General features: G+C 60.0%; 46 protein-coding genes (2 of these 46 cut by a window edge). 15 read left to right on the forward strand and 31 right to left on the reverse strand.

The genetic code is table 11. The features are described 5' to 3' along the window. Positions 1–2,499, reverse strand: partial view of a TonB-dependent receptor gene (locus B3527_RS11415; protein WP_206991329.1) — the 5' portion only. It extends 573 nt beyond the left edge of the window; only the first 2,499 of its 3,072 coding nucleotides appear in the window; its start codon is at positions 2,497–2,499; its stop codon lies off the left edge, out of view. Between the two features lie 263 nt (positions 2,500–2,762). On the opposite strand from B3527_RS11415, the gene B3527_RS11420 reads away from it, so the two are divergent. Then, entirely contained in the window at positions 2,763–4,484 is a 1,722-nt protein-coding gene (locus B3527_RS11420; RefSeq protein ID WP_290479951.1) for an ArnT family glycosyltransferase, read from the forward strand. On the opposite strand, the gene msrA is transcribed toward B3527_RS11420, so the two are convergent. The 3 genes from msrA to B3527_RS11435 form a co-directional block, all read right to left on the reverse strand. Then, positions 4,478–5,128: a peptide-methionine (S)-S-oxide reductase MsrA gene (gene msrA / locus B3527_RS11425; RefSeq protein WP_290479952.1), complete on the reverse strand. Its 651-nt coding sequence runs from the start codon at positions 5,126–5,128 to the stop codon at positions 4,478–4,480. The genes B3527_RS11420 and msrA overlap by 7 nt on opposite strands. 173 nt (positions 5,129–5,301) lie before the next feature. Beyond that, the gene (gene pbpC, locus B3527_RS11430) at positions 5,302–7,359 is read right to left on the reverse strand and encodes a penicillin-binding protein 1C (RefSeq protein WP_290479953.1); all 2,058 of its coding nucleotides are present in this window, start codon (positions 7,357–7,359) and stop codon (positions 5,302–5,304) included. A gap of 3 nt (positions 7,360–7,362) precedes the next feature. Then, positions 7,363–12,336, reverse strand: a complete 4,974-nt coding sequence (locus B3527_RS11435; RefSeq protein WP_290479954.1) for an alpha-2-macroglobulin family protein — start codon at positions 12,334–12,336, stop codon at positions 7,363–7,365. 170 nt (positions 12,337–12,506) lie between these two features. Between B3527_RS11435 and B3527_RS11440 the strand changes: the two genes are divergently transcribed. The 3 genes from B3527_RS11440 to B3527_RS11450 all read left to right on the forward strand — a co-directional run bounded on the left by B3527_RS11440 (position 12,507) and on the right by B3527_RS11450 (position 14,480). Further along, a complete protein-coding gene (locus B3527_RS11440; protein WP_290479955.1) occupies positions 12,507–12,869 on the forward strand; it encodes a YbaN family protein in 363 nt (120 codons plus the stop codon). Between the two features lie 140 nt (positions 12,870–13,009). Further along, positions 13,010–13,600: a fatty acid desaturase CarF family protein gene (locus B3527_RS11445; protein WP_206991334.1), complete on the forward strand. Its 591-nt coding sequence runs from the start codon at positions 13,010–13,012 to the stop codon at positions 13,598–13,600. Positions 13,601–13,706: 106 nt separating this feature from the next. After that, positions 13,707–14,480: an SDR family NAD(P)-dependent oxidoreductase gene (locus B3527_RS11450; protein WP_290479956.1), complete on the forward strand. Its 774-nt coding sequence runs from the start codon at positions 13,707–13,709 to the stop codon at positions 14,478–14,480. Between the two features lie 3 nt (positions 14,481–14,483). Here B3527_RS11450 and bioB read toward each other — a convergent pair whose 3' ends face one another. Continuing rightward, the gene (gene bioB / locus B3527_RS11455; RefSeq protein ID WP_290479957.1) at positions 14,484–15,485 is read right to left on the reverse strand and encodes a biotin synthase BioB; all 1,002 of its coding nucleotides are present in this window, start codon (positions 15,483–15,485) and stop codon (positions 14,484–14,486) included. 140 nt (positions 15,486–15,625) lie between these two features. Between bioB and B3527_RS11460 the strand changes: the two genes are divergently transcribed. The 3 genes from B3527_RS11460 (at position 15,626) to B3527_RS11470 (ending at position 18,991) form a co-directional block, all read left to right on the forward strand. Beyond that, positions 15,626–16,369, forward strand: a complete 744-nt coding sequence (locus B3527_RS11460; protein ID WP_290479958.1) for a TVP38/TMEM64 family protein — start codon at positions 15,626–15,628, stop codon at positions 16,367–16,369. Between the two features lie 153 nt (positions 16,370–16,522). Next, positions 16,523–18,064 carry a 2-isopropylmalate synthase gene (locus tag B3527_RS11465; RefSeq protein ID WP_034810507.1) on the forward strand — a complete coding sequence of 514 codons (1,542 nt, stop codon included), beginning with the start codon at positions 16,523–16,525 and terminating at the stop codon, positions 18,062–18,064. A gap of 33 nt (positions 18,065–18,097) precedes the next feature. Continuing rightward, positions 18,098–18,991, forward strand: coding sequence for a DMT family transporter (locus B3527_RS11470; protein WP_290479959.1), 894 nt, complete (start codon positions 18,098–18,100; stop codon positions 18,989–18,991). Here B3527_RS11470 and B3527_RS11475 read toward each other — a convergent pair whose 3' ends face one another. After that, a complete protein-coding gene (locus tag B3527_RS11475; RefSeq protein ID WP_290479960.1) occupies positions 18,992–21,109 on the reverse strand; it encodes a hypothetical protein in 2,118 nt (705 codons plus the stop codon). It lies immediately after the preceding gene. Positions 21,110–21,186: 77 nt separating this feature from the next. Beyond that, positions 21,187–21,330, reverse strand: coding sequence for a hypothetical protein (locus B3527_RS11480; RefSeq protein ID WP_156947764.1), 144 nt, complete (start codon positions 21,328–21,330; stop codon positions 21,187–21,189). A gap of 187 nt (positions 21,331–21,517) precedes the next feature. Here B3527_RS11480 and B3527_RS11485 point away from each other — a divergent pair, with 187 nt between their 5' ends. Continuing rightward, complete coding sequence (locus tag B3527_RS11485) at positions 21,518–21,898, forward strand: Hpt domain-containing protein (RefSeq protein ID WP_206991339.1); 381 nt, start codon at positions 21,518–21,520, stop codon at positions 21,896–21,898. On the opposite strand, the gene B3527_RS11490 is transcribed toward B3527_RS11485, so the two are convergent. Further along, complete coding sequence (locus tag B3527_RS11490; RefSeq protein WP_051607406.1) at positions 21,859–22,203, reverse strand: chorismate mutase; 345 nt, start codon at positions 22,201–22,203, stop codon at positions 21,859–21,861. The genes B3527_RS11485 and B3527_RS11490 overlap by 40 nt on opposite strands. A 151-nt stretch (positions 22,204–22,354) precedes the next feature. Beyond that, positions 22,355–23,542, reverse strand: coding sequence for a mechanosensitive ion channel (locus B3527_RS11495; RefSeq protein ID WP_034810502.1), 1,188 nt, complete (start codon positions 23,540–23,542; stop codon positions 22,355–22,357). Between the two features lie 519 nt (positions 23,543–24,061). Between B3527_RS11495 and B3527_RS11500 the strand changes: the two genes are divergently transcribed. Further along, a complete protein-coding gene (locus B3527_RS11500) occupies positions 24,062–24,763 on the forward strand; it encodes a class I SAM-dependent methyltransferase (RefSeq protein ID WP_290479961.1) in 702 nt (233 codons plus the stop codon). Here the strand turns inward: B3527_RS11500 and odhB are convergent. The 8 genes from odhB to B3527_RS11540 all read right to left on the reverse strand — a co-directional run bounded on the left by odhB (position 24,760) and on the right by B3527_RS11540 (position 35,244). Further along, positions 24,760–26,280, reverse strand: coding sequence for a 2-oxoglutarate dehydrogenase complex dihydrolipoyllysine-residue succinyltransferase (gene odhB, locus B3527_RS11505; protein ID WP_290479962.1), 1,521 nt, complete (start codon positions 26,278–26,280; stop codon positions 24,760–24,762). The genes B3527_RS11500 and odhB overlap by 4 nt on opposite strands. Before the next feature lie 29 nt (positions 26,281–26,309). Then, on the reverse strand, positions 26,310–29,318 hold the full coding sequence (locus B3527_RS11510) for a 2-oxoglutarate dehydrogenase E1 component (protein WP_290479963.1): 3,009 nt from the start codon (positions 29,316–29,318) through the stop codon (positions 26,310–26,312). Positions 29,319–29,482: 164 nt separating this feature from the next. Beyond that, positions 29,483–30,385: a succinate--CoA ligase subunit alpha gene (sucD, locus tag B3527_RS11515; RefSeq protein ID WP_034810499.1), complete on the reverse strand. Its 903-nt coding sequence runs from the start codon at positions 30,383–30,385 to the stop codon at positions 29,483–29,485. A 6-nt stretch (positions 30,386–30,391) separates the two neighbouring features. Beyond that, positions 30,392–31,588 carry an ADP-forming succinate--CoA ligase subunit beta gene (gene sucC, locus B3527_RS11520; protein WP_206991343.1) on the reverse strand — a complete coding sequence of 399 codons (1,197 nt, stop codon included), beginning with the start codon at positions 31,586–31,588 and terminating at the stop codon, positions 30,392–30,394. Positions 31,589–31,710: 122 nt separating this feature from the next. Further along, positions 31,711–32,961, reverse strand: coding sequence for an MFS transporter (locus tag B3527_RS11525; RefSeq protein ID WP_290479964.1), 1,251 nt, complete (start codon positions 32,959–32,961; stop codon positions 31,711–31,713). 37 nt (positions 32,962–32,998) lie between these two features. Then, positions 32,999–34,171 carry an alkaline phosphatase D family protein gene (locus B3527_RS11530; RefSeq protein ID WP_290479965.1) on the reverse strand — a complete coding sequence of 391 codons (1,173 nt, stop codon included), beginning with the start codon at positions 34,169–34,171 and terminating at the stop codon, positions 32,999–33,001. A gap of 75 nt (positions 34,172–34,246) precedes the next feature. Then, complete coding sequence (locus tag B3527_RS11535; protein WP_290479966.1) at positions 34,247–34,798, reverse strand: DUF2306 domain-containing protein; 552 nt, start codon at positions 34,796–34,798, stop codon at positions 34,247–34,249. A gap of 23 nt (positions 34,799–34,821) precedes the next feature. Further along, positions 34,822–35,244 carry a DUF2141 domain-containing protein gene (locus tag B3527_RS11540; protein WP_290479967.1) on the reverse strand — a complete coding sequence of 141 codons (423 nt, stop codon included), beginning with the start codon at positions 35,242–35,244 and terminating at the stop codon, positions 34,822–34,824. 163 nt (positions 35,245–35,407) lie between these two features. Here B3527_RS11540 and B3527_RS11545 point away from each other — a divergent pair, with 163 nt between their 5' ends. After that, positions 35,408–36,148, forward strand: a complete 741-nt coding sequence (locus B3527_RS11545; protein WP_290479968.1) for a LytTR family DNA-binding domain-containing protein — start codon at positions 35,408–35,410, stop codon at positions 36,146–36,148. Here B3527_RS11545 and B3527_RS11550 read toward each other — a convergent pair. The 4 genes from B3527_RS11550 to B3527_RS11565 form a co-directional block, all read right to left on the reverse strand. Then, entirely contained in the window at positions 36,145–36,309 is a 165-nt protein-coding gene (locus B3527_RS11550) for an HNH endonuclease (protein WP_242517395.1), read from the reverse strand. The two genes, B3527_RS11545 and B3527_RS11550, sit on opposite strands and share 4 nt — an antisense overlap. Before the next feature lie 86 nt (positions 36,310–36,395). Further along, complete coding sequence (gene folD / locus B3527_RS11555) at positions 36,396–37,283, reverse strand: bifunctional methylenetetrahydrofolate dehydrogenase/methenyltetrahydrofolate cyclohydrolase FolD (protein WP_206991349.1); 888 nt, start codon at positions 37,281–37,283, stop codon at positions 36,396–36,398. Next, on the reverse strand, positions 37,264–37,560 hold the full coding sequence (locus B3527_RS11560) for a DUF167 family protein (RefSeq protein ID WP_206991350.1): 297 nt from the start codon (positions 37,558–37,560) through the stop codon (positions 37,264–37,266). The genes folD and B3527_RS11560 overlap by 20 nt, the downstream gene beginning before the upstream one ends. Positions 37,561–37,564: 4 nt before the next feature. After that, positions 37,565–37,858, reverse strand: a complete 294-nt coding sequence (locus tag B3527_RS11565; protein ID WP_034810489.1) for a YggT family protein — start codon at positions 37,856–37,858, stop codon at positions 37,565–37,567. 159 nt (positions 37,859–38,017) lie between these two features. Here B3527_RS11565 and B3527_RS11570 point away from each other — a divergent pair, with 159 nt between their 5' ends. Further along, positions 38,018–39,262, forward strand: coding sequence for an MFS transporter (locus B3527_RS11570; protein ID WP_242517396.1), 1,245 nt, complete (start codon positions 38,018–38,020; stop codon positions 39,260–39,262). Here the strand turns inward: B3527_RS11570 and B3527_RS11575 are convergent. From B3527_RS11575 to B3527_RS11595, 5 genes are all read right to left on the reverse strand, one after another. Beyond that, entirely contained in the window at positions 39,249–39,620 is a 372-nt protein-coding gene (locus tag B3527_RS11575; RefSeq protein ID WP_034810488.1) for a VOC family protein, read from the reverse strand. The genes B3527_RS11570 and B3527_RS11575 overlap by 14 nt on opposite strands. A 63-nt stretch (positions 39,621–39,683) precedes the next feature. Further along, positions 39,684–40,454 carry an SDR family oxidoreductase gene (locus B3527_RS11580; protein ID WP_206991351.1) on the reverse strand — a complete coding sequence of 257 codons (771 nt, stop codon included), beginning with the start codon at positions 40,452–40,454 and terminating at the stop codon, positions 39,684–39,686. Between the two features lie 99 nt (positions 40,455–40,553). Continuing rightward, positions 40,554–40,847 (reverse strand): 4a-hydroxytetrahydrobiopterin dehydratase, encoded by a 294-nt coding sequence (locus tag B3527_RS11585; RefSeq protein ID WP_290479970.1) that lies wholly within the window; start codon positions 40,845–40,847, stop codon positions 40,554–40,556. A gap of 3 nt (positions 40,848–40,850) precedes the next feature. After that, positions 40,851–41,435 (reverse strand): hypothetical protein, encoded by a 585-nt coding sequence (locus B3527_RS11590; RefSeq protein WP_206991353.1) that lies wholly within the window; start codon positions 41,433–41,435, stop codon positions 40,851–40,853. Next, positions 41,422–42,072: an HAD-IA family hydrolase gene (locus B3527_RS11595; protein ID WP_206991354.1), complete on the reverse strand. Its 651-nt coding sequence runs from the start codon at positions 42,070–42,072 to the stop codon at positions 41,422–41,424. The genes B3527_RS11590 and B3527_RS11595 overlap by 14 nt, the downstream gene beginning before the upstream one ends. Before the next feature lie 102 nt (positions 42,073–42,174). Here B3527_RS11595 and B3527_RS11600 point away from each other — a divergent pair, with 102 nt between their 5' ends. Both B3527_RS11600 and B3527_RS11605 read left to right on the forward strand, forming a co-directional pair. Further along, entirely contained in the window at positions 42,175–43,092 is a 918-nt protein-coding gene (locus B3527_RS11600) for an SDR family NAD(P)-dependent oxidoreductase (protein ID WP_206991355.1), read from the forward strand. 11 nt (positions 43,093–43,103) lie between these two features. Further along, positions 43,104–44,672: a mechanosensitive ion channel domain-containing protein gene (locus B3527_RS11605; protein ID WP_290479971.1), complete on the forward strand. Its 1,569-nt coding sequence runs from the start codon at positions 43,104–43,106 to the stop codon at positions 44,670–44,672. 9 nt (positions 44,673–44,681) lie between these two features. Here B3527_RS11605 and mtgA read toward each other — a convergent pair whose 3' ends face one another. Genes mtgA through B3527_RS11620 form a run of 3 tightly spaced genes read right to left on the reverse strand, consistent with a single transcriptional unit; the run spans position 44,682 to position 47,509 of the window. After that, entirely contained in the window at positions 44,682–45,719 is a 1,038-nt protein-coding gene (mtgA, locus tag B3527_RS11610) for a monofunctional biosynthetic peptidoglycan transglycosylase (protein WP_290479972.1), read from the reverse strand. Next, positions 45,719–46,831 carry a tRNA epoxyqueuosine(34) reductase QueG gene (queG, locus tag B3527_RS11615; RefSeq protein WP_242517398.1) on the reverse strand — a complete coding sequence of 371 codons (1,113 nt, stop codon included), beginning with the start codon at positions 46,829–46,831 and terminating at the stop codon, positions 45,719–45,721. Before queG ends, mtgA begins: the two co-directional genes overlap by 1 nt. A gap of 3 nt (positions 46,832–46,834) precedes the next feature. Continuing rightward, positions 46,835–47,509, reverse strand: a complete 675-nt coding sequence (locus tag B3527_RS11620; RefSeq protein WP_206991358.1) for a glutathione S-transferase family protein — start codon at positions 47,507–47,509, stop codon at positions 46,835–46,837. A gap of 124 nt (positions 47,510–47,633) precedes the next feature. Here B3527_RS11620 and B3527_RS11625 point away from each other — a divergent pair, with 124 nt between their 5' ends. After that, entirely contained in the window at positions 47,634–50,357 is a 2,724-nt protein-coding gene (locus B3527_RS11625; protein WP_290479973.1) for a M1 family metallopeptidase, read from the forward strand. A gap of 287 nt (positions 50,358–50,644) precedes the next feature. Here B3527_RS11625 and B3527_RS11630 read toward each other — a convergent pair whose 3' ends face one another. Together B3527_RS11630 and B3527_RS11635 are read right to left on the reverse strand one after the other, a co-directional pair. Beyond that, complete coding sequence (locus B3527_RS11630) at positions 50,645–55,372, reverse strand: NAD-glutamate dehydrogenase (RefSeq protein ID WP_290479974.1); 4,728 nt, start codon at positions 55,370–55,372, stop codon at positions 50,645–50,647. Between the two features lie 358 nt (positions 55,373–55,730). Further along, positions 55,731–56,858, reverse strand: a complete 1,128-nt coding sequence (locus B3527_RS11635; protein ID WP_290479975.1) for an AI-2E family transporter — start codon at positions 56,856–56,858, stop codon at positions 55,731–55,733. A gap of 131 nt (positions 56,859–56,989) precedes the next feature. On the opposite strand from B3527_RS11635, the gene B3527_RS11640 reads away from it, so the two are divergent. Then, on the forward strand, positions 56,990–57,671 hold the start of the coding sequence (locus B3527_RS11640) for a helicase HerA-like domain-containing protein (RefSeq protein ID WP_206991362.1). 842 nt of this gene lie beyond the right edge of the window; the window shows 682 of its 1,524 coding nt (coding positions 1–682); it begins with the start codon at positions 56,990–56,992; its stop codon lies beyond the right edge, outside the window.

Below are 57,671 nucleotides of genomic sequence, written 5' to 3' on the forward strand. Positions count from 1 at the left end.
GTAACCCAGGGCCCAGTCGAGACCGAAGTCATAGGACTTCGAGATCGAGCCGGAAACCAGCAGAGACTTGGCGTCTTCTTTCGCATTGGTCAGCACGAAGGCTGCCTCACGAACGCTGCTGTAGGTCGGGTATTCGCGACCATCGACTGTGGTTGTGCCAGTCTGCTCGAGATCACCGCGGATCCAGACAGCGCTATCTTGAGCAACGGTGTACAGAATGTCGCCCGAGAGGACATACTCGCCGCCGAGCCCAGGCGCGTCAGCATAGTATGTACCGCCGAAAGCAAATTTCAGCTCAGATGGAATTTCGAAGTTCGGATCAAGGTAGTTGATCTCGAAGTTCGAGCCTTCGCCAGCTGCGACAGCGTCGATCATGTCTTGTGGCACACAGTAGCCCGGTCCCGTCGGCACGCCGTCTTCACAAAGACCGTAGTCAATGTCGAAGAGCGATGTCACGCCATTTTCAAGACCGAATGCACCACCGTCCGAACCGAACTGCAGCACGTTGTTTGCTGAGTAGGTGTTGGACAGCCACACGTTCGGGTTGCCACCGGAGTAGAGGCCGACACCACCACGCAGGTCGAGATTGTCGGAGAAGTCCCACTCGAAGCCGAGACGTGGCTGAAGCAGACCTTCACCATCCAGCGTCTCACCATTTGTGAAGCCATAGTCAGCCAGGAAGTCTGCATTGGTTTCAGGTGCGTCGTCGGTTGTGTACCAGTCGTAGCGCAGGCCACCGATCACCACGATACCGTTGCCGAAGTCAATTTCGTCCTGGGCGTACAGCGTGTTGATCTCATATCCCCAGTCAGCAGCCGCATTGTTCGGATCGCCTGTTGGGGAGTTGTTGTAGTTCACGTTGTCGGCGATGCCGAGACGGAAGTTCTCAATCGCATCGTCGAATGCTCCGCCAGAGGACGGATTGCCATCGAAGTCGATTTCGGTTTCGACGTGCTGGACGAACATGTTGAACACGTCGAGGGCTTCACGCTCATAGCCGAAGCTGAAATTGTGGTTGCCCGTCGTGTAGTAACCTTTCAGCGCGAGGCTGAGGGTCTCGTAGTACAGCTTGTTTGCTTGGCGGGAGTCGTCGCCACCGAGGTAGACATCAACATCGTCGGTCTCGATCGTGATCTCACCGAAATCGGTACCGCCGACAGAAATCTGACGATTGTCCAGTTCGGAATAGGCAAGTCGGACTTCAGTGGAGAAATTGTCCGTCCAGTCAGAATAAAGCGAACCGGCATAGGACGTCAGTTCCGCGCCACGCTCATAGAGGTGGTTGGAGAATTCCAGCTCATCGGAGTCACCGTCCGACTGGGCGATGTTGAAACCATCATTCCAGTTATAGGTGAAGGATGCGCGGTGATCGTTGCTGATGTTCCAGTCGAGCTTGACCAGGATCTTCTCGTCGGAGTTATCAGCGCTGCTCGGGATCGTGCCCGGATCATAGCCATAGAGTTCCATGGCGATGTTGCGGATCTCATCGACTTCGGCCTGAGTGATGTTCACTTCGTTGACAGCGCCGGAGCCGATCGCGCCGCGGTCAAACAGGTTCACGCCGTCAAGTTTCTCGTAGGCCGCGAAGAAGAACAGCTTGTCCTTGATGATCGGACCACCGACGCCGAAGCCGTAGCGGGTTTCGTCGTACTCACCCGTCGTGATGTCGTCGCCTTCGAGGCTGTCGGCGCGCAGGCCGTCATTTGTGTAGTCGCCGAAGAGGTAGCCGTGGAATTCATTCGTACCGGATTTCGTGACCGCGTTGATGTTACAGGCGGAGAAGCCACCATACTGCACATCGAAGGGAGCCAGTTCGACCGCAACCTGCTCAATGGCATCATAAGAAAATGGGATGCGCTCGGTTGGGTAACCATTCGAATTCAGGCCGAAATTGTCATTCATGCGAATGCCGTCAACGGTCAGCGAGTTGAAGCGGGAGTTCTTACCGCCACACTGGACTGCGTTGATATCACCACGGGATTCGTCAACATAGATGCGTGGGTCGAGGCGCAGGACATCCGTGATGTTGCGGTTGATGGCCGGGGCCCTCTGCAGCGTCTCCAGGCCGAAGGTCGCCGAAGGACCAGCAGCAGTCGGTGCGAGATCGGAGACGGAAGCCGTAACAACGATCGTTTCCTGACGCGCTTCACCATCATTGGTGAGCGTGAAGTCGACCTGGGTCGCATCGCCGAGGTTCAGGCCCACATCTTCGATGAACTGGCCCTGGAACTCTGACGAAGTCACCGTAACGACATAGCCGCTGGAAACAGGCAGGTTGCGGATGCTGTACAGACCGGTCTGGTTGGTCGTCGCAGTCCGTGTCAGCCCTGTGGAAGGATCGGTGATGGTAACCAGCGCACCGGATACGGCCTGGCCGTCATCATCGGTCACTGCGCCGCGGACGGCTGAAGTTGTAACCTGCGCCATAGCGACGCCGGCCATGCTCAGCGCAATGGCAGATACTGCTGCCCCACGCCCGAAAGTGGTCCAATTTGTCATGACTATTCCCCTAGTCGGTGATGCGCCGACAACCGCCCCTTGCGGGTCGCCGGTACTGCGGGTCGGATAACGACACCGGATGACAGATTAGTGACAAGATCTTGAAGGTTCAGCACATAAGGCTGCGATCACGGTGGATCGATATGTTGCGATGCAAAAAAGACACGGTTTGGAGGCGGACATGCGCAGATTACGTGCGGTTCAGGGTATATTCTGCCTCGGTGGGGCGGCATAAGTCTCAAGTTGAGAAGGAATAGCACCCCATGACCGTCGAGGAATCCGAATCGCCTGGCCGCTGGCAGACCATCACACTCACCGCGCTGGCAATGCTGCTTGTACTGAGGGTTGTATTCACAGGCATTTCGCCTCTGAACCTATATGCAGATGAAGCGCAGTACTGGCGATGGGGCGATACGCTGGAATGGGGCTATTATTCCAAGCCTCCCATGATTGCGTGGGTCATCCATGCTGTGACAGCTGTATTGGGTGATGCAGAATGGGCCGTACGGCTTCCCGCGGCCTTCCTGCACACGGCCGGTGCCACCTTCATCTATTTCCTTGCGCGAGACATGTATGGTGCACGTGTCGGCATGTTTGCCAGCCTTGGCTATGCACTGATGCCGGCTGTCATACTGTCTTCTGTCGTGATCTCCACAGATGGCGTACTCATCCCCTTCTGGTGCGCCGCCCTTTGGGCTCTGTGGCGCCTGCGCAGTGGGCAAGGCGCATGGGTCAGCGCGCTGGGTCTCGGCGTCGCGGTCGGACTCGGCTTCCTGTCGAAATACGCAATGCTATATTTCGCGATCGGCGTCGTGCTGGTCCTGTTGATTGACGTACAGAGTCGCCGTGCCCTGCTGAGTTGGAAAGGCCTCGCAGCCTTGGCCGTGGCAGCAGCGATCTTTGCGCCACATCTCGCCTGGAATGCCGCGAATGATTTCAAGACGGTGAGCCACACGGTCGACAATGCCAATCTTGGCGGCGACCTTATCAATCCTGAGAACGCCCTCACCTTCCTGGTCGATCAGCTTGGCGTGTTCGGGCCAATCAGTTTCCTGGCGCTCGTCTTCGGCATCTTTGTGATGCGTAGCGAGGATGACGGCATCATGGGCCGGGACCGCTGGCTGCTCTGCTTTATCCTGCCGGTCTTGCTGATCATCATGGCACAAGCGGTCCTGTCGCGCGCCAATGCCAATTGGGCTGCAACTGCCTATCCGGCCGCGAGCGTGCTGGTGGCCTCATGGCTCGCCCGCGCAAAGCCAAATCGCAAACTTTGGTACATCATTGCAGCGGTCAGCTTCGTCGCTTTTCTGCTCGCGCCGGATGTGTCATTCGCCACGCGCCTGTTGATTGGTGCCATAGTCGCAGCAGCCATTCTGGGTTACGGCCATTTTGTGCGCCATTCCCCGTCCGGCCTGCTCTGGACCAGTTTGTCTCTGCACGCTGCTCTGATGCTGGCCCTGCTGACCCTCGCGCTACTGCCCGCCTCCCTGTCGACCTCGCTTGGTTTCGACAACGCCCTCAAACGCACTCGTGGCTGGGATAGCGCCGCTGAGCAATTGTTTGCGCGCGCCGATGCACTTGGCGCAACCTCAGTGCTCGTGGATGAGCGAGAAGCCTGGCACGGCCTGGACTATTACGCACGCGAGCGCACCACGCCGATGATTTCATGGCGCCGCTATGCCGGACCGAAGAGTTTTTCAGAAGCCCAGCCACTTGAGGGCGGTTTGGCCGATCGCGTACTCATCGCGTCGCTACATCCCGGCATGCGCCCGAAACTGCGAAGCGATTTCCAGTCCTTTGACCATGTGGGCGTGATCTCAATTCCGCTTGGAACGCGTAGCAATGGATGCCCGATCTTGCGGGAATTCCAACTTTATCTGGGTACCGGATATGACCGTCAGGACCGGACACCCGAATGGGAGGAACGTTTTGATGGACAGACGGAATTCAAGCCTGAGCCCTGCCCATCACCAACCGATCAATGACCGACTGACTCGCCCCAAAGATCTTCGACCCGGCCATCCCGGCCACATGAAGCGCGATAGTAGCGATACTTGAGCGGGTTCTTCTTGTAATAATTCTGATGATAATCTTCGGCCGGCCAGAATGTTTCGGCCTGAATCACCCGCGTCACGATGGGGTCCTTCAGCACGCCTGACGTCTCGATCTCGGCAATCTCGGCTTCAGCCACCGCGCGCTCGTCATCAGTGTTGACGAAGATCGCGGTACGATAACTGTCGCCCTTGTCGCAGAACTGACCATAGGGATCTGTGGGATCCACGTGCCGGAAAAAATACTCGACCAATGTGTCATAGCTGACCAGATCCGGGTCGTAGGTAACCTTTACGGCCTCGTAATGGCCGGTGTTCTCCTTGGAGACCTGCTTGTAAGTCGGATTGGCGATTTCACCGCCCGTATAGCCGGACACGGTGTCGATCACGCCATCAACCTTGTCGAAATCAGACTCAACGCACCAGAAACACCCGCCCGCAAAAATGGCCGAAGACAGCCGCTTGGGGGCCGTTTCTGCCAGGGGTTGGTCCTGCGCGCCCGCATTCGAGAAGAACGCAAGCGCCATGGCGGCCAAGCCAGCGGCGATGGTGAAGGTGGGGGCGGATGGCATACGCATGGCAGTTCCCGATACTCTATACAGTCGCAGCAAACACACGCTGCGTTCTGTCCGTCATATGGCGGTCTCCCGTCCGCCGTGAAGGCCAGAAAGTCAGTCCTAACATAAATGTGTTGCCTGCGTGTTGCCAAACTGCGTCAGCAATGAGGCTGATTGGCATGGCAGGAAGTATGTCAGGACGGCCCCATCAGCACACGGACCCTGACCCGGCTGGACCGCCCGCTCTGATCGACGGCCGTAATCGTGTAAAATCCCGCCTGCGTCGGCTGCCAGACCGGCGCACCGGCATCATCGATCTGGCTGGGCTTTCCGTCGATATACCAAGAGACGCGCCCCTCCCCGCGTCCAGCCAATACAAAGGGCCGGGCCGACTTGCCATCAACACTGCCGGCCCACAATTCCGCGCTCGCGGGTGGAAACAGGATTACGGGCGGCGCTTCAGGCGAAAAGTCATGTAGCGCGCCGCGTGTTTCGATTTTGCGCTGCGTGGTCAGGCGTGTGCGAGCTTCGCCTTCATCTCGTAAATGATGGGCAGTTCGATCAGCAATCTCGAACAGGAAGGGCAATGCGGTCACCCGGCCGGTCTTGCCAGGCCGCGGCGCGCCATCGGCCCTGCCAACCCAGACGACAATGGCATGTTCGCCGGAAACTGCGGCTGCCCAGCTGTCGCGGAAGCCGTACGATGTGCCGGTCTTGAAAGCAACTTGCGGCGCGCCCGCAGTCAGGCGCCCTGGCATACGGCCTTCCGGCATGGGACCATTTTGCAGGATACGGACGATATCTGACGCACTCTCGGCGCTGACCAGCCGCCGTCCCATCCGTTCATAACTTGCAGCTTCTTGACTGGCGCGCCAGACCAGAGGCTTGGCCACACCCTCATCGCCCAGAGCAGCATAGAGGACAGCCAATTCGCGCGCTGTCAGGCCTGCACCGCCCAGCGCGAGGGCAAGGCCAGCGTCGTGATTTGCGCCGCCGCCAATGCGTGGTCGCGCGCCCGCCAGCGCCAACTGCGCCGCAAACCGCTCTGGCCCGACCCGATCCAGCATAAGCACCGCCGGCACATTGAGCGAATGCTGCAAAGCATCCGAAACCCGCACATCACCGCGAAACATCCGGTCGAAATTTTCCGGCTGATAGGACGCAAACCGTTTGGGCAGATCGGAAATGCGCGTATCCGGTGCGGCCTGCCCGTCATCGAACGCCATGGCGTAAATGAACGGTTTCAAGGTGGAGCCCGGCGAGCGGGCTTGCGCGGTCAGGTCGAGCCAGCCCCCTGCCCGGTCGCGCGAGGCAGATCCGATCAGGGCGCGCACACCACGTGTCGGAATGTGAACCACAATCGCCGAGACCTGAACGTCAGGGCCTTCCGCCTCAGCCTTGCGCAAGGCCATGGATTCGAGTTCAGCCTGAAGACCCGCATCCAGCGTGGCGCGCACGTCCTCGCGCGGCCCGCTCGCCAGCGCTTTCTCTGTGCCGTGCCAGGCACGCATCGGAAAATCACGCCGCCGCGTCGGGACCGGCGATGTGGCTACTTCCTCCACATCAGCCTCGCTGAAAACACCATACCAACCGAGCTTGGTTGCGACCCAATCGCGCGCCTTTTGCGCCTGGTGTGGCCGACGATCCGGGCGGCGCACTTCGGGCGATTGCGGCAGGGCGATCAGCAGTGCGATCTCGTCAGCGGACAAGCGGTCAGCCTCGTGCCCGAAATAACTCCAGCTTGCTGCCCGCACGCCTTCAAGGTTGCCGCCATAGGGCGTCAGCGTAAGGTAGAGTTCGAGGATCTCATCTTTCGACAAGCGACGTTCGATCTGCCAGGCGCGCGCGATCTCGATCAGCTTGGACCCGACATTGCGGTCCCGAGGTTCCAGCAGGCGCGCAGTCTGCATCGTGATCGTGGAGCCCCCAGATACGATCCGCCCGGCCCGCGCCGAGTCTGCCACAGCCCGGCCGAGCCCCGTCCAATCTGTCCCGCGATGGCTATAGAAACGTTTGTCTTCGACCCGAAGCAGCGCCTCGATGAACTCTGGATCGATCTTGTCGAGATCTCCGCGGAACCGCCACCGTCCGTCTTCGGTCGGAAAGGCCCTCAGGGGCTTGCCCTCCCGGTCGGTCACCAGCGCGGAGATTTCTCCCGCGCGGTCAATTGGCGGCGGCAGTACCCAGTCCATCAGGATAACCGCAGCAAACACTGCGGCTATCCCGATGACGATACGCCGAGGCGTCAGCATGGCTTACTGACCGCCTCCCATCGTTCCGGGCGCTGCGCTGATCGTGACGCGGCCAGGCTTGGACCGGGCGAACACTTCCGGACGATACATGTCCTCGGCCACCACACCCGGCATTGCGAAATCGCCCGGCGTTACCGCTCTGACGACATAGGCAAGCGTGACCGGCTGCGCATAGACATCGACGGCGGCCACAAACCGATCATCCTGTGCCTCGGCAGTCTGTGCATTCGCAATCTGGCCGAGATAGGCAAACGCGCCCGATCCGCCATATTCACGCCTGCCATCTGCAGGGCGCAGCACCGATTCAATCTCGAAGCCGGCGGGCAGCAGGTCCGCCACGATCACAGGGTTCAGGCGGCGCTCATGTGGCGACACCGTCAAGCGCACGATCAGCTGGTCCCCCTGGCTGACCCGGGACAGATTCACACGACCACCGGTCAGTGTAAAGAATGTCTTGTCGACGCCCATCTTGGATGTCGCAGCGGGCGGCGCCGTTTCTGGCGAACCGCTGACCATAACTGTCCGGAACATCGGCGCCTTGCCTTCCAGCGTGAACGTCACACCTTCCGTGGCCTGCGCTTCGGTCAGGGCATATTGCCGGTCATTATTATTACCACGGCCAAGCCCTTCGACGGTGAGCCGGAAGCCTTCAGCCCCCTTGTTCAGGGAGTCCACAGCCAGCAGCGCGAAAGCCTTTTCCTGCGTTGTCAATCCGGTCGGGTCTGGCGCATCCTCGCCCAGTTTGGCGGCAAGACGCTCTACCACATCCAGCATGTCCGCTTCGGATGCGAGGGCCAGGATGGCCGCCTCATCGCGCAGCGGGGTCTGGTAGTAATCGCCGGTATTCTCGTAACCGAGCGCGTCTTCCGCTGCCTTGAAGGCCGAGGCAGCCCGCGCCCGATCACCCAGCATGGCAAGGCCTGCGCCGATATGGGCGCGTGCCAACGGGCTATCGATGGAATCGAGTTCGCGGTCATGCAGGTAGCGCAGGCGAGAAATGTCGGCCTTGCCCGCCTTTGCGAGCACGTAAAGTGCATAGGCCGACGAGCGCTGCATCAGCTTCTCTGCAGTGTCGTTGGAATAGCGGCTCTCATAGACATCCGTGTCGTACCCATAAACGCGCCATGCATCGCCAGTCGAAACCTGCCGCAGAGCGCCATAGGCCCGCTCCAAGGATTCGTCCGGCACAGAGAAGCCAGCCTGTTTCGCGCGATAGACAAAGTCCGTCACATAGGCACCAAGCCAAGGGGATGCGTAGCCATCCCCTTCCCGCCACAGGCCGAACGCTCCGTCAGATCCCTGACGGTTGAGCAGCGTGTTCACCGCAGTCTGAATCCGCATCTTCGGATCATCGCGACGTTCTGGAGCCCCCATTGCAATCAGCTGTTCGGAGTAGAGCAATGGCAAGGCCCGGCTAGTGGTTTGCTCGGTGCATCCATAAGGGTAGCGGTCGAGCGAAGCATAGAGCGTCGCCGGATCCATTGGCAGCGTCGAATAGCCGACACTGATCGCAGCAGACCCCGGCACAAGGCCCTCCAGCAGATCAGCGTCAACAGAATAGCTTTCGCCCGGTTCCATCAATTGCCGACTGTTCTTTGTTACCGGCAGATAGGGCGAACGGGTCTGTATCTGGTAAGTCCGGTCCGTTTCGAAATCATTTGGCCCCGTCACCGCCAACCTGACCGTTGCGATACCTTCTGAATCCGCACCAATCCGAACTGGCACATCCGCGCGCGTACCCGTTGCAAGCGAACGCGTCAGCTTGCCATCCGCAACATCAATCGGGCCGTCCGCTGAAATCTCGGCTGTGAACGCTCCAGGCCCGACTTCGACATTGTCGATACTGGCAGTAATTTGAGCTTCATCGCCAGGCGCCATGAAGCGCGGCATGATCAGATCCGACGGTGCTTTCTCGCGCACGATCATGCTGGACTCCGCTGACCCCAGACCAGATCGCGACCAGGCCACGGCCATCAAGCGCAGCTCACCATTGAATTCCGGCAGTTCAAGGCGAACTTTTGCCTTACCCGACCGGCCGACATCAACCAAGCCAGAGAAGAGCGCGACCGATTTCACCGGGACGACCGACAGCCCTTCACCGCCAAGTTGGTCTCCCCCTGAGCGGACTTCGGCTGGCAATCCCATATTCGGGTCAAGCAACCGACCGTAATCGTCGTACATTTCAACACCGAGCGCCTTCTTGCCATAATAGTAGCTGACAGGGTCAGGGCTCTCGAATTTGGTGAGGCGCAAGATGCCTTCATCGACAGCGGCCAGTGTCAGGAAGACCGGCTCACGTGGGCCGCCATCAAACTCGACCTCAATCACCTGCTCCCCAACAGGTCGGGCAATATCGGGCGCATTGAGCGTCAACTCGAACGTCCGCGAACCCATATCGACGGGCACATGTGTCACACCAACCGCACGGCGCGGCTTTGCCCGCAGAATCGGATCGCGCTCTGTATAGACCGACACCATCACATAGGCGCCCTCTCCCCATTCATCGGTTACCGGCAGGGTCACATTGGTGCCCTGTGCACTAACGGACAAATTCTGGACCGACAGAATGCGATCGGTAGCCACAACGATCTGCGCCTGGCCCTCATAAGGCGGCACAATGGTGATATCGGCGCTCTGACCTGCAGAGGGGGCTTTCTCAGGTCCTATGATGCGGACACGGTCTGGCGCTTCGGCACCATCCTCTGAGACACCTCCGCCCCAGCCGACATAGAAATCGTCACTGGACGCGGCGGACGCATTCGCATCGCTGCCTTCGACAACCAGTTCATGGCTGCCCCAATCCAGACCGGAAACGCGGATCTCGGTGCTGCCGCCTTCCGGCGTCGTCACAATGCCTTCATTGACCTTGGTCACCGTGCGAGACCGGCGCCAACGCCATTGATCACCGTCCCGGTACCAGTCGTAATGATAGTCGATGGCAAGCAGTTTCCAGTTGAGCCGCTGCGCGATCGCCTGGCCCTTCTCGTTCATGGCCACGACTTCGTAGGCCACATCCTGGCCTTCTTCGACCGAATATTCGAAACCGGGTTTCAGACCGACATAAAGGCGTTCCGGACGATACGGGATGCGCACGCTTTCTGTGACCGCGCGTCCGCCGGGTTCAAGTACGCTAACCACAGCATTGATGCGCAGTGGCCGCCCAGCATTACTGCCGGCATTTCCCGGCGCGAGCGTGACCGTCGCGATCCCGGCTCCGTCCGTAGTCGTATCATCCATTTCAAGGATGCGTTCACGAAAACTCTCATCATGCCTGCCGAACTTGAATCCCTTGTATTGCGGGAATGGGGTCGGCGCCGCTTCAATGCGGGCTTCGGATTTCACCGTCAGACCCGCGCCTGGTGCGCCATAAAGGAAACGCGAGGCAACTTCGACACTGCGGCTCTCACCCAACAAGACGGGCGCGTCCTTGTCAGTGTCGAGGTCAACGGCAATGCGCTGTGGCACGAAATCCTCGACTGCGAAGTTGACTGATCCGGATGCGCCCGACACACCGTCCACTTCCACCGTCGCACGCCACTGGCCACGAGATGCACCCTTGGTAAGTTCATAGCCCTCAACAACTGCAGACGCTTCAGGATCATCGAACCGTATCTTCCCGGCCACCAGCCCATTCGGGCGGTAGATGACGATATTGCCGGCACGGTCTTCAATAGCCTTGCCGGTATGATCACGCAGCAGCGCGGTCAATTGTACCGTTTCGCCAGGGCGGTAGATGCCACGCTCTGTATACATGAAGGCATCGATGTCCCCGGAGACCCGGCGGCCACCTACAGCATATTCTGAGAGGTCCACCGGCGCGCGGGTCAGGTCCAGCACAGCGAGTTCGCCCTTGGCGCTGTAGGCCATGATCAATTTGGGCTCCATATTGCCCTGGCCATTCGTGATTGGCGCATCAAAGGCCACCCGGCCAACTTCATTTGTGCGGCCTTCGGCAAGAATGTCATTGTTGCGCGCGACCAGCTGCACGGTTGTATCGGGCACTGGGCGACCGTCCTGCAGTGAGCGCAGCGTGACATCGAGTCCATTGCCACCTTCATAGGCGGTGATGGCCAGATCGGTCATCATGATCCACCGGCTGGAAGAGGCTGGCGGCTGCTCGGCGCTATCCAGGTCTGCGGCGTCCTTGACCGAAACATAATACGCGCCCGGCTCCAGCGGGCCGACGACGTCCTGCAAGGGGAAGACCGACACTACGGGCGCATTCTGCTCGCTGGCCACGTCCATCCGTCCCGTGAAGAGAATTTCCTGAACATCCTCAGGATTGTCTTCACCCCATGTATAGGCATAGCGGCCCTGGGCATTGGTTTGGCCTTCAGTAATGGACTTGAAGGCCAGCGCGCGATCATTGACGCGCGACACGGTTACTTCAACTTCGTCGACATTCACCGTTTCAATCGGAAGGCCATCTGCATCTTCGCGCGGCAGGATCACGCCTGCTCCCTTGAAGCCGACATAAGGTGGCCGGTCGGCGAAATCGATCGGAACAACTTCCTCATTCTTCAATGTGCGGCCATCAGCCGAAGGCAGGCCGGAAAGCAGTGTTGCAGACCGTTCCGACCCAAAAGTCAGACCGCCAACACACAGCTCGCGTCCCTCAACACTGAGCGCAGGTCGGAAAGCGGGACGGAATTCGAGATACGGCGAGTAATCCGCTTCCGGATCAAGCGGCGCAGAAAAGACGAAACACGCCAGCGGCTGTTCGGTGGCGGTATCGATACGGTAGCGGAAATAGGAGAAATCCTGCTCAACCTCGTCAATCGCAGCCTGACGACGGCGTTCGCGCTGGCGAGCAGCCACATTGTCAGCGGCGGAGCGCGTGACAATCGTGCCTTCATCACTGGCAGTATCAGATTGTCGGTCTTCCTTGTTGCCTCCACACGCCGCGAGCACGGCGATCATCATGGCTGTGACCAGTGTCCGACCAATTCCCCGCGTGCCCGATATGAAGTGCGACATGGAAACCCTCTCCTTTGAGCTTTCTTACAACTCTTACACATCTTCGCCACGGCGCGAACAGGGCGTGAATGGGTCAAATCAAAGAAATTCTTGCAAATTTCAGCCGCATTCAGCTGAGGTGGCCTGCTTTGGGGGTTGCCAGCCACCCCACAGCGCGGAATGGGTTTCTCATGTGGATCTGGCGAGCAGTCGGAGTTGTGGCATTCGCGCTCGGCGCGATAGGCCTTGCCTTACCGGTGTGGCCCACGACCATTTTCTGGATTGTCGCCGCTTTGGCCTTTGCCAAATCCAATCCCAGCTGGGCGGATTGGATCTATCGTCAGCCGGGCGTCGGCCCGGCAATCAAGACCTTCCTCGAAACGGGCGCCATGGCGCGTGAAGCGAAAATCGCCGCTGTTTGCGGTATGGGCCTGGCCGCATTGATTGTCACCGCGTTTGCTTATCATAAGCCGTGGGTACTGGGCTCAGGCCTCGGCCTCATCGCCGTCGGTGCTGTCTATGTGATCACGCGCAAACCCCTGCGCGACGAATAGATCCCTCTCCTGCTGCTCTCAGACCCGGACAGGAATCGAGTGATTGATCTCTCACTTGCCACAATTTCGCCCTCTTTTGCGAGCAAATGATCACATACTAACCTCACAAGAGTGTTCGACAGCAAGAAGGAGATGACCCCATGCCGGTCACGATTGTCGCGACTGCCCTTAAAACCGCCGCGTCCGTTTTCGGAGGCTTGTTTCTGGCCGATTTCATTTCAGGCCTCATCCACTGGTTTGAAGACCGGTACGGAAATCCGAAATGGCCTGTGCTGGGCCATACGATCCGCGCCAATCAGGAACACCATTTCAAACCGCGTGCATTTCTGGCTGGCTCATTCCTGTCGCGCAACAAGGAAGTCTTCGTGCTTGGCGCCTTGTTCCTCGCCGGCTTCTGGGCCACGGGCACGCTGAACCTGTTCACCGGTTCGGCTGTCCTGTTCGGCGTCTTCGCCAATGAGTTCCATCGCGCTGCCCATCGCAGCCCGAAGGAGAATGGCCGTTTGATCAACGCCCTGCAGAAAACCGGCTTCGCCCAGTCCTTCCAGCATCACGCCGCCCATCACCGCATGGGCAAGGACACCCATTATTGCGTCATTACCAACTACACCAATCCGGTCCTGGAACGCGCCCGGTTCTTCCCGGCCCTGGAACGCCTTGTCAAAATCGCTACCGGCCGGTCCCCACGTCTCGATGAAAGCGTCAATGAACGCTATCGCAAGGCGGCCTGATCCTGAGATATGCACCTCATCCTTCCCCGCCTTCCCTGAGGGCGGGGATTTCTTTTGTCGACGCGGCGTCTAGTCTGCTGGGCATAACCAAAAGGGAGAAACGCACATGGATCTGGGCCTAAAGGGAAAAACCATCTTCGTTGCAGGCGCCAGCCGGGGCATTGGCCTTGGCATCGTAGAGGCCTGCCTCGCAGAAGGCGCGAAAGTCGCCCTCGCCGCTCGTGGGGAAGAGAAGCTGGAACAGGAACGTGCGCGGCTCGCCGCCCAGTATGGCGAGGAAAATGTCTGGGCCCGCGCCGGAGACTTGCGCGATTCCCGCACGGTCGAGACGATGATAGACACGATCGAGAACGAACTCGGCGAGCTTTGGGGCGCGGTCGCCAATGTCGGCCTGCACCCTTGTCCGCCCGGATTTGAAGTCGACGACGCCACCTGGGATGCCGGCATTTCGCAAAACCTCGATTCCGCCTTCTTCCTAGCCCGGTCGGCCTTGCGACGCATGGACCCGCGTGGCGAAGGCGCCATCCTGATGATCTCTTCGATTGCAGGCCTCACCGGCCTCGGCACGCCGCTGACCTATGGCACGTCAAAAGCCGCGATTAACCATCTGACCAAGGAACTCGCCCGGGTATCCGGCCGCAACAATGTGCGCATCAACGCCATCGCTCCTGGAAACATCATCTTCCCGGATGGAGAATGGGAAGAACGCATCAATGGTGAGCGTGGAGACGCCTGGACCCGCTGGATCAAGCGCGAAGTCCCGCTCCAGCGCTTCGGCAAGCCTGAAGAGATCGGCTCAGCGGCAGCCTTCCTGCTCAGCCCGGTGGCCAGCTTCATCACCGGTGCCATCGTGCCTGTGGACGGTGGGCAGACCCGATAGGGATCAGCCGCCGATCAGCGTGGTCCGCCGCGCCGGGGCTTCCATTTCTGCCCGGCCGGCGGCCTCCAGGCCCATCTGACCCATCAGCGCATCATCCTCGTCGATTTCCGGATTGTCGGTTGTCAGAAGGCGGTCGCCGACAAAAATCGAGTTCGCACCCGCCAGCAGGCAGAGTGCCTGCCCCTCTTCCGTCATGCCTTCGCGGCCCGCGGACAGACGTACCCAGCTTTGTGGAAACACGACCCGGCAGACGGCAATGGCCCGCGCCATCTCGATGACCGAAATGGCCGGACTGTAGCCGAGCGGCGTGCCTTCAATCGGCACCAGCATGTTCACCGGAACGCTTTCCGGGTGCGGCGTCAGTTTGGATAATTCATGGATCAGGCCAATCCGGTCCTCTCGGCTTTCACCCATTCCCAGAATGCCACCACAACAGAGCTTCAGGCCAGCCGTTCGCGCACGCCCCAGCGTTTCAAGCCGATCATCATAGGTGCGAGTGGAGACGACCTTGCCGTAATATTCCGGTGAAGTGTCCAGGTTGTGATTGTAGTAATCGAGCCCGGCCGATTTCAGCGCTTCGGCTTGGCCGTCATCCAGCATGCCCAGCGTGACGCAGGTTTCCAGCCCTTCGGCCTTCACGGCTTCGATCATGGCGGCAACTTTGGGGACATCGCGATCCTTCAGGCTGCGCCAGGCCGCTCCCATGCAGAACCGGTCCGCGCCATTTTCCTTGGCTCTGCGCGCGGCGGTGACCACCTCATCGAGCGGCATCAGTTTCGAGGCATCGAGCCCGGTATCGAAATGGGCTGACTGGCTGCAATAGCCGCAATCCTCAGCACAGCCGCCCGTCTTGATCGATAGCAGTTGAGACTTCTGAACTTTCCCATCCGGCCAGTTGGCCTGCTTCACCGTCAATGCGTGCGCCATCAGCGTGTCCAACGGCAAGGCGTAGAGTTTCGCGATATCATCTCGGGTCCAGTCATGGCGAGGGGAGAGGTCTGTCATGCGCGGAATCCTTTTAAGCGACACTAGAGTTCGGCGGAGTACGTATCCGGGGGGACCAACGGGATCAACCACTGCTGAAATTAACTTTGCGGCAGGCGGCGGATTGACGTAAATCGGCTCGAGCTTGAAAGCCCCCTGTCATGGATACTCGGCCCGCCCCCAAGAAAGTCCTGGATGCCAATGCCCGTCGCGGCGCCATCATTGGAGGTATCGCGCTGGCTGTAATCATCTTGCTGTTCGCAATCGGCAAGACGACCAATCTGCTGGACATCGCCACCTTGCAGGCCCTCATGCAGGATATCGCCTCCAGCCCGTGGGCCCTGCCAGCTTTGATCCTGCTATTTGTGGTCGGCGCCTTTCTCGGCATTCCCCAATTTGCATTGCTGGCCATCGCGATTGCCATGTTTGGCCCCTGGCTCGGCGCGATGTTTGGTTGGATCGCCAACATGGTGGCAGGCGCCGCCACCTTCTATGCCGGGCGCCTTGCAGGCGAAAAAGCGTTTCGCCGGTATGCGGGTGAAACCGCCAACAAGCTATCCACGTTCGTTGGTCGCAATGCCATGATGACGAGCGCGATCGTACGCAATGTGCCTGCGGGCCCTGCCCTGCTGGTCAATATGGCTTTCGGCGTGAGTCATGCGAAATTTCTCCATTACTGGGCCGGCATGGGGGTGGGGATCATTCCCAAGATCGCCCTGATCGCCTTCGCCGGTCAAAGCCTGCTTGCTGCCTTCACGGGGAATCCACTCGTTGCTATTGCAGCGGCCGCTGCCGCCGTCGGCGTTTATATTGCCATCGCCGCCTATGCCCGTGCCCGAATGCGCAAAACCGGGCAATCTGTTGCCCTGATCCCGCAAAACGAGGTTGACACCGCCGCCCCATAGGCCGATGTAACACCCCATGTGGAATAAAATGCCTCTTCAGCTACTGCTTACCGGCCCCTGGCCGGTGATGTCTGCCTAGGTCAGCCAGGGCAGCCGCGCGGTCAGGGGTGATCACCAGCCTTATTTCCCATTCCCAGACCCGGTAGCTCCAAAATGTCCACGTCATCCAATCCTCATATCCGTATCTTCGACACGACCCTGCGCGACGGTGAGCAATCACCCGGCGCGTCCATGACCCATAATGAAAAGCTCGAACTCGCCGAGTTGATGGAAACCATGGGTGTCGATGTGATCGAAGCCGGTTTTCCTGCCGCCTCCGAAGGCGACTTCGCCGCCGTCAGCGCCATTGCCGAACAGTCGAAGTCAGCCATCATCTGCGGCCTCGCCCGTTCGACGCCGAACGATATCGAGCGCTGCGCCGAAGCCGTGAAGAAATCGGCCCGCCCACGCATTCACACCTTCATCTCGACCAGCCCGGTCCATATGAAGCACAAGCTGAAAATGGGGCCGAATGCCGTGCTCGAAGCGGTAGGCCGCTCGGTCGCCCAGGCCCGCAACCATACTGACGATGTTGAATGGAGCGCCGAAGACGCCACGCGCACCGATTTCGACTTCCTGTGCAAATGTATCGACGTGGCCATTGCCAGCGGTGCAACCACAATCAACCTGCCTGACACGGTCGGATACTCACATCCGGATGAGTATGGCGCCCTGTTCCGCCGTGTGATCGAGACAATCCCGAACTCTGACAAGGTTATCTGGTCGGCCCACTGCCACAATGACCTTGGCTTGGCTGTCGCGAACTCTATCAATGCCGTCGCCAATGGCGCGCGTCAGGTGGAATGCGCCATCAACGGTCTCGGCGAACGTGCCGGCAATGCCGCGCTGGAAGAGATTGTCATGGCCATGAAAGTGCGCAGCGATACGCTGCCCTTCGAGACCGACATCAAACCCGCCTATCTCTCCCGTGCCTCTGCCATGGTCAGCCGCATCACCGGCTTCCCGGTCCAGTACAACAAGGCGATCGTGGGCAAGAACGCCTTCGCGCATGAAAGCGGCATCCATCAGGATGGCATGCTGAAGAATGCCGAGACCTATGAAATCATGCGGCCCGAAGATGTCGGCGTTGCCAAGACATCACTGGTCATGGGCAAGCATTCCGGTCGTCACGCCTTCCGCGACAAGCTGGAAGCGCTCGGATACACGATGGAAGGCGATCCCTTGAATGATGCGTTCAAGCGCTTCAAGGCCCTTGCCGACCGCAAGAAGCACGTCTTCGATGATGACATTATCGCACTGGTCGATGACCAGTTGGCTGCAGAAGGCGAACGGATCGCGTTCAAGCGGTTGCGTGTGGTTGCAGGAACAGACGCCCCTCAAACGGCCGAGATTGATCTCGTTGTGGACGGCGAAGAGAAATTCGCCATCGCCCGCGGTAATGGCCCAGTGGATGCGGTGTTCAACGCCATTCGCGAGATCGTGCCGCATGAAGGCAAGCTGGAGCTTTATCAGGTCCACGCCGTCACTGGCGGCACCGATGCCCAGGCGACCGTGTCTGTTCGTCTCAACAGCGACGGCATCATGTCGACCGGTCGTTCCTCGGATCCGGACACGCTTGTCGCGAGTGCAAAAGCCTACCTCCACGCCGTGAACAAGTTGGAAGCGCGCAAAGCGAAGCGGTCGCAGGCCGCCTAGCAAGCCCCGTCTTCTCTCAAAGAGTATTGCTGCATGGATCTCTGGATTCCCATGACGCTGGCGGCTGCATTCTGCCAGAATGGTCGCTCAGCGCTTCAGAAACAGCTGAAGCAGACGCTGAGCACATGGGGCGCGACGGCCTCACGTTTCGTCTATGCAGCGCCGCTGGCAGTCGGCCTGCTGGCGGTGTTGACCATCGGGCGGGGCACGCCCCTGCCCGCGCCGCCCGCTGCCTTCTTTGCTTATACGATTATAGGCGGAATCAGTCAGGTGCTCGCGACCGGACTACTGATCCATCTGTTCTCCAAGGCCAATTTCGCGGCTGCCACGGCCTTTACCAAGACCGAACCTGTTCAGGCTGCGCTCGTCGGCATTATCCTGCTCGGCGATACGCTCACCTTGCCCGCCCTTCTGGCGATCATTGCCAGCATTTTGGGGATCATCCTGATCTCGCTTTCCAGAGCTGACGGGCACAAATGGACGCCGGACGGTTCGCTCTGGATCGGGCTGTTGTCGGGAGCCTGTTTCGCCGTATCGTCCGTGTCGCTTCGCGGCGCATCCTTGTCGCTTGGCGAGGTCGGCCTGCTGCTCAGCACCACAACCACGCTCGCCTTCGTCACGATAATCCAGTCGGTCATGTTGCTCGGCTGGCTCGGACTGCGCGAGCCCGGCCAGGTCGCCAAGCTGTTCGGGGCATGGCGACAAGCCGGATGGGTTGGCCTGATCGGCTTCCTCGGATCAATGGCATGGGTCATGGCGTTCACGCTCAAGGACGCTGCCAGCGTAAAGGCTGTCGGTCAGGTCGAAATCCTGTTTACCCTGATTGCATCACATGTGGTCTTTCGCGAGCGCATCACGGCGCGCGAACTGGCAGGTATCCTGCTCGTGGCTTCGGGTGTGATTGGGATTGTATTGCTTGGCGGCTGATCAGAGTGCCGCATCAAGCAGCAGATAAGCGGCAAGCCGGGCGCTGGCATTGCGGCCAGTCTTCTGCGTTTGCTCCAGCGCGTGCAACGCGTCGTCAGCTTCCATATCGAGGAAGTCCCGCGCCAGATCCATCAGGTCGCGGTCATTGCGCAGGCGTTGTGTGACGCGCTCCACCTGGCGACCCGCCTGGGACAGGATTGCAGACTTGCGCTCCTTGTCGCCGCGCCGGGCGGCTTCGGCAATCTTGCGTTTGGCTTTCGGGCGGATTGCCTCGGGCAGGACGATACCGGACGTCTGCAGCCGGTCGATCAGTTCGTCGGCGACATCTTCACGGTCGCGCAGGGGTTTGTCCTCGCGGCTCATATCCGAAATGATGTCGCGCCAGCCCATTTCCGCACCCGATGACGGCGAGGACGACCGCACAGGTACGAGCGGCATCGGCTCGTCTACTGGCTCGGGCTCCAGAATATCAGATTCGTCAGGAACCAAGTCTGTTGCGCGCCGGCGCGGCGTTTCATCGAATGGGCTTTCAGTAACGGCGGGTGTGTCATCATGGCGGCGGCGGAGGGGCTGCGTCACCGGTTCAGGTGCCTTCTCTTCGAGGGCGCGGCTCAGATCCCAGGTGTCGTCCTGCGCCGATGTGTCCGGCTTGTTGTCCGGCTTGTCCGTCAGCGCAGCGCTGGCCAAGGCGTCGGCCGCCGCATCGAACAGTTCGTCATCCATGCTGGCACGTGGCGCAGGCTTGGGTTTTGGCGCGACGGGGGTCTCAGGCATTTCTGGCGTGTGGCCGTTGCGGTCCTCAAGATGGAAACCATTCGTATGCCCATTGCCATTGCGGACAGGCATTGGCTCGAACGCTTCGTCATCATGTAGACCGTCATCGTCGTGGAGCTCGTCGGACTGGTGTGCGGAAGCGGGAATGATGCTGGGTTTCGGCTCCGGCTCAGGCGCGCGCTCAGGCACGACCGGTTTCGCAAGATCATCCCTTGCCAACGCCAGAGACGCAGCTTCACGTGTCTTGCGGTCCATTCGGACCGTGTCGGCCTTGGCGGCATACTCCGCCGAGCGGATAGCTGCGGCAGCTTCCTCGCCGGCTTCGCGCAGCCGGGCCAATGCGCGCGCCGCGTTTTCGGCGGCCTCGCGCGTAGAAGTATTGATTTCGTTGTTCGCCCGGCGAGCACCATCCAGGGCTGAAGATACGGCGTCTTTCAAGGCGTCGCCGGTTGTCATTGCGGCAGCTGCAGCGATCTCCCCTGCCCGCACAGCAGCGTCTACCGTGCGGCGGGACTGGTCGAGCTTTTCCTCGACGCGTGTGACCGCAAAGGTAAGCGTTTCGGTGCGCGTGGCAGCATCACCTGCGAGCGCATCCAGCTCGATCAGCTTCTCAGACAATGTGCGACCCGCCACCTGCATGGCTTCCAGACGGCGCGCCAGCGCTTCATCGGCGCGGGAAACCTCTTCGCTGGCTTCCCGCGTGGCACTCACCATCATCTGGGCCTGTCGCGGGATGGCTTCGTTCAGAGATTGCATATGCGTGCGCAGGTCTCGGGCGAGTCCTTCCAGAGCCTGTCTTTCCTGGCCAAGCCGTTCGGTCAGGTCGCGGGCATTGTCCGCGCTGGCATAAGCCACCGATTCCAACCGCAGGCGCTCGTCTCCGATCTCTCCCGCCATGGCCTTCATCGCTGACAGCGCATGCGCCATGGCGCGATCCACTTCAGCTGCGGCCTGTTTCATCTGTTCGGCAAAAGTGATGCCCTCGGTGCCAGCTTCACGCGCCGGAGCCATCAGGCGAACGGCGGCTTCCATCACCAGCGCATTCGAAGCAGAAGAGCGACGATTGGTGCGCCCCATATAGCCCGCCATGATCATCAGCAGCGCCGGGACGACCAATGCCATGGCTCCGCCGACCAAGACCAATGGTTGTAACTCCTTCAGGCCATCAACACCCCAAAGGCCAACTGCCATCGCAGCCGCGCCGAATATCCAGAAAATTGCAACGACAAAACCGGTCACAACCATCCAGCTGCCACCACTGCGGGCGAGCTCGAAGTTTTCAGACGCCTCTTGCCTGACAAGCAGATCGCGGCCAGACGGGCGAGCGGCAGACGGCTCGGTCATAGCCGGAGTATACCGCGACAATTCGACCGGCGCGAGACCAGAATGTGTGCATTTCTAGGTTTGGAAGGCCGAATGCGTTAACGGGCCAGCAGGGCCGTAACCACAGAGTCCTGACGGGCTGCTTCGGAATTGTCATCCTGCTCCGGCGCAAATTCCAGTCCCAGCCACGCCAAAGCAGCTGCCAAAACCAGATTACGAACCAACACGACGAAATCCAACATCGCAATTCCCCAGAGCCAAATACGAATTGTGCCACGTCAAAACTCGGCACAGATGAATAATAATTCAAGTTTGCCTTTTCGACAATCGATAAATTCAGCCCGATCAAAGATTCTCTGAAAAGCTAAAATCATTAACGATTGGGCAGCAGCCTCGTGTCACGGTCAAATTCTGTGGGAGACGCCTGACATGACCGAGACCTTTGCCTTACTCGATCGCGAGCACCTCAAAGCAATGACCGGAGGCGACAATGATCTCGCCGTGGAAGTCATCGAAATCTTCCGGCATCAGGCCGAAATCTGGTCACGTATGCTGGATCCGCACGCCGAGGCGAGCCAATGGGCCGACGCCGCCCACACGCTCAAGGGCGCCAGCCTTGGTATTGGTGCCATCCTGTTGGCGTCGAAATGTGAAAAAGCCGAAAAAGCCGGCCGGTCAGAGACCCCGCCCAGCGTCACGGCCGCTGCAGTCATGATCAGCGATATCAAGGATGCGCTGGGGGACACGCTCGAAGAGGTCGCCCAGGTGCTTTACGAGTTTACGTCGTCGCCGCCACGCCGCGCGTCATAGCTGCCGAACTCATACGCAATGCAACGGTCAATCAAGGTCCGCCAGACCGGCTCGGCAATGGCCGGCGACAAGCCCGCGCCTTCGCAAGCAGCCTTAACCTTTGTCACGACATCTTCGATCCGCGCGCTGTCATGCACTTTCGACCGGTCCGGCTTGATACGCGCCGCAGCATCCATGAAGGATTGGCGCTCTGCCAGGATTTCGACGAGCAGACGATCAATCCGGTCGATCTCATAACGAACATCGGACATGGTTTCAGCCGTCTCGGATGAGTGACGTCGCTGATCGGAAGTGTAGGTGGTCATGCGGAATATGCCCTGTTGCCGAGAGGTTTGCGCATATATGACCCCAATCGCCACCGCAACAAAGCAGCTGCGACGAAGCGCCTCCAGACCACATGGACATGAAAAAGGGCCGCCCTTTCGCGCGGCCCCTGTTTTATGGGTTGAGCGCTGTCTAGCGTGTGCTGCGCCAGGATTCGAGGATCCGGGCGGCCCATTCGCGGCCACCCCAGCCAAAGGCGATGGCAAAGGCTGCGGCACCGCCGATGACAATCCATTTGGCCACTTCCAGAATGAACACGCCACCCGTAGGGTCGAGGCCCATGCGGGAGATGCCGAGGATCACGGCAAGCACGATGATGATCCATTTCATAACGCGTGCAGTGACATCCGTTGCCCCTGCCCCAGTGGAATCCATGGCCGAGCTCACAAGCTTGGCAATGAACACGCCTGCGAAGATGATCAGCGCGCCAAAGATGATCTGGACGCCCATATCGAGTACAACATTCATCGCATAGGTCAGCGACTCAATTCCCAGCGCGTTCAGCGCAGCCACCAGACCAAGCAGCACGATCAGGAACATCGCAACCCGGGCAATTACCGTGCTGGCAGTCAGCCCGCCATCTGCGCCCTTGAGCAGGCCAAGTTCGGAAACAGCCGAATCCACGCCTGTACCTGGCAGCGTCTTCAGCACCAGATTGGCAACAAATCGGCCGATCAGCACGAAGATTGCGAGGATCACGCCAGCGGCCAGTACATTCGGGATAATGCCGATAATGTCGGTCAGCAGCTCATTTGCCGGGGCGGAGATCGCCTCGATGGCCAGCACATCAAACGCCATGATAGCGCCGATGATCACCAGAACGGCGAATGCCACGGATGCCACAATGCCGGAGATGTTTACGCGTCCGGTCGCCAAGCCGAAGCGTTCCGGCATGCCGTCACCGAATACAAGTACGGCTTTCAGCGTCTCACGCACGACATTGGCAATAATGATGAAAATGCCGAAGATCAGTGCCGCACCGATGACATTTGGCAGATAGGACAGGATCGGATCGATCACGCCATGTAGCGCGCTCGAAATCTGCGTTGCGCCTGCGATCGCGAGCGCTTGCATCAAACCTATCAGGATCGTGACCCAGAATGCCGCTTGCGCAAGGCTGGTGCCAAGCGATTTGCTGTCACTGGTGGCCGTTGATGCGTTGGCTTTCTTGGCCAGACCTGTCCGGTCGATGGCTGCCGCAATCAGCCAGCGCACGATGAAAGCGCCGATGATGAAGGCAATCATGACCAAGGCGGCCTTGATCAGCTGTGGACCATAGGCCTGCGCCTGATCGACCGTATTTCGCCAGAATTCGTCCATTGAAGTTAGTCCCCTTTAGTTGTGTTGCGCCAGTTGAGGCTCAATCAGATACGCATTGGGGGAGCCCCTGGTTGCGCGTGCCAACAAATTTCGCTTGGAAAATGCCAGCCCAGCACATGCCCACCGCCTCCGTTTGTGTGCGCTCACCCACATTAGGGATTGAAGTCGATTTCGACCACGGAGCGCACCAAAGCGTACCGCTTTTGCTACCTCGGATCAAATGAACGTGAAATAACAAGGCATTGGGGAACCATTCAATCAGCCCCCCTTATGTACATAACCTGTGTTGTGACGCGTAATAAATACAACACATCGCGGAGGGTGGGGAGACGCCCCCTGGCAGGCCGCGATAAGGGGACGACGCGAATGGGCAGGTGCAGAAACGCACCTGCCCTTTTTCGTGAACCCGCACGTCAATTTCGCAAAAAACCCCGCAAAGGCATTCTCGACCGTTTTTCCGGTTGCGGTCACATGGGTCAAACGTTAATGTTATAAAATAACATGTATGGAGAGCTTCCCATGTCGCAAGACAAGTTCGCTTTGTCTGAAGCCTTCGGCCCGGATCATGCCGCAGCATATGACAATCAGTTTGAAGAATTGCAGGCCATCAAGGGGCTGCTGCATCTGATACTGGAAACCGGTTTGGGAAAACTGCCGGACAATGCACGCATTCTTGTCGCCGGGGCCGGGACCGGCGCTGAAGTCCGCTACCTCGCCACACGATTTCCCAAATGGCAGTTTGCGCTCATTGATCCTTCCAGCGCCATGTTGGATGTCGCTCGCCGACATGCGGAGGCTGAAGGCTTCGCGGCGCGCTGCACGTTTCACAATGCTTATGTCTCGGAGGTCGAAGCATTCGACTTTGAGGGCGCAACCAGTCTGCTCGTCTCGCACTTCCTGACCCAGGCAGACTCGCGGACCGCTTACTTCCGTTCCATCGCGGATCGCTTGCGCCCCGGTGCACCGCTCTTCAATGCCGACTTGTGCGCCAACATGAACACGCCCGACTTCCCGATGGTGATGGAGCTTTGGCTGAACCTCTTGTCCCGTACGGGCATGACCCCGGAGGGTCGGGCTCACTACCAGCAGATGTTCGGCTCACAGTTTGCCTGCCACGGACCGGCAAAGGTTGAACACATGATGGACAGTGCCGGATTTGCCCTGCCCGCACAGTGCATGCAGGCAGGACTTATCCGAGGCTGGCTGACCGCGAAGGCCTAGACTTCGAGCAGCATCCGCTCTGGGTCTTCCAGAGCTTCCTTGACGCGGACGAGGAAGGTCACGGCCTCCTTGCCATCCACGATCCGGTGGTCATAGGACAGCGCCAGATACATCATGGGGCGAATCTTGACTTCGCCATTGATGGCCACAGGGCGCTGTTCGATCCGGTGCATGCCAAGCACGCCGGACTGTGGGGGGTTCAGGATCGGGGTCGACATCAGCGAGCCATAGATCCCGCCATTGGAGATGGTGAACGTACCGCCCTGCATGTCGCCAATCGTCAGCGAGCCATCGCGGGCGCGTTTGCCAAGGTCTGCGATAGACTTCTCAATGCCAGCCAGAGACAGGTCATCGGAGTCGCGCACAACTGGCACAACAAGGCCCTTGTCGGTGCCGACCGCGACGCCGATGTCATAATAGTTCTTGTAGATAATGTCCGTGCCATCGATCTCGGCGTTCACCGCAGGCACTTCCTTCAGTGCGTTGACGCACGCTTTCACGAAGAAGCTCATGAAGCCCAGCTTGATGCCGTGTTTGGCAACGAAAGCTTCCTGATGCTTTTTGCGGAGGTCCATGATCGCGCCCATATCGACATCATTGAATGTCGTCAGCATGGCCGCATTGTCCTGAGCCTCTTTCAGGCGGCGAGCGATCGTCTGGCGCAGGCGCGTCATCCGGACGCGCTCTTCCCGCGGACCAATGTCGCGCGGTGCCTTCGCTTCTGCCGGAGCCGCAGCAGCCTTCGGCGTGCTGTTCACATAATTCATCGCGTCAGCCTTTGTCGCGCGGCCATCACGGCCTGAGCCTGGAATATCAGCGGGGTTCACGCCGGCTTCTGATGAAATGCGGCGAACGGATGGAGAGACAGGGCGCTCGCCCGTTGCGGCAGGAGCCGATGTGGTGGCTGCAGGTTTCGACGCCGCCGGCGCAGCGGCCGCGGCCGACCCGCCCGCGCTGATGCGCGCAATAACAGATCCCGGCGTAACCGAGTCCCCCTCACCAACCAGCAGTTCGGCGACAATGCCGTCAGCGGGTGAAGGTACTTCCAGTGCAACCTTGTCGGTTTCGATCTCGGCGATTGTCTCGTCTTTCTTGACCGCATCGCCTGGTGCCTTGAGGAATGTAGACAGCGTGCCTTCGGCGACGCTTTCGCCCATGGTCGGCACTTCGACATCCATCAGTTCGCCCTTGTCGGCCTTGCCCGGAACGCCGCCCGGATCCTTCGGACCGCCATGTGCCGGCAGTGCCGCCGCAGCCGTTTCGGACTTCGCCGATGCGCCGGACCCACCACCAAGCTTGCCCAACAGCGCGCCGATTTCGACCGTGTCGCCTTCATTGGCGAGAATCTCGGACAAGACGCCGTCTTCGGTGGCGGAAACCTCGACAGACACTTTGTCTGTTTCGAGTTCGACAAGCACTTCATCTTTCTTCACAGCGTCGCCTTTGGCTTTCAGCCATTGGCCAACTGTGGCTTCGGTGATGCTCTCGCCGAGAGTAGGCACTGTGATATCGGTCATGAAATCAGTCCGTTTGTAATAAATCAGAATCAGGTGGCGACGATGTTGTCAGCTACAGGGTCTTTGCCAAGGGCTGTTGAGATCAGGGAATCCTGCTCAGCTTTGTGCTTGGACAGCAAACCTGTTGCCGTAGCAGCAGATGGCGGACGACCCGCATAGGACGGACGCGGAGAGGATGATCCAGCCTGGTTCGCACACCATTCCAGCTCGTCCCGAATGAATGTCCAGCCACCCATGTTGCGTGGCTCTTCCTGACACCAGACAATCTCGGCCTGCGGGAAGCGCTTCAACTCATGGATCAGCGACTTGCGTGGCACCGGATAGAATTGCTCGACGCGCAGCAGATAGACATCGTCCACACCGCTTTCCTCGCGCGCCTCGAACAGATCATAATAGACTTTGCCCGAACACAGGACGACGCGGCGCACCTTGTTGTCCTTGACGAGTTTCACCTTGCCTTCACGGCCCGGCGTCTCGGCATCATCCCACAAGATGCGGTGGAAGGACGACTTCGTGCTCAGATCGTCCAGACTGGACGTTGCCAGCTTGTGACGCAGAAGGGATTTCGGCGTCATGATGATTAGCGGCTTGCGGAAGTCGCGATGGATCTGGCGGCGCAGGGCGTGGAAATAGTTCGCCGGCGTCGTCAGATTGCAGACTTGCCAATTGTCTTCCGCGCACATTTGCAGGAAGCGCTCGAGCCGGGCCGAGGAATGCTCCGGACCCTGACCTTCATAGCCATGCGGCAGGAGCAGGACCAGGCCCGACATGCGGAGCCATTTGCGCTCAGCCGACGAAATGAACTGGTCGAAGAAGACCTGCGCACCGTTCGAGAAGTCCCCGAACTGGGCTTCCCACATGGTCAGCGTGTTCGGGTCGGCCAGCGAATATCCGTACTCGTATCCGACAACAGCTTCTTCCGACAGAAGCGAGTCGATCACTTCGTAATGGGCCTGCTTGTCGCTGATATTGTTCAGCGGCGTGTAGCGATCACCATTGGTCTGGTCGATGATGTGGCTGTGGCGCTGGGAGAACGTCCCGCGACCGCAATCCTGACCGGACAAACGGACCGGGAAGCCCTCATCCAGCAAGGTCGCGAAAGCCAGATGCTCCGCCGTCGCCCAATCGAGCCCCTTCCCTTTCGAGATGGCCGTCGCCCGTGCGTCAATGACGCGCGCAAGCGTGCGGTGAATGTCAACTCCCTCTGGCACTGTGGTGATGGTCTGACCAAGCGCCTGCAGGCGTTTCTTGGCCACGCCGGTCTTGCCACGGCGCTCGTCATCATCGGGCAGGCCGAGACCTTTCCACTCGCCGTCCAGCCAGTCTGCCTTCTTGGCTTCGAATGTCTTGCCGGCTTCGAATTCGCGGTCGAGATAGGCTTCGAAATCGACGACTTGCTGTTCGACCTGCTCAGCCGTCAGAATGCCTTCCTTGACGAGGCGTTCCGCATAGATCTCACGGGTCGAGGCATGACCTTTGATCTTGGTGTACATCACCGGTTGGGTGAACATGGGCTCGTCGCCCTCATTGTGCCCAAAGCGACGATAGCAGAACATGTCGATGACAACGTCCTTGCCGAATTTCTGGCGGTACTCGGTCGCGATCTTGGCCGCATAGGTGACCGCTTCCGGATCATCCCCATTGACGTGGAAGATCGGTGCCTGAACCATCAGAGCGACATCCGACGGGTACGGAGAAGACCGCGAATAGATAGGGCTTGTCGTAAAGCCGATCTGGTTGTTCACGATGAAGTGGATCGTCCCGCCTGTGCGATAGCCCGACAGGCCCGACAATGCGAAACATTCCGACACGACGCCCTGCCCCGCAAAGGCGGCGTCGCCGTGCAGCAGCAATGGCAGCACAGTCGAGCGGTCCAGCGTCCCGCTCTCACGATGCAGCATTTCCTGCTTGGAGCGCGACTTGCCCAGCACAACCGGATCCACCGCTTCCAGGTGGGACGGGTTGGCGTTCATCGAGAGGTGAACTTCATTGCCGTCGAACTCGCGGTCAGACGACGCGCCGAGATGGTATTTCACATCGCCCGAGCCAAACTCGCCCGCGCCTTGCGTGTTACCGCCCTGGAATTCGTGGAAGATCTGCTCGTAGGGCTTGCCCATCACAGCGGCCAACATGTTGAGGCGACCACGGTGCGGCATGCCGACAACGATCTCGCGCACGCCAAGCGCGCCGCCGCGCTTGATGATCTGCTCCAGCGCCGGCACCGCCGCTTCACCGCCATCAAGGCCAAAGCGCTTCGTGCCTGGATACCGTTTGTGCAGGAAGCGTTCGAAGGTTTCCGCTTCGATCAGCTTGGCGAGAATCGCCTTCTTGCCCTGATCCGTGAACGCAACGCCCTTGTCCGGGCCTTCGATCCGCTCCTGAAGCCAGGCCTTCTCTTCCGGATCGGAAATATGCATGAACTCGATGCCGATGGTCGAACAATAGGTCCGCTGCAGGATGTCGAGCATCTCGCTGACCGTCGCATGGTCCAGACCAAGATAGCCATCGATGAAGATCTTGCGGCCCATGTCTTCTGCACCGAAGCCATAGCTGGCCGGGTCCAGTTCAGGCTGTTTTTCGGGCGTGTCGAGCGAAAGCGGGTCCAGCTGGGCGGCCAGGTGGCCGCGCATGCGGTAGGCCCGGATCATCATGATCGCGCGGATCGAATCCTTGACGTTCTGCGCGATTTCCTCGGCAGAGGCGCCCGGCTTGGCAGATTTCAGCTTTTTCTCGAGCTTTGGCTCGACCAGCGCCCAGTTGCCATCAAAGGCGGCAACCTGTTCGTCGGTAAGCGGACGGGGCCAGTCGCCCCGTTTCCAGCTGGCGCCCCCGGCATTGCGCGCGGCGTCGCCCGAATCATCGCCCAATTCTGCAAAGAATTCGCGCCAGCTCTCGGGAACTGACGCGGGATTCTTCGCATATGCGGCCTGCATCTGCTCCAGCCACTGGGCCGAGCCGCCATACAGGAACGCTGTTTCCAGCATGGCGCTGTTACCTGCGCCGCGCGAGCCGTCTACCGGGCTGCCATCATCTGCCATTTTCAATCCGTCCTTTGGGACCTGTTCCCTGACATTAAGAAACAAAATACTTGCCCGGTTCCTACCGGGACTGAAGTTCTCCAGGACGGCCTGAGCGGGGACAGATGCTGGCCTCGCCAGACTGGCCCGGACGGGCCGTCCTGGCTTAGATGTATATCCGGGCGCTAACCCTTCAATACGTCAACCATGGTTGTCCCGAGACGTGCAGGTGACGGGGAAACGCGAATACCCGCCTCTTCCATCGCCGCAATCTTGCTCTCGGCATCGCCTTGGCCACCTGAAACGATAGCACCGGCATGGCCCATCGTGCGCCCCTTCGGCGCAGTCCGACCCGCAATAAAGCCGACCATCGGTTTTTTCCGGCCTTTTTTGGCTTCGTCGATCAGGAATTGCGCAGCTTCCTCTTCGGCACTGCCGCCAATTTCACCGATCATGATGATCGATTGGGTCTCATCATCGGACAGGAACATGTCCAGCACGTCGATGAACTCGGTGCCTTTGACCGGATCACCACCGATACCGACAGCAGACGTCTGGCCGAGGCCCGCCTGAGAGGTCTGGTACACGGCTTCATAGGTCAGCGTACCGGAGCGCGACACAACGCCAACAGTGCCCTTCTGGAAGATCTTGCCGGGCATGATGCCGATCTTGCACTGTTCCGGCGTCAACAGGCCGGGGCAGTTCGGACCGATCAGGCGTGACTTGGATTTTTCCAGTTTCGCCTTCACACGCACCATGTCGAGCACAGGAACGCCCTCGGTGATGCAGACGATCAGCGGGATTTCCGCATCGATGGCTTCTTCGATGGCGGCGGCGGCGCCGACTGGCGGCACGTAGATCACGGACGCATTGGCGCCGGTTGCCTTGGCGGCTTCACCGGCATTGGCGAAGATCGGCAGTTCGGTGCCGTTGTCAGCGGTCCATTTCTGGCCAGCCTTCTTCGGGTGCGTACCGGCAACCATTTGCGTGCCGTAATACTCCAGCGCCTGATTGGTGTGGAAAGAGCCCGTATTGCCGGTCAGGCCCTGGACGATGACTTTGGTATTCTTGTCGATGAGAATGGACATGTTTCCTTAGGCCTCTTTAACAGCGGCAACAATTTTCTGGGCGGCGTCGTCGAGGTCATCGGCGGGGATGACGTTAAGGCCGGAATTCTTGATGATTTCCTTGCCCATTTCGACGTTCGTACCTTCGAGGCGCACAACCAGCGGCACAGCGAGGTTGGTCTCCTTCACCGCGGCGATCACGCCTTCGGCGATGACGTCACATTTCATGATGCCGCCGAAGATGTTCACGAGGATGCCCTTCACGTTCGGGTCCTTCATGATGATCTTGAAGGCCGCAGCGACCTTCTCGGCGTTTGCACCGCCGCCAACGTCACAGAAGTTGGCTGGCTCTTCGCCATAGAGCTTGATGATGTCCATCGTCGCCATGGCGAGGCCCGCGCCGTTGACCATGCAACCGATCGTGCCGTCGAGGGCGATATAGGCGAGGTCCCATTCGGAGGCCTCGATCTCTTTTTCGTCTTCCTCGGTCGTGTCCCGCAGCTCGACAATGTCAGGGTGGCGGAACAGGGCGTTGCCGTCAAAGCTGACCTTGGCGTCGAGCACGCGCAGACGGCCATTTTCCATGACGATCAGCGGGTTGATCTCGAGCATCGCCATGTCCTTCTCGATGAAGGCCTTGTAGAGGATCGGGAAGAGTTTCATGCCATCTTCGCGGGCCGCACCGTCCAGCTTCAGCGCGTCGCAGAGCTGCGCCGCATCGGCTTCGGTCACACCAGCCGTCGGGTCGATTGGCAGGGTGAGGATTTTCTCAGGCGTCTCGTGCGCAACTTCCTCGATGTCCATGCCGCCTTCAGTAGAGGCAACAAAGGCCGGACGGCCCGTGGCGCGGTCAACGAGAAGGGAGAGATAGAGTTCGCGGTCAATGTCGGCGCCGTCTTCAATGTAGAGGCGGTTGACCTGTTTGCCAGCATCGCTGGTCTGCGCGGTGACGAGGTGATTGCCCAGCATCGCCTTGGCGTGCTCCAGAACGTCTTCCTTGGAGAAGGCGAGGCGAACACCGCCCTTTTCGCCAGCTGCGGCTTCGATGAACTTGCCCTTGCCGCGTCCACCGGCATGAATTTGGGACTTCACGACCCAGAGCGGCCCCGGCAGCGTATCGACCGCCTTTTGCACATCATCGAGAGAAAGAACGGGTACGCCTTCTGCCACTGGAGCGCCGAAAGATTTCAGCACGGCCTTGGCCTGGTATTCGTGTATGTTCATGGAAACTTGCCTTGTCTGCCCTGGCTTGCGGAAAGAGCCGGCACAGGCCGGCCCGTTTGATTGTCCGCGCTATATAACAGTCTTGGCAGGCCCGTAAACCAGCTGAGTACTCAAGTCTGGACTCAGGTTTCGGCTTCCCGGTCCGGATTGCGCGGATCGAGTTCCACACTGGCCAGAGGCGTTGGCAGGATCGGGCTCCAATCCTCTTGCTGGTGCTCTTCCGGAGCTGCCCTTGCGGAAACCCGCCAGACCATGATCAACGCCAACAGGATGAGCAACAAGCCAGACAGACCGAACAGGCCTGTCGCACCTGCACCGCGCATGGCGATACCCGACAAAAGTGGCCCCACAATTGATCCACCGGCCCAAATGAAAAGCAGACCGGACATGACCTGCGGAATCTTTCCCTTGGGGGTTCGGTCAATGGCGTGGGCCACGCATAATCCAAAAAACGTCAACGCACCGGCGCCCCACACGACCAGCACCATCATCACGCCAACCTCTCCGAGGCTGCGTCCGAATATCGCGATCACCATCGCAGCCATGCCCGAAATGCCGCACAATACCGCGATCACCAATCGGCGCTCGATTCGGTCGGACAACCGCCCTGCAGGCCATTGAATGATGAAGCCGCCCAGCCACGCAGCCGCCAGGGCGGTTGCGGCAGCCGCCGTCCCTCCCCCGCCAATGGAGAAGCTTTCAAAATAGATCGGCAGCAAAGCGAGCGTACCGGTATTGATCACGCCCGCCAGCATCACCCCGATGACAGCCGCCGGAGCCAGTTTGTACAGGCGCCCAATCGGCATTGCCTTGCGATCCGGCGCTTCCGGCTGTTCCTGCTGTGTGAGGCAGATCGGCACGAGCGCCAAGGTCAGGAACAATGCGGCCCAGCTATACGCGCGGCTGTCGAGCGGCGACAGGCCGGCCACGAAGAACGGACCAATCATCAGCGAGAGTTTCGCGCCCATGTGATACAGGCCCATGACATTGCCGCGCGACTTGTCCGGCACGGCCTGACCCAACCAGCTCTCCACGCTCGTGAACATGTAGGCAAAACTGACACCCTGTACGATGCGTACGATGGCCCAGAAGCCGGGCTCATACCACAGGGACAAGGCAATGGACCCCGCCGAAGTGACTGCTGCGGCAGCAGCGAACAGGCGGATGTTGCCAAAGGAGGCAAGCGCTGCAGGTGCGGTCCATGCCCCCAGCATGAAGCCCGTCGCATAGAGCGCGGCGATGCCACCGATGAATTGGGGCGCCGTGCCCAGCGCTTCGAGCCCAAGCGGGGTCAACATGCTCAACAAGCCGCCCGCAATTTGCAGGATCATCACCGCCAGGATGAGGGCGAAGACATTGCGGGTATCGGTCATAATCTACAGGCGGCCTTTCCGTTGCCGCGTGGCATAGCTACCGGAATTGGGCGGTTGTTTGACGAACCGTCTCGCCTGCGGCGTTTTTTATCTCAAGATCGACAGACCCAGCGGCCCAATCGATGCCGATTGCACCATAATTGTCCTGCGAAAAGCCTTCGCCGACCTGTGCTGAGTCCATCTCGTCCGTCGTATCCTGGAACGACACATTCAGCGATGACGCCGTCAGCTCATAGGCCGGGTATGGCAGCGCCGTCTCACTGCGATAGAGGAAGGATGCGTGCCGGTCGCCTGACACGAACACCACGCCGTTCGCACCTGTCTCACTGATCAGACTGTAGAGGCGCTGCTGTTCGGCTGGCAGGCGCGACCAGCTTTCCCAGCCATGCCCATCGGTCGGCAAGACCTGGATCGACGAGACGATCAGGCGCAAATCCGCCGGCTTTTGCAGCTGGTTTTCCAGCCAGGTCCACTGGTCATTGCCCAGCATGTCCTGATTGGGATCGGAAGACTGGATATAACGCTCCTTGCCGGTCACGCCATACTCGTCTGTCGCGGTCAGCGGCGACCGGAAGAAGCGGGTATCCAGCATGATGATCTGGGTGCGCTGGCCTTCCGGGCCAAAGCTGCGCGCATAATAGGTGCCGGGCCAGGCGCCGACATCCATGTTCTCGATCCCCCAGAAGCGTTCGTGCACGCGCTCGGCAAGACGACGGAACGGAAATTCTCGGCCCGCATCATTGGCGCCATAGTCATGGTCGTCCCATGCCACCATCATCGGATGGCTTGCCCGCACGGCCTGAAAGTCGCTACGGGCGGCGAGATCGGCAAAACTCTCGCGAAGTTCGTCGAGCTCAGCCTGATTGGTGGCATAGCTCATGCCGTCCTTGTCGCCATAGACATTGTCGCCAATCATCAGGAAAAGGTCCGCGTCTTCGGCGGCGATGCGCTGCAATGTATCGGACGGTCCGGCTTCTTCCTCATCATGACAAGAGCCAACCAGCACGCGCGACAGGACAGAGTCTTTCGAAGGCAGCGGCAATCCGGCGGGCGCGGTCGGATAAAACTCTTCCGGCAATGTGCGGTAATAGGCGTCGAGCGCGTCTTCGGCATTCTGCGGCGCGCGCGTTATGCCCGGAATGGTGATCGGCCCCGGCGCCTGACACGCCGCGAGCCCTGCAACGACAATCGCACTGACAATACGTTTCATTCTACCCCTCCAAGGTACCTCTACCTGCAATAGGTGTAGCGGTCTTTGGAGGGGTCGGTAAGAGGCATATTCCGGTCAAACGCCGAAGAAGATCGACCACATCATGCGGCCCGGCAGGAAGGCAAACAGGCCGGCAACCAACATGCCCCCTGTGAACATTCCGGTCATTTCCTTGCGGTGCTTCGCAATGTCCTTTCGGCGCGCTGCAGCGATGCCCATGGGCAGGCCGATGATTGTCCAGGCTGACAGGCCATGGATCCAACTGAAGCTGTTGCCATTGAGGCCTGTCAGGAAGAAGGAACTGATCGCCGTGATCGCCATCGCCACAACCCAGGCATAGCCAAGCCGCTTGTGCAGCCCCCTGCCCTTCACGCCCATCATCAAAGCCGTGCCGATACCAAACGCGCTGAGCGCTCCCGCCAGGTGCATTTTTAGCACGACCGGCGACTCGACCAGACGCGCGGCATCCAGCCTGAACCGGATCGGAGGATTGTCCGCGCTTTTCAGGATCATCCAGCTGATCACCGCATAGGCGGCAAGGCCGATCAGGATCACGGTGCGGTTGCTGGGCCGTCTCAGCGACAGGCGGGGTAGTCCGGATGGCAGGGCAAAGGCAGGGCTTTTCATGGCAGGTCTCCTTGGCGACAGGCTTAGCGCAGCGTGACTGTGTGGACGGCGCCATCGGTCGGCAGGGCGAACGCGGCATCGCCGAAGCTTGGCGGGCCAAAGCGAACCGGCGCGTCATTGGAGAAACCATAGGGTTCTGTCGGAATACCGAAATTTCCACGCGCCAGTTCGCCGTCGCCATCTACGTCGTGAAACAGCTTCACACCGTATGTGCCGGGCTCCAGCCCTTCGAAGACGACAGAATCAGCGCCTTCTGAAACGTCGACACTGTCCGCCGCAACAGCATCATTCCCGGACCAGCCGCCTGCGTCGAAGATCGCAATGCGCAGCGCCCCGGTATTCTCGCCGATATTCTCCACCTTGAGTGTCAGGTCAGCGGCAGACGCCGAAACAGGCACAATGGCAATGGCGGCCAGGATCGATACGACTGTGTGGTTGATGTTCATTTGATGTCTCCATAGTGTGGGGGCGGTCGCCCCGTGGCGGGTGATGAAGACAGGGTGTGGCGCGGGCCGGATCGGCGCTACGCAGATTGCGCGGACGGGCTGGAATCCTTCGCCAAATACCTGCAAACCCATTCACGAAGCGCGAAATACACGGGATGAGACGATGGCATCAGCCCTGAAGGATATTGGAAAAACACTCGGCATCGTCACCCTGCTGGCGGCTGGCTTCACATGGTTCGGAGTCTATGGCACCGGCGGCTCTCTCAAACTCCGATTCCTGATGTGGTTCGTCACAATGCTGGTCGGGTCCGTCGCATCCTATTGGGTCGTACCCTTTGTCTTCCACACGCACATGAAGATGTCCCACCCGGCCCTGAGAATTGTGGCCGCGGCCGTCCTGCTTGCAATTCCGGTCACGATCTCACTCTGTATTTTCCTGGCTTTTCTGGGCGCGTCCATTTCCCTGGCGCAAATCCCCATCCAATTCGCCTATGTGCTGGCGATCTCGCTCGTCATCACGACGGGTGGTTTCCTCATTGATCGGGCCCGCCAACTGGCCGAGTTGGAAGACGCCGAACCGGAAGACCGGGTCGCGGGCTTCCTGTCGCGCCTGCCAGTGCGATATCGGGGGGCAGATCTTTGGGCCATCTCTTCGGAAGATCACTATCTGCGCGTTCATACAGACCGGGGAGAAGAACTGATCCTGATGCGGCTGGCCGATGCGATGCGAGAACTGGGCGAAGACAACGGCCTGCAGACTCATCGCTCATGGTGGGTCTCGCACAATGGCGTCGCCGATACGCGGCGCACCAATGGCAAACTGGTTCTCATCCTGAAATCCGGTCAGGAAGCACCGGTTTCGCGTACCTACCAGCCGAATGTCCGGGCTGCAGGCCTCGCCTAGCCCTTTCCGGTGCCTCGGCGTTTGTTGCAAATGGCATGGGCAAGACGGAGATTGCTGATCTCGTCCGACCCCTCATGCGCGCGCGGTATGATATGGTCGAATGTCGGCCGCCATTTCTTCCAGAGCGTGGAATGCGCCACATCGGCCCGGCTGGGGGGCATGGGCTTTCCACACAGGGCGCAGAGGCCGTCCTGATCTTCCCAAAGTTGCCGGAATCGCGGCGTGTCCGGCGGGGAAAAGGACTGGCTCACAGACCGTCTGGAACAGGCCAACCACGCCGGGCGCAGGCGGCCAGCACCGTGTTGCGCAACAGGCAGGCAATGGTCATGGGCCCGACCCCGCCCGGCACGGGCGTGATGTGACCCGCAACTTCCGCGCTGGCGGCATAGTCGGCATCGCCCACCAGACGCGTCTTCCCCTCGCCCTTTTCGGGCGCGTCGATCCGGTTGATCCCGACATCGATAATGGTCGCGCCGGGCTTCACCCAGTCGGCCTTGACCATTTGCGGACGTCCGACGGCAGGCACGAGAATGTCGGCCTCGCGGCACATGGCCGGCAGGTCCTTTGTGCGGCTGTGCGCGATGGTGACCGTGCAGTTCTCGGCCAGGAACAATAGCGCGGCCGGCTTGCCGACGAGAATAGAGCGACCAATCACGACGACATGTTTGCCGGAGAGGTCACTGCCCAGCGCGCGCTTGGCCAGGATCACACAGCCGGTCGGTGTGCACGGGCGCAGGCCCGGCTTGCCGAGCGTCAGGCGACCGGCAGACACTTCGGTCAGTCCGTCGACATCCTTGTCGGGGTCGATCTTCTCGATCGCCGCATCAGCATCGAGACCCTTGGGCAGCGGCAACTGCAGCAGGATGCCATCGACGCTTTGATCGGCATTCAGGGTTGCAATCAGGGTTTCGACATCGGCCTGGCTGGCCGTATCCGGCAGGCGGTGGTGCACGGAGACCATGCCAACCTCTTCGGTCTGGCGCACCTTGTTGCGCACATAGACCTGGCTCGCAGGGTCTTCCCCCACAAGGACCACAGCCAGTGAAGGCTGTCCGGGCAATTGGCTGACCGCTTTTGCCACGTCTGCGCGGACATCTGCCGCAACCGATTTTCCGTCAATTACCTGCGCGCTCATTGCCCTGATCCCCGGCCAGTTTCGCCGCCAGATCGGGCGGCCCGTCAATGTCGAGGCCTTTTAACCGGTTCTTTGGGCCCGTCACCACCCTGACCGCAGACTTTGGCACGCCCAGCCATTTCGCGATCAGTTTTTCAACCGCCGCATTGGCCTTTCCGCCTTCCGGCACGGCGCGCACACGAACCTTCAAATAGGTCCGGCCCGCAGCGTCTGTTTCCCATGTTTCGACCCGGTCGGCCGAGGCGTTCGGCTGAACGCGAACGATCAGCCTGTGCATGCGATCAGAACGGGACGATGCCGTAGCCGTAGCGCGCGATCACACGCTCGAGGAAGAAAATGATCAGCAGAACCACCATAGGCGTCAGGTCCAGCCCACCCATGGGCGGCAGGATGTTGCGGATCGGGCGGTAAACCGGCTCGGTAATACGCTGCAATCCACCCCAGACACTGCGTACGGTGGGGTTCTGGAGGCTCAGCACATTGAAACCGACCAGCCAGGACAAGACAGCCTGAATGATGATGATGAATGTGGCGATCCGCAGAACGACCATGATGAGATCAAGAATGGCGGCCATGGGGCGACGCTCCGATTTTTCTGTTGTTGCCTTCACTTAGGGTGATGCCCCTAGCTTGTGCAAGGCGTTCTCTCTAGCTTTGCCAGTTGGGAACACATTCCGTTTGGCAAGGCGGGCAAACACAAACAATTATAACAATTGCCGAGGGAGCCCGCTTGCATGACAGATCCGGACAGGCCGCTGCTTCCGCTCACCGGGGTCCAGAAAGCGATGATCGGCATTGCCATGGTGGCCATGGGCGCCGGCATGAGCATCAACTTCGTGGTCGTTGCCCCCCTCGCCCGCAAGGCTGGCCTGACCGAAATTCAGGTCGCGGGTATCCTGACCCTGTCTGCGGCCGTCTATGCGCTGCTCATTCCAACCTGGGGCCGGCTGGCTGACCGGTTCGGCCGCAAACGCGTCATGGTCTTCTCGCTGGCGGCCATGGGCCTGACCAACATGATCTTCGTGTTCGCCCTAAGCGCCGCGCTGGCAGGAGTCCTGACCGGGCTAACCGCCTTTTTCACACTTGTCTTCGTGCGCCTCTGGTTCGGCCTGTTGTCGCCCGGTCTGCAACCAGCCGCCATGGCCGCGATGACGGATGCCACCACGCCGCTCGACCGGGCCGGCGGGCTCGGCATGCTTGGCGCCTGTATGAGCATCGGATCCATCCTCGGCCCGGCAGGTGCCACCGTGCTCGCCCCGTTTGGGGCGCTGATGCCGATCTGGGGGACTATCGCCTTCAATCTGATCGTAGCGCTTGTTCTGGCAGTGGTTCTGCCCCCGACCAGGCCGCGCCCGAAATCAGCCAAACGCCCCACCCCACTCGCGGTGCGCGACCCGCGCGTCTTCCCGCACCTGCTTTTCCTGTTCACCTATTTCATCGGAATCGGAATCGTACAGCAGACGATCAGCTGGTTCATCGAAGATCGCTACCAGTTTGTGGACACAGCCAGCCGCTCTGCTGGCGAAGCCGTCGTGCTTCATTCTGGGATTGCCTTCGCCTGCATCGCTGCGGGCATGATCATGGTGCAGTTCGGCTTTGTTCAGCCGCGCAAACCCGATCCGCGACGCATCCTGCCCATTGGCCTCGCCATTGTGGCCATGGGCTATGTTTCAGCCGACCTCTTCTTCCCGTTCTGGTCGCTCGCACTCAGCTTCTTTGCTGTTGGGTGTGGTGCGGCGCTGGCCGTGCCCGCCGCCAATGCGCTGGGCAGCCTTTCGGTCTCTCGCGAGGAGCAAGGCTCAGCGGCAGCGCTGCTCGCGGCAGCGCCCCCGGCCGGCTTCATCTTCGGCCCCCTTATCGGGGCTATGCTGTACTCATTCATGCCGGAACTCCCGCTCTACGTATCGGCAGGCTTGGTCGGCACACTCGCCGTCTATGCCGTGATCGTGACGTCGAAACGCCCGCTTACACCATCGTGAAAGCATTGAGCTTGTTGCCATCCGGATCCCGGAAGTAAGCGGCATAGAACCCTTCATCGCCACGCGGTCCGGGTGCGCCTTCATCACTGCCGCCATTTGCCAGCGCGATCTCATACAGCTTGTGCACCTGATCCTTGTCCCTGGCCTGCAGCGCCACCATCGTGCCATTGCCGACAGTGGCAGGCTGTTTGTCGAATGGCAGGGTCGCCGCCACGCCTGCTGCACCGCCGGGCGTGCCCCAGGCGATGAATGTGTCGAAATCCATCATCCGCCCAGTGCCCATCTCGGCCGCAATGGCATCATAGAATTTCGCCGCGCGCTGCAGGTCTGACGTCCCGACTGTTACATACCCGATCATAAAGTCCCTCCCATCAATTGGACAGAATGGAACATAACAGGAACAGACGGGAGCGACAAGCCTTTACATGGCCGAGATGCCACCATCCACTTTCAGCTCGATTCCGGTGACGAGCTTCGACTCATCCGATGCGAGATAGAGCACCGCATAGGCGATATCGTCCGGCTCACCGACCTTGCCGAGCGGGATCTGGCGACCGAGCTTGGCGAGCGCTTCTTCCTCGCCGAACATTTCCTTCGTCCGGTCCAGGATCGGCGTATTGATGAAGACCGGATGCACCGAGTTACAGCGAATCTGGCCGCCCTTGGCGCAATGCAACGCGATGGATTTCGAGATATGCCGCACGGCCGCCTTGGCGGTGTTGTAGGAGACGTAGTTCGCACTCGCGATGATACCGGCAATGGACGAGATGTTGATGATCGAACCAAGCCCGTGCGCGCGCATCAGCGGAATGGCGTACTTGCAGCCGAGAAAAATGGAATCGACATCGACGGTCTGCACCTTCTTGAACATGTCGTAGTTTTCGTCTTCGACCGAGCCGAGCGAACCGATGCCGGCATTGTTGACCAGCACGTTCAGGCCGCCCATCGCATCATGCGCCGCTTGCAGCACTTCCTGCCATTGCGCCTCATTGGTCACGTCATGCTGCCAGGCAAAGGCCGTGCCTGCGCCATGTTCGTCATTGATCGAGGCGGCGACAGCTTCGGCCCCTGCCCCGTTCACATCCGTGACGGTCACCTTGGCGCCTTCGCGAGCCATCATGCGAGCCGTTGCCTCGCCCAGCCCCTGCGCACCGCCGGTGATAAATGCCTTCTTGCCCTGTACGCGACCCATGCCTGTCTCCTCCACTGTTTCAGGTTTTCCTACCCGTAACAGTGCACTCGAAACCGGGCCAGCTTGACCTTGGGAGAAGCGACAGTCCTGCCAGGAGGATCAGGAAAGTTTCGCGGCCAGTTCGTCCATGAACCGGGCCAGTTCAACGTCCTTTTCAGACACACCGTCCACATCATGCGTCGTCAGCGTAACCTCGACCTTGTTGTAGACATTGAACCATTCAGGATGATGGTCCATTTGCTCGGCTTTCAGTGCGACAGCCGACATGAAGCTCCAGGCCGTCTTGAAATCGGCCAGCCTGAACGTCTTCTCGATCGTATCGCGATCGCCGGCACCTTTTGCCCAGCCGTCCAGTTTTGAGAGCGCCGCATCTGCGCCAATCCTGTCTGTCATAGCTCAGTCCTCTGCATCCTGACCGAGTACATAATAGACCCATCGGCCATTGCCCGCGATGGCAGTGCGCATGCCAGGATAGCCTTCGCCCTGCCGTATCCGTTCAATTCCCTCTTCGCCAATCAGTTCCATGAGGCGTCGCCGGTCCTGGAAGGACAGTTTTTCCGGGATCAGGTCCTCAGCGTCACGCGCGGCAAGGTCTGGCCAGACATACCAGACTTCGCCATCAATCTCGCGCATGCCGGGAGGCAGTTCGAACAATTTGCGCAAGCTGCGGTTCGGATCGGCGCCAATCCGGCGCATCAGATCCCAATACTGCCGGTGCGGCGTACCGCCCAGATTGGAGACAAAGCCGTCATTCGCATTGGCCACCCGCGACAAACGGCTGAGCGATCCGGCTTTCGCATGCGACAATAGCTGGTCCCGCATCGCCTCTGCTTCTTCAGTCAGCACGACCGGCTCAGGCACCTGTGGCGGCTGCATCAGGGATTCATCCGGCACCAATGGCCGTTCCGGCTCGGCCGCAGGCGAGCACGCCGCCAGGAGCGCGGCCCCCAGCGCGCCGACGAGGGCGCTAGCCCAGTTCATACCCGGTCGCCGCCTGAAGGTCCGACAGCAATTGGTCTTCATTGAGCACCTTGATCGTTGTCATGCCCATATCGCGGGCCGGTTTCAGATTATGCCCGAGATCATCCAGATAGACACAGCTTGCCGGATCAACATCGAGCGTCTCGCACATCAGAGCATAGATTCGCGGATCGGGCTTGCGAATGCCGAGCTTGGAGCTTTCGATCACATGGTCGAACATGTCGAAGACCTTGGCCACGTCGCGTGCTTTTGCCTCGTCATTGGTCATCGAGGCGCCTTTGCCGACCGGCGCATTATTGGTGATGCAGCCAACCTTGCCCTTGGTCTTGCAGACGCTCAGCGCCTTGACCACGCGTGGCCGCAGCGAGCCGGACAATAGCGCCAGCACTTCCCCGCCGGGCACTTCATGCCCCATCGCCTTTGATTCCTCGCGGAACATGCCGTCGAACTCTGCCGCCGTGACGAGGCTCTGCTCGAGCTTGGCCCAGGCATTGTCCAGCGGATTGGTCGCATTGACCGTGCGGATGAAATCCTTTGGCAGGCCATGCGCGGCCTCGTAACGGGTGAAGGCGTCGAAGGGAGAGGTCGTGAATACGCCCCCGAAATCCCAGATTACAGCTTGGAATGTCTTTGTCATGCCAGCACCTCTACCCGCACCAGCGACGATTTCAAACCTTGAACATTACGGGCCGAGTTCTAGTGTGGCGGCGACTGCAACATATAAAGGGAGTTTCGTCTGATGGGCGTTCTGGAAGGCAAAGTGGTCCTCGTGACCGGCGGTGGTAATGGCATCGGCAAGGAAACCGCGCTGCTGGCGGCGCGCGAGGGCGCAAAAGTGGTCGTCAACGATCTGGGCGGCAGCCTGACCGGCGCCGATGAAGGCAGTGCAGGCCCGGCCGAAACCGTGGCTCAGGAAATCCGCAAGGCGGGCGGCGAGGCTGTCTCGAACTCGGAAAGCGTGACCGACATGAAAGCGGTCCAAGGCATGATCGAACAGGCCAAGGACGAGTTTGGCGCCCTGCACTCGATCATCAACCCGGCCGGCATCTTGCGGGACGGCATGTTCCACAAGATGAGCGAAGATGATTGGGACAGCGTCATCGACGTGCACCTGCGGGGCAGCTTCAACGTCACCCGCGCGGCCATCGAACTGTTCCGCGAAAAGGAAGACGGCAATTTCGTCCTCTTCACCTCCACATCCGGCCTGATCGGCAATATCGGCCAGGCGAACTATGCCGCCGCCAAGATGGGCATTGTCGGCCTGTCGCGCATCGTCGCCATGGAAGGCGCGCGCAAGAATGTCCGCTCCAATGTCATCGCGCCATTTGCCTGGACGCGCATGATCGCCTCCATCCCGGTCAAGGACGAAGCCGGCGCAGAGCGTGTCGAGCGGATGCGCCAGGGCATGCGGGCCGACCAGGTGGCACAGCTCGCCGTCGCCCTCTGCGCCGACAAGGCCAATGACGTGTCCGGACAGATTTTTGCCGTGCGCGGCAATGAAGTCGTGCTGTTCGACCAGCCGCGTCCGGTCAAGTCGCTGGCGCGTATGGAGGGCTGGACGCCGGAAAGCCTGCTCGAACAGGCCATGCCCGCCATGAAAGCCAACTTCTTCGACATGGGCGCCTCGGCCAGTGTCTTCCCCTACGACCCAGTCTAGGCGGATAGCGCTTGGCGGAAGATGGCGTCACCTACCAGAAATGCATCACCGGCGGTGATGGGGAAACCTATTGCCGTCCGGTGGATGCGACGGAAGCGACCGGACAAGCCACTCCGCCATCGGAGGATATCCTTCCGCCGGTAGAAGACGTCATTAATCCGCTACTCAAATGGATAGAGCCTGCTCGACCCTTTCTCGACGACCCAGCCGGCTGGCTTCAGACAAAGGCGCAACAGCCTGAATTTCTCTATCCCATCCTGATCCAGCTCGGCTGTATTATCCTGGCGCTCGCGCTGGGCGCCCTGCTCACCCCACCCTTCAAGCGCCTGATCACGGTCACGCTGCGACGCTTTGTCGAGCCGCCCCGCCGCGAAGGACTGGACGTCTTGCACAAGGCGGTTCGTCCGGCGCTCTGGTCCATCCTTCTGGGGCTTGCGGTCTCATTGCTCAGCTCCATTGACCACTCGCTGATCCTGGTTCGGACAGCCTTGTCACTCGCGATTGCCTGGCTTGCCATCCGCGTGACCATGACCTTCCTGCCGGAAGAATTGCGCGGTCTTGCATCATTCCTGACATGGACGTTCGCGATATTCTTCGCCCTCGGCGTCCTGCCGGATGTCATGAACTGGCTTTCGAGTATTGGTCCATCCTTCGGGAATCGGCGGATCAGCCCGGTCTTCATCTTCCAGGCCATCCTGACCGCCGCTGTCTTGCTGTTCATTGCAAACCGCGCCGCAAAATCGATGAAGCGGCGGGTCAATCACATCCCGAAAGTCGAACCGTCCATCCGCATTCTGATTGGCAATGCCATACAGATTGTCTTCATTGTGGCGGCTGCCCTGCTCACCCTCGCAGGGCTCGGCATTCCGCTCGGCGCGCTAACGGTCATCTCCGGTGCCATCGGCCTCGGCTTTGCCTTTGGTATGCAGAAAGTTGTCTCGAACTTTGTCTCCGGCATCGTCCTGCTCTCGGAGCGCTCGATCAAGCCGCAGGACGTGATCGAGGTCGGCGAGACGTTCGGCGTCGTGGAATCCCTCGGCCTGCGCTACACGTCGATCACGACGCAGGAAGGCAAGGAATTCCTGATCCCGAACGAAAAGCTGATGACCGATACGGTGATCAATTGGAGCTTTTCCAACAAGCGCGTGCGCATCCACAAGGAGTTGCGCATCGACTATACGTCCGACCTGGAAGAGGCGATTGCCATCGTCATCGCCGCCGCCAAGGCGACCGAGCGCGTGATCAGCTGGCCGCAACCCGTCTGCCTGGTCAAAGACTTCACCGATGAGTGCATTGTTCTGGAGATGCGCTTCTGGATCATCGACCCGGAAAATGGCACGGCCAATGTCGGCTCCAACATCCTGCGCGAAGTCTGGAAACGCTTCACCGAGAATGGCATGTCCGTGCCGCTGCGCCGCAAGGAGCTGTTCATCGAACCGGACTCCGCGCTCAAGGTCGAGATATCCCGCCCGAAGCGTACACCTGATCCGGCCCCCGCACCGGAACCGGAGGAAAATGAGCCGGAATCGAACACAATGAAACAGGATGAAACGAAAGCGCGACCGCCGGAAGCCGATTAAGACGGCGCGCTACTCGGGGGAGTCCTCACTGGCCGGGTCTTCAACCGGCTCCAGAGACCGCGGACGCAGATCGGTCGGCCCGCCATCCTGCGCTTCCGACTGGCTCGCTGCGGCTTCGGGCTCCAACGGCTCAGGTTCTTCCTCGATGGGTTCAGGAGATTGCCCGGCCTCGCCAAACCGTTCCTGCGCGCCTTCCAGAAACGCATCGAACTCATCGTCTTCCGGAGCCACTTCGGGCTCAACGGTTTCCGGCTCGATCGCTTCCGGCCCGGTCTCCGGTTCCGGCGGCAAATCCGGCAAGGGCTCTGGTTGCGGCGCGGGCTGGCCCTGTTGCGGCTGCGGGCGTGGTGGTGGCCGCGTATCGCCCAGCACACAGGCCGCGAGGCCCTGGCTGTGCACCACTCGCATGCGCGCCTGTAGCGTGCCGGCGCGTGTGTTGACATATGGCCCCGGCGGATCGACGCGCCATTTGTTCGGGCTCGGCAGAACGGCGGCCAGCAGTGCGGCCTCGCGCTCGCTCAGGTCTGCCGCGGACTTGCCGAACCGCGCCTGCGCGGCGGCCTCTGCGCCGAACAGGCCATCGCCCCATTCGGCGACATTCAGATAGGCTTCCATGACCCGGGCCTTGCCCCAGAACTTGTCGATGAACACTCCCATCCACATGTCGCCCAGCTTGCGCGGCACACCGCCCCCATTCCAGAGGAAGACATTCTTGGCGGTCTGCTGTGTGATCGTGGAGGCGCCGCGCGTGCGCTTGCCCTGACGGCGTTCATCCAGCGCCTTTTCAATCGCGGCACGGTCAATTCCATTATGCTCGCAGAAGCGGGAATCCTCCGCCGCGATGACCGCGCGCACAAGGTGAGGCGAAATCTCGGACAAGGGCACCGCATCGCGCCGTACCGTCTCGCCACCTGCCGCGCGCTGCACCATCAGCACCGTGCCCGGAATGGGCAGCCAGACCAGCGCCAGCGCATAGAGGTGAAACGCCACAAACAGGCCCGCCAGAATGCGCACCGCCCATGTCAGGAAGGTCCAGAAACCGCTCATCACTCTGTCATCCATTCCGCCAGAACGCCCGGATCCGTTTCCGGCTCCATCCGGACGGCCTTTTCCGTCGCAAATCGGGCACGATCAAGGCGGGCGAGCGCCCAGATAGCAGACCCACGTACCACCGACGCCGGATCATCCAGCAGCGGCAGCAGGCTGGCGACCAGCGCCCCCTCCCCTGAATTGCCGATGGCGATACAGACATTGCGCACGAACCGGTCCCGCCCGATCCGCTTGATGGGCGAACCGGAGAACACTTCCCGAAATGTGGCATCGTTCAGCGCGGCAAGTTCATCCAGCCCCGGCGCCTTGAGTTCGGGCCGTGCATGGAAGGCGATCTCGCTGGCGGCTTCGGCAAACTTGTTCCACGGACAGATGGCAAGGCAATCATCACACCCATAGATGCGGTTGCCCATCGCCGCGCGAAACTCTGCCGGGATTGGCCCGGCATGCTCGATGGTAAGATAGGAAATGCAGCGCCGCGCATCGAGTTGATAGGGCGCGGGAAACGCATTGGTCGGGCAGATGTCCTGACAGGCGCGGCACGAACCGCAATGATCCGCCTCCGGTTGATCAGGTTCCAGTTCCGCGGCGGTCAGCATCACACCCAGGAAAAACCAAGACCCCAGTTCGCGGCTGACCAGATTGGTGTGCTTGCCCTGCCAGCCGAGCCCGGCCTTTTCGGCCAGCGGCTTTTCCATCAGAGGCGCGGTATCGACAAAGACTTTCACCTCAGCTCCGGTCTCGGCCACGAACTCCCGGGCGAGCTGTTTCAGCCGCTTCTTCAACGTGTCGTGATAGTCCCTCCCCCGTGCGTAGACGGAGATGTTACCAAGCGCCTTCTGTTCCAGAGTGTGGAGCGGATCATGGTCCGGGCCGTAATTGAGCGCGACGACGACGGCAGATTTGGCATCCGGCCACATCGCAGTCGGCGCCTTGCGCCGCTCCAGCGTCGTCTCCATCCAGTCCATGCTGCCATGATGGCCAGCTTCTACGAATGCTTCCAGCCGGTCGCCTGCGTCCCACGCCTCATCCGCCCGCGCTATCGCCACGTCATCAAAGCCAAGCGACCGGGCGAGGTGCTTGACGCGGATGTGGAGGGGATCAGGCAAGGTCTAGAAATCCAAATCGGTATAGTGCGCTACGGGCCGCACCGCCTGCAACCGGTCGGCCAGCAAGGGCCTGAAGCTCGGACGCGACTTGATCCGGGCATACCAGTCTTTCAGCTCCGGCACAGCATTCCATTCGACATCGCCGAAATAGTCATAGGCAGACAAGTGCGCCGCTGCAGCCAGATCGGCCAGGGTGAGCTCCCGGCAGGCAAGATAGCCATTCAGCTCCAGCAGGCCATTCAGGAAGGTCAGACGTCCGCGCAGCGCATGCGCCCCCCGGCGCAAACGCGCTGAATCCGGGTGCCGATCGCGGCGCACCCATTGCATCACGCGCTCGGTCAGCAGTGTATCGGTAACCTCTTCACACGCAGCTTCAATCCAGGCCCACAGGCGTCGGACTTCAGCGCGCGCCGCCGGATCTGATGGCAACAGGCCCCGTCCGCTGGAGGTCTCTTCAAGATACTCGCATATGGCGCGCGTGCCGCAGGCAAACATGCGCGGCTCGCTGTCGATCTCAACCAAAGCGGGCGCAACAGCCCCATGTGCGAGGCGGGGCACGTCCGGATGAGCTGACCAGGGCGGCGATTCCAACGCCTCGAATCCCTCGTCTTTCTCGCCCAAGGCGAGGCGGACCAGCCGTCCGGCCGGATCAAGAGGCCAATGGTAGAGCCGTTTCATGGGTTCAACTTCTCATGGCATCACTGAAAGGGGTGTTAAATTCAGCTGCATCTGATCGCTTTTGCTGGGCCGTATCCTATGTTTTTTGGCTTCAAACTGTTTCCACCGTTACAGGACCACATTCATGCACGATTTCCGGTTTCGCGCTGCCTTGGCGGGCGCGGTCTCTCTCCTTGCACTTCACGCCTGCGGAAATGCGAATTCCGCTTCTGAGGCAAGCCTCGGTTCGCAGACCCAGCCTGTCCAGATTCAAGTACCGCCCGCAGGGCAGTTGCCGACGGATGTTACACCGCTGGCCTACCGGCTGGAGCTGAAAACTGATCCAGATGCCGACAGTTTCTCGGGTAATGTAGCCATTGATGTGGCCCTGACAGCGCCGCATGCGCGCATCTGGTTGCATTCGGTGGATCAGACGGTGCTGTCGACCAAGGCCGTGCTGGACGATGGAACACATATCCCGGCAACTTTTACTGGAAATCAGGCACCGGGCGGAGTTTCAAGGCTCGACTTCGACTCGCCGATCCCGGCGGGCACGGCCACGCTCGAAATCAGCTATACAGCGCCCTACAATATGGGCCTTGCCGGTCTCTACAAGGCGGTTCAATCCGATACGGACTATCTTGCCACCCAGATGGAAGCGATTGATGCGCGCCGGATGGTGCCCTCATTTGACGAACCGCGCTTCAAGACACCGTGGAGCGTGACCGTCACCGCGCCAGAAGGCATGCAGGTCGTCTCCAATGGCGAGGAAATCAGCGCCGAACCGGCCGAAGACGGTTGGACCCGGCATGTCTTTGCCGAAACTCGCCCGATCCAGTCCTATCTGGTCGCCCTCGCAGTCGGCCCTTACGAGATGCGGCCCGCCCCGGCCATTCCGGCCAATGCCCTGCGCGAGGCGTCGGTGCCCCTGCGCGGCTTTGCTGCCCGCGGCAAGAGAGACCAGCTCAGCGAGGCACTCGACATCACTGACGAGATGTTGCTCTGGCAGGAGGACTATTTCGACTATTCGTACCCCTATGGAAAACTGGACCTGATCGCCGCGCCGGAATTTGCCTATGGCGCGATGGAGAATGCCGGCGCAATCATCTATCGCGAAGCCGCCCTCCTGATGAACGAACAGACCAGCCTGTCACGCCGCCGCCGCATCCTGACGACACATGCCCACGAACTGGGCCATCAATGGTTCGGCAATCTCGTCACGCCGAAATGGTGGAACGATATCTGGCTGAACGAGGCCTTTGCGACCTGGATCAGCTACAAGACGATGGACGGGGTTGACCCGGACGGCGAGTGGGGCCTCAGCCCAATCCTGGCAGGGCTCAGCGCGATGGGGGCCGACAGTCTTCAATCGGCGCGCCAGATTCGCAATCCGATCAACACCAATGGCGATATTCTCGACGCGTTCGACTCCATTACCTATCGCAAAGGCGGCAGCGTGTTGAACATGTTCGAGACCTATCTGGGCGAAGAAGCCTTTCGCGAAGGTATCCGCTTGCACATGCGTCGCTTCGAGGATGGCGTCGCTGATGCCGACGATTTCATGCAGAGCCTCGCCGACGGGTCCGGCCAGCCGGATATTGTTGAAGCCTTCACCAGCTATATCAACCAGCCAGGCATCCCATCGCTGGATGTCGCCGTGTCCTGCCCTGCTCCAGATGCGGGCCTGATCACGGTCACTCAAAAGCGCTATGCGCCGCTTGGCTCTGATATTGATACCAATGCTCAGACCTGGAACGTGCCGTTTGCTGCGCGCCTGAAAGGGCCTGTGGGTGATCGCACGATCCGGCAGATGCTGACCGCACCGGTCACCGAGATTCCTCTGGATGGCGATTGCCCCGACTGGGTGATGCCAAATGCCGGCGGCACGGGCTATTGGCGCTTCGATACGAATGCGGAAAACCTGACGGCGCTGATTTCCAACTTTGACAGCTTGTCTGACGCCGAACAGATCATGTTTGCGGATGCACTGACCTCCGGTTTCCGTGCAGGGCGGATCAGCACCGATGACCTGATGGCTGGACTGGCCGCAACCTCAAGCGGTCATCCGCGTGCGGTTTCTGAAGGGTTCGGCATTATTGGCACGCTCGACCGCATGCTGGAGCCATCCGAGCAAGCGGGCCTTCGCGCGTGGGTCCAGCGCACCTATGGACCGTTGGCCGAATATCTGGAATCCCGTCCGGCCACGGCGCTGAGCCAGCAGGAGATGCTTTTGCGCGACAGGCTATATGGCTTGTTGCTGGAATATGGCGAGCGCCCCGCTGAGCGCCGCGCCCTGCTCGCCCGTGCCCGGCAGTATGTCGGACTCGAAGGCAGCCCGGACGCGACGGCGCTTGCGCCGGAGGATCTCTCCACGGCCATGATCATCGGCATAGAGGATGGCGGCGCTGACTTCTATGAAGCTGCCAAGGCCTACGTCACCACTGCAACCAATCAGAATGAACGCTCGACAATCCTGAGAGTATTGGCCAGTCGCGGAAGCAAGGATGTCGTGTCAGACCTGTTCTCGGCGGTTCTGAACGGCCCGAACTCGACCGACGAAGTCTTTACGGTTGTCTATGGCGCCATGGCCAACCCGGCAGCACAAGACACCGCATGGGATTTGATAACCACAAACTTCGAGACGGTTGTGGAGCGCATGCCCGAAATCCGTCAGCCAAAGCTCGCGGGCCTGACGGGATATTTCTGCAGCGTCAGAAAGGCCGCAGACGCGGAAGACTTCTTTCAACAGAATGCGCAGCTGATCCCAGGCTATGAGCGATCCCTGGCCCAGGGCACGGAGAAGGCAACGCTCTGCAGCGCGCTAAGGGCTCAGAAAGCGTTGGATGTGAACAACTTCTTCCAACAGTAATCGGCCCGGCACGGCCCGGATAACGGGCTTTGTCGCTGATCGAATTTGTCTGAGATCTCCGGCTTGTATCTTGTCCGGGTCGCTTCTTGCCCAAATGGGAAGCGGCGGTCCGGTCGGGGTATGCTCAGGCCCCGGCCAGCGGATGGGAGGCGGCCCGCTGCAGGGGCACGACTTCCCACACCAATATGAATACCGTCCCTGCCGAAGGCGCCGCCTTCCGTCCGCAAGGACCTTGGATGACAGGAAACCGGAAGGGCACACGCCCTGTCCGGCTCTTGGTGCAACGATCAGTGGCGCATGAACTGGCGCAACGCGTCGGCCGCAAGCGCAAATCGCGCAAACGCCCAATTGCGATCCTTGCCCAGCGTATGCAACTCTGCGAGCAATGCCTTGCGCGCATCATTGCGCTCGGCGAGCCAGGCATCTGCCCCGTCTCCGGCGAGAGCCTTCTCTGTTGCATCCGCCTGCATCCGAACCAGTTCGTTCAACAGGCGACGGCCCGCCACGCGATCCCAATAATCTGCATGCAGCAGATTGTCCCGCGCCATGGCGCGAAGCCGGTCGATGCGCAGCTGGTCGCCAATCGTGTAGAAAGCCTTGCCGGCCGCCTCCACACTGACACCCGCCTTGCCAGCCAGATCGACCACGAGCAGCCCTTGGGCAAACTGGCCCATCGCAGCCGCCCATCGCGAAATCTCTTCCGACGCGCCGCGCTTCATCAGGCTACGCACTTCGCGCTCGATGCGCGCAGCCGGGAACGGCGAGTGAATGCCGGCGAGAATGGCCTTGAACTCGTTCAGAGGCGCTTCGGTATGTTGCACGGCGTCGCCGACATGCAGGTCCGGATGGGTTTCAATGAACCAGAGCGCCGCATCGACCATGGCGCTTGCCGCATGCAGACGCAGATCGATTTGCACATCCGCAGGCACGATCGTGTCGAGCTGGTCGACCTCGCGCTGGAAGCCGTCAAAGTTCAAAACGGCACGCGCCGCTTCGAGCCCGCGCGCGACTTGCGCATTGTCGCCGCCGGTCACTTCGCGCAGACGCAGCAGGGCCACCGGCCCGGCCATGTCCAGCACACGATTGGCAATGATCGTCGCGATAATTTCCCGCTTCAGGCGATGGTTCGACATCGCCTTTGAATAGGTGTTGATCGGACTCGGGAAGTAATTGACCAACAGGTCTTCGAAATACGGATCGTCCGGAATATCGGAGGCCACAATATCGTCGAACAGAGTGATCTTCGACCAGGCGAGCAAGACGGCTAATTCCGGCCGGGTCAATGGCTGGCCGCGCTCGGCACGCACCTTCATCTCACCGGTCTCCGGCAAGGTTTCCAGCGCGCGGTTCAATACGCCTCGGTCTTCCAGATACTCCATCAGGCGCTCAAGCGCATCATGGTCTTCCTTGGCCGTCGTTTCGGCCAGGGTCAGCGCAAAGGTCTGTGTATAATTATGACGCAGGACAAGCGCCGCCACGTCACTGGTCATCTCCGCAAGAAGGTCGTTGCGGTCTGCCGGATCGAGGTCGCCCTCACGAACCGCCTCAGCAGCCAGAATCTTGATGTTCACTTCGTGGTCAGACGAATCGACGCCGGCGGAATTGTCGATCGCGTCTGTATTGATCCGTCCCCCATGCAGGTCAAACTCGATTCGCCCGGCTTGGGTGACGCCCAGATTGGCCCCTTCCCCGATGACTTTCACCTTCAGCTGATTTGCATCAACCCGGATCGCATCATTGGCACGGTCACCGGCGGCCGCATGAGTTTCATGCGCGGCTTTCACATAGGTGCCAATGCCGCCGAACCAGAGCAAGTCCGCATCCGTCTTCAGCAGGGCGTGGATCAACTCGTCGGGTGTGACCGCATCCTTTGACAAGCCACTCAGCGCCTTGATCTCATCGCTCAGCGTGATCGACTTGGCGGAGCGCTCGAAGATTCCGCCGCCTTTCGACAGGATTCCTTTGTTGTAGTCCGCCCAGCTCGATTGCGGCTTGTCGAACAGACGCTGACGTTCAGTCAGGTTCTTGGCAGCGTCCTGAGGGTCCGGGTCGATGAAGATGTGCATGTGGTTGAAGGCCGCGATCAGCCGGATTTCCGGCGATAGCAACATGCCATTGCCAAACACGTCTCCACTCATGTCGCCCACACCGATCACGGTGAAAGGTTCGGTCTGGATGTTCTTGCCGAGTTCGCGGAAGTGACGCTTGACCGCTTCCCAGCCTCCCCGCGCAGTAATACCCATCTTCTTGTGATCGTAGCCAACCGAACCACCCGACGCGAACGCATCGCCCAGCCAGTGGCCCATCTCCTCACTGATCGCATTGGCGGTGTCGGAGAAGGTCGCCGTGCCCTTGTCCGCCGCCACGACGAGGTAGGGGTCTTCACCATCCCAGACAATCGTGTCCGCCGGGTGGGTGACCTGCCCCTCCACGAGATTGTCCGTGATACCGAGCAACGCCCGGATGAATTCCTTGTAGGCATCCCGTCCAGCCTCGAACCAGGCATTGCGGTCAGAACGATCCGGCAATTGCTTTGGCAAGAATCCACCCTTGGAGCCGACCGGCACGATGACCGCATTCTTCACCTGCTGCGCTTTCACAAGGCCCAGAACTTCGGTGCGATAGTCTGATGCACGGTCCGACCAGCGCAGCCCCCCGCGCGCAACCGCGCCAAAGCGCAAATGCACGCCCTCGACCCGCGGGCTCGACATATATATCTCGCGGAAGGGTTTCGGCTCCGGCAGGTCTTCCAGTTCGCGGCTGGCAATCTTGAGGCTGACAAAACTGTAGGGCGCGCCATCGCCATTGGTCTGGTAGAAATTGGTCCGCTGAACGGCCAGGATCAGATCAGCGAGACGGCGCAGCACCTGATCGTCTGCCAGCGCCGACACGTCGCGTAATGCGTCCTCGATCTCTGCGCGCATTTTCTCGGCTTCATGCGTGCGTTCGGCGAGTGACATATCGCGCGCCGGATCGAAGCGGATAGCGAACAGGTCCAGCAATTTCTGGGCAATCGCCGGATAAGTCGAAAGCGCCGTCTCCTGAACATATTGCGGTTGATCCATGCCGCTCTGGCGGCGATATCCGGCGAGCGCCCGGATCAGGGCCGCATCGCGCCAGCTTGCGTCAGCGCTGAGCACCAGCCGGTTGAAGCCGTCATTTTCGGCCCGTCCGCTCCAGACCGCAACAAACGCATCCTCCAGCGCGGTTCGGATTGCATCGAGGTCAATTGCTGCGCCGGCCGTCGCGCACATGACAACATCGTGGATCCAGTAGGTCTCGGGCGCATCGTCGGCTGGCTTTTCCGTCGGACGGACCGGATAGCCGGTCTCGAAATCCACGAAGAAACCCATTTGCTCGAAGATTGGCACACAGGCAGACAGCGGGATCGAACCATTGCGGGAGTATATCTTGACCCGTATCTTGTTGTCGGAATCCCCTTCCAGCCGGTAGGCGCGCGTCAGGATGGGGTGACCGGCAGACAAATTTGCCATCGCCGCAACATCGCGCATCGCCTCGTCAGGCCCGAAGGCTTCGCGATAGGCTGCATTGAAAGCCCCGATGAAGGAACGTGCATTTTCCTGATGTGCGCGTTCAAGGTCAGACTGGACCAGCGCCGACCGGAAGCCTTGCTCCCATGTTCGCGTGATCTGGACGATACGCTTCTCGAGCGCCGCAAGGTCCGGCAAGGGATGGCCCTGTCCCAGCCAGATTTCGAAATGGACCCGGACCAGGGTCTCGGAATCAAAATACGGTCGGAAGCGCGTCACATGCCCATTATAAGCGGTGACCAGTTCCTGCGTGATGCGTTGACGCATGGCGGTGTCATAGGCTTCACGCGGCACATAGACGATTGCGGTGACAAACCGGTCAAATTGGTCCTGTTGCACGAACAGGCGCGTGCGTGGCCGCCCGATCAGATGCAGCGCGCCGACAATGATCGGATGGAGGATTTTCGAAGAGGTCTGAAACAACTCGTCACGCGGCCAGGTTTCCAGCAGATTGGTCAACGCCTTTTCGGTATGTCCGCCGGGCGTTGCGCCAGAAGCTTCGAGGATGGCGGCAATTCGACGGCGGATCAGCGGGATCGAGCGGGCCGTTTCGTCATAGGCCTCGGCGGTGAAAAGGCCGAGGAAGCGAACTTCACCATTCACCCTGCCCTGCGCATCATATTTCTTCACGCCGACATAGTCGCAAGCGACCCGGCGGTGCACGAGGCTGGTCAGCGTCGATTTGGCAACAAGGATCGGATACGGTTCCGACAGATGTGCGCCAATCTCAGGCGTCAACACGAGGGGTTCGGCCTCGCGAGACAGAACGTTCAGTTCTTCATCGCGCAGCACGCCCAGATTGGAGCCCTCCACCATGATCGGCTCTTCGGGCAGCACTTGCCCATCGGCATTTGTCTCGAATTCGTATTCGCGGCAGCCGAGGAACACGAAATGTTCCCGCGAAAGCCATTTCAGGAAGGCAACTGCTTCGTCGCGGTCCATCTCTTTGAGATGCGTGACGCCCTTCAGCCGGTCGATCTCCTGCTGCATGCGCGCCCGCATGGGCTCAAAGTCCGATACGGCAACCGCATTGTGCGCCAGCGCCAGGCGAACTCCGGCTTTCAGGCGCGCCGCCTCATCATGGGTCAGGATCGGCAAATGAACCTGGATGACGGACACGCTGCGCCCGTCCTGTCGTTTGACAATCGGATGAAACAGGGCCGCGACCTCAAACCCCTGCGCGCCGCACTCGCCAAGCACCGAATCCACGAGGAATGGCATGTCCGGGCTGGCAGTCTCTAGAATGGTACGTGACAGGGAGTCCCCGTTTTCCCCATCGACCTCCAGCAGGACGCGCACATCCTGCTCTCCCGGAGCGACCGTCTCTGCCCATTCCCAATGGCGGCGCGCAAGAAATTTTAGGTCGCCATCCGTCAGTCCGGTGAGGTCTTCGTGCCCTGATTCCCGCTGAATCTGGTCGAAAACTTGCTCCAACGGCTCATGTGAAGCAGAATTTACTGTCATGTGGGTGTCTCGCGAAAGAACTTAACGATGTTCCCATCTAGACTGCGTTGGCACACCGGCACAACACATAGGGGCAAATGAATTGCCCCAGCGTCATGACGGGTCTTTGGGGGATCGAATCTTGGGCCCTCAGGGCCCGATATAAACGGACCCGCCGAACGGGGACGTGTCCGGCGGGTCCTACAGGCCTATTCCGCAGGCTGGGTGGGGGGACGCACGCGGAGGGCCTGATCTCACTAAATTTGCAAGCGCTGTGCCGAATACAAGTCTTCGTCAGCAGCGCCTGATGTTACCAATAATTGAGTATGGGCTCTGAACCGGATTCGCAATTATTAACTTGCCTAACACTTCGCATAATTTATCGATTTTCACCATAGGTCTGAGCAGCGCTGACTGCATCCGACAGCTCCGTATTGGTACCCTTGCCTTGTGGATTACCATCTGCAGAAAGCAGGATTGCAATCCATCTCGTGCTGGAAGATTGCGCGAAGAATATCATCATCAGAACCGTCAAAGGTGCCGACAGGAACATGCCGGGAATGCCCCAGATCGCACCCCAGATGGCCAGGGAAAGCAGGACGACCAAAGCTGACAAATTCAGCGACTCCCCCATCATGCGCGGCTGGATGAAATTGCCGATTGAAAACTGCCAGAAACTGACGGCAGCAAACACGATCGCCGCATAGATGTAGTTGTCTTGCGGTGGTGTGCCCGGCACCCAGGCCGGAAGTTCCGGCTGCACGATGGCAAACAGCGGGGGCACCAGTGCCGCAACAATTGACCCCACAGTCGGGATATAATTGAGCACAAATATCAAAGCCGACAGGAAGAGCGCATTTTGCACCCCCAAGGCCAGCAATGAGAAATAGGTCAATGCGGTGATCAGGGCGGAGATCACAGTCTGGGTCCACAGATAGGTTTCGATACTGCGCCGCGCTTCATCGCCCACCTGGCGCACCTGCGCGCGTTGCTCGAAACCGGGGAAGATATTGTCCAGTTTCCGGGTCCAACTGGACTGCGCCAGGAACAGGAAGGCGACATAGATCAGGATCAGGACCAGATCGCCGGACAGGTCACCGGTTTCGTTGGCGATGGTCGCAAAGAAACGTTGTCCGGTTTCGTTGAACAGCAGTTCCTGCAGTGTCGGCGCACCCGACATGTGCACCACCTCATACATGTCCGCGATCATGTCGTTGATCCGGTTTTCATACTCTCCGGCGTCGCGCCCAAATTCGGCGATGCCATTTGCGAGCAGCGCCATGAATCCGAAAAATCCACCCAAAACAATCAGGACCGCGAAAACCCGGGCGTGCCCGATCTTGAGCGCGCGAGACCAATTATCGATCATCGTGGCAAAGCCCTCGATGACGAGGAACAGGAACACAGCCAGCGCAAAGGGCGCGAGGATGCTGCGGCCAAAATGAAGAAAGGTCAGGATGACGCCGGTCGCGATGATCCAGATGCCGGTCTTCGTCGCGCGATCCATAATATCCCCCGGAGCTGTGGTTACCACAGGGTGAGGAGAGCCTCGCGCGCCGTCAAGAGCCTGCGCCTCCACCCTTGCCGAATCCGGCGAATTCTCTAGCGTCGCAGCCTGTAAGGAATGAAGGGGACAGGATGATGGATTCCATCTTTATCGGGGGCGCAGATGCCGAGGGCACCGGCACGCCAAATGTGGCGCAGAACCTGTTGCTGAAAATCGCAAACCGGCATGGCCTGATCGCGGGCGCAACCGGCACCGGCAAGACAGTCACCCTGCAAAACCTGGCTCAGGGCTTTTCCGATGCGGGCGTTCCTGTCTTCTGCGCGGACGTGAAAGGTGACCTTTCGGGCATCTGCATACCCGGCAGCACGGATCACAAGCTGCACGACAAATTCGTTGCACGCGCCAACAAGATCGGGCTCGGCGAGTATGAGTACACGTCTGCGCCAACCGTGTTCTGGGACGTGTTCGGCGAGAAGGGCCATCCGATCCGCACCACGATTTCCGAAATGGGGCCCCTGCTCCTCTCGCGGCTGATGGACCTCACCGACGCGCAGGAAGGCGTGCTGAACATCGCGTTCGAATATGCCGACGATAATGGCCTGCTGCTGCTTGACCTGAAGGATCTGCGCAAACTGCTCGTTCATATGAGCGACAAGGAGGTCCGCGACGAACTCAGCAAGGAATACGGCAACATTGCCTCTGCGTCGCTTGGCGCGGTGCAACGCAACTTGCTCGTCATGGAACGCGAAGGTGCCGATTTCTTCTTCGGCGAACCCGCACTGGAATTGTCGGACATGATGCGCACCAATACCG

This window comes from Hyphomonas sp. UBA4505, assembly GCF_002388685.1.
In the GTDB taxonomy this organism is placed as follows: domain Bacteria; phylum Pseudomonadota; class Alphaproteobacteria; order Caulobacterales; family Hyphomonadaceae; genus Hyphomonas.

What these genes read in the sequence shown, in the direction of transcription:
- B3527_RS11460 (WP_290479958.1), top strand. Translation starts at nt 15,626, where the DNA reads ATGGATACTCGGCCCGCCCCCAAGAAAGTCCTGGATGCCAATGCCCGT.
- B3527_RS11595 (WP_206991354.1), bottom strand. Translation starts at nt 42,072, where the DNA reads ATGACAAAGACATTCCAAGCTGTAATCTGGGATTTCGGGGGCGTATTC.
- B3527_RS11480 (WP_156947764.1), bottom strand. Translation starts at nt 21,330, where the DNA reads ATGTTGGATTTCGTCGTGTTGGTTCGTAATCTGGTTTTGGCAGCTGCT.
- B3527_RS11570 (WP_242517396.1), top strand. Translation starts at nt 38,018, where the DNA reads ATGACAGATCCGGACAGGCCGCTGCTTCCGCTCACCGGGGTCCAGAAA.
- B3527_RS11550 (WP_242517395.1), bottom strand. Translation starts at nt 36,309, where the DNA reads ATGCCCCCCAGCCGGGCCGATGTGGCGCATTCCACGCTCTGGAAGAAA.
- B3527_RS11525 (WP_290479964.1), bottom strand. Translation starts at nt 32,961, where the DNA reads ATGACCGATACCCGCAATGTCTTCGCCCTCATCCTGGCGGTGATGATC.
- B3527_RS11445 (WP_206991334.1), top strand. Translation starts at nt 13,010, where the DNA reads ATGCCGGTCACGATTGTCGCGACTGCCCTTAAAACCGCCGCGTCCGTT.
- sucD (WP_034810499.1), bottom strand. Translation starts at nt 30,385, where the DNA reads ATGTCCATTCTCATCGACAAGAATACCAAAGTCATCGTCCAGGGCCTG.
- B3527_RS11630 (WP_290479974.1), bottom strand. Translation starts at nt 55,372, where the DNA reads ATGACAGTAAATTCTGCTTCACATGAGCCGTTGGAGCAAGTTTTCGAC.
- B3527_RS11470 (WP_290479959.1), top strand. Translation starts at nt 18,098, where the DNA reads ATGGATCTCTGGATTCCCATGACGCTGGCGGCTGCATTCTGCCAGAAT.
- B3527_RS11440 (WP_290479955.1), top strand. Translation starts at nt 12,507, where the DNA reads ATGTGGATCTGGCGAGCAGTCGGAGTTGTGGCATTCGCGCTCGGCGCG.
- B3527_RS11420 (WP_290479951.1), top strand. Translation starts at nt 2,763, where the DNA reads ATGACCGTCGAGGAATCCGAATCGCCTGGCCGCTGGCAGACCATCACA.
- B3527_RS11450 (WP_290479956.1), top strand. Translation starts at nt 13,707, where the DNA reads ATGGATCTGGGCCTAAAGGGAAAAACCATCTTCGTTGCAGGCGCCAGC.
- B3527_RS11540 (WP_290479967.1), bottom strand. Translation starts at nt 35,244, where the DNA reads ATGAACATCAACCACACAGTCGTATCGATCCTGGCCGCCATTGCCATT.
- B3527_RS11485 (WP_206991339.1), top strand. Translation starts at nt 21,518, where the DNA reads ATGACCGAGACCTTTGCCTTACTCGATCGCGAGCACCTCAAAGCAATG.
- B3527_RS11475 (WP_290479960.1), bottom strand. Translation starts at nt 21,109, where the DNA reads ATGACCGAGCCGTCTGCCGCTCGCCCGTCTGGCCGCGATCTGCTTGTC.
- folD (WP_206991349.1), bottom strand. Translation starts at nt 37,283, where the DNA reads ATGAGCGCGCAGGTAATTGACGGAAAATCGGTTGCGGCAGATGTCCGC.
- B3527_RS11620 (WP_206991358.1), bottom strand. Translation starts at nt 47,509, where the DNA reads ATGAAACGGCTCTACCATTGGCCTCTTGATCCGGCCGGACGGCTGGTC.
- B3527_RS11600 (WP_206991355.1), top strand. Translation starts at nt 42,175, where the DNA reads ATGGGCGTTCTGGAAGGCAAAGTGGTCCTCGTGACCGGCGGTGGTAAT.
- mtgA (WP_290479972.1), bottom strand. Translation starts at nt 45,719, where the DNA reads ATGAGCGGTTTCTGGACCTTCCTGACATGGGCGGTGCGCATTCTGGCG.
- B3527_RS11590 (WP_206991353.1), bottom strand. Translation starts at nt 41,435, where the DNA reads ATGAACTGGGCTAGCGCCCTCGTCGGCGCGCTGGGGGCCGCGCTCCTG.
- B3527_RS11465 (WP_034810507.1), top strand. Translation starts at nt 16,523, where the DNA reads ATGTCCACGTCATCCAATCCTCATATCCGTATCTTCGACACGACCCTG.
- B3527_RS11495 (WP_034810502.1), bottom strand. Translation starts at nt 23,542, where the DNA reads ATGGACGAATTCTGGCGAAATACGGTCGATCAGGCGCAGGCCTATGGT.
- B3527_RS11545 (WP_290479968.1), top strand. Translation starts at nt 35,408, where the DNA reads ATGGCATCAGCCCTGAAGGATATTGGAAAAACACTCGGCATCGTCACC.
- B3527_RS11565 (WP_034810489.1), bottom strand. Translation starts at nt 37,858, where the DNA reads ATGGCCGCCATTCTTGATCTCATCATGGTCGTTCTGCGGATCGCCACA.
- sucC (WP_206991343.1), bottom strand. Translation starts at nt 31,588, where the DNA reads ATGAACATACACGAATACCAGGCCAAGGCCGTGCTGAAATCTTTCGGC.
- B3527_RS11500 (WP_290479961.1), top strand. Translation starts at nt 24,062, where the DNA reads ATGTCGCAAGACAAGTTCGCTTTGTCTGAAGCCTTCGGCCCGGATCAT.
- B3527_RS11490 (WP_051607406.1), bottom strand. Translation starts at nt 22,203, where the DNA reads ATGACCACCTACACTTCCGATCAGCGACGTCACTCATCCGAGACGGCT.
- bioB (WP_290479957.1), bottom strand. Translation starts at nt 15,485, where the DNA reads ATGACAGACCTCTCCCCTCGCCATGACTGGACCCGAGATGATATCGCG.
- B3527_RS11435 (WP_290479954.1), bottom strand. Translation starts at nt 12,336, where the DNA reads ATGTCGCACTTCATATCGGGCACGCGGGGAATTGGTCGGACACTGGTC.
- msrA (WP_290479952.1), bottom strand. Translation starts at nt 5,128, where the DNA reads ATGCGTATGCCATCCGCCCCCACCTTCACCATCGCCGCTGGCTTGGCC.
- B3527_RS11530 (WP_290479965.1), bottom strand. Translation starts at nt 34,171, where the DNA reads ATGAAACGTATTGTCAGTGCGATTGTCGTTGCAGGGCTCGCGGCGTGT.
- B3527_RS11580 (WP_206991351.1), bottom strand. Translation starts at nt 40,454, where the DNA reads ATGGGTCGCGTACAGGGCAAGAAGGCATTTATCACCGGCGGTGCGCAG.
- B3527_RS11510 (WP_290479963.1), bottom strand. Translation starts at nt 29,318, where the DNA reads ATGGCAGATGATGGCAGCCCGGTAGACGGCTCGCGCGGCGCAGGTAAC.
- odhB (WP_290479962.1), bottom strand. Translation starts at nt 26,280, where the DNA reads ATGACCGATATCACAGTGCCTACTCTCGGCGAGAGCATCACCGAAGCC.
- B3527_RS11585 (WP_290479970.1), bottom strand. Translation starts at nt 40,847, where the DNA reads ATGACAGACAGGATTGGCGCAGATGCGGCGCTCTCAAAACTGGACGGC.
- B3527_RS11575 (WP_034810488.1), bottom strand. Translation starts at nt 39,620, where the DNA reads ATGATCGGGTATGTAACAGTCGGGACGTCAGACCTGCAGCGCGCGGCG.
- B3527_RS11560 (WP_206991350.1), bottom strand. Translation starts at nt 37,560, where the DNA reads ATGCACAGGCTGATCGTTCGCGTTCAGCCGAACGCCTCGGCCGACCGG.
- pbpC (WP_290479953.1), bottom strand. Translation starts at nt 7,359, where the DNA reads ATGCTGACGCCTCGGCGTATCGTCATCGGGATAGCCGCAGTGTTTGCT.
- B3527_RS11535 (WP_290479966.1), bottom strand. Translation starts at nt 34,798, where the DNA reads ATGAAAAGCCCTGCCTTTGCCCTGCCATCCGGACTACCCCGCCTGTCG.
- B3527_RS11635 (WP_290479975.1), bottom strand. Translation starts at nt 56,858, where the DNA reads ATGGATCGCGCGACGAAGACCGGCATCTGGATCATCGCGACCGGCGTC.
- B3527_RS11625 (WP_290479973.1), top strand. Translation starts at nt 47,634, where the DNA reads ATGCACGATTTCCGGTTTCGCGCTGCCTTGGCGGGCGCGGTCTCTCTC.